This window comes from Vibrio inusitatus (genome assembly GCA_024346935.1).
Lineage (GTDB): Bacteria > Pseudomonadota > Gammaproteobacteria > Enterobacterales > Vibrionaceae > Vibrio > Vibrio inusitatus.
Map to the genome: position 1 here is coordinate 230686 of AP024879.1, position 57671 is coordinate 288356.

The 57671-nt window shown below is 41.6% G+C and carries 41 protein-coding genes (2 of these 41 only partly in view); 39 read left to right on the forward strand and 2 right to left on the reverse strand.

Translation table 11 applies throughout. From position 1 onward, the window contains the following. On the forward strand, positions 1 to 89 hold the final stretch of the coding sequence (locus tag OCU48_RS14260; protein ID WP_141345734.1) for a hypothetical protein. 709 nt of this gene lie to the left of the window's left edge; the window shows 89 of its 798 coding nt (coding positions 710–798); its start codon lies off the left edge, out of view; its stop codon occupies positions 87 to 89. Between the two features lie 293 nt (positions 90 to 382). Here OCU48_RS14260 and OCU48_RS14265 read toward each other — a convergent pair whose 3' ends face one another. Both OCU48_RS14265 and OCU48_RS14270 read right to left on the reverse strand, forming a co-directional pair. Then, positions 383 to 658 carry an I78 family peptidase inhibitor gene (locus OCU48_RS14265; protein WP_141345736.1) on the reverse strand — a complete coding sequence of 92 codons (276 nt, stop codon included), beginning with the start codon at positions 656 to 658 and terminating at the stop codon, positions 383 to 385. Positions 659 to 1167: 509 nt separating this feature from the next. Continuing rightward, positions 1168 to 1491, reverse strand: a complete 324-nt coding sequence (locus OCU48_RS14270) for a glycoside hydrolase family 32 protein (RefSeq protein WP_141345738.1) — start codon at positions 1489 to 1491, stop codon at positions 1168 to 1170. Between the two features lie 757 nt (positions 1492 to 2248). On the opposite strand from OCU48_RS14270, the gene OCU48_RS14275 reads away from it, so the two are divergent. The 38 genes from OCU48_RS14275 to OCU48_RS14460 form a co-directional block, all read left to right on the forward strand. Continuing rightward, the gene (locus OCU48_RS14275; RefSeq protein ID WP_141345740.1) at positions 2249 to 2545 is read left to right on the forward strand and encodes a hypothetical protein; all 297 of its coding nucleotides are present in this window, start codon (positions 2249 to 2251) and stop codon (positions 2543 to 2545) included. Continuing rightward, the gene (locus tag OCU48_RS14280; protein WP_141345742.1) at positions 2520 to 3458 is read left to right on the forward strand and encodes a site-specific integrase; all 939 of its coding nucleotides are present in this window, start codon (positions 2520 to 2522) and stop codon (positions 3456 to 3458) included. The genes OCU48_RS14275 and OCU48_RS14280 overlap by 26 nt, the downstream gene beginning before the upstream one ends. Before the next feature lie 191 nt (positions 3459 to 3649). Beyond that, positions 3650 to 3790 carry a hypothetical protein gene (locus OCU48_RS14285; protein WP_167496188.1) on the forward strand — a complete coding sequence of 47 codons (141 nt, stop codon included), beginning with the start codon at positions 3650 to 3652 and terminating at the stop codon, positions 3788 to 3790. A gap of 310 nt (positions 3791 to 4100) precedes the next feature. After that, positions 4101 to 4250: a ribbon-helix-helix protein, CopG family gene (locus tag OCU48_RS14290; protein ID WP_141345744.1), complete on the forward strand. Its 150-nt coding sequence runs from the start codon at positions 4101 to 4103 to the stop codon at positions 4248 to 4250. A 172-nt stretch (positions 4251 to 4422) separates the two neighbouring features. Continuing rightward, positions 4423 to 6315 carry a MotA/TolQ/ExbB proton channel family protein gene (locus OCU48_RS14295; RefSeq protein ID WP_141345746.1) on the forward strand — a complete coding sequence of 631 codons (1893 nt, stop codon included), beginning with the start codon at positions 4423 to 4425 and terminating at the stop codon, positions 6313 to 6315. Between the two features lie 2 nt (positions 6316 to 6317). Further along, a complete protein-coding gene (locus OCU48_RS14300) occupies positions 6318 to 7028 on the forward strand; it encodes an OmpA family protein (RefSeq protein ID WP_141345748.1) in 711 nt (236 codons plus the stop codon). Beyond that, complete coding sequence (locus tag OCU48_RS14305) at positions 7025 to 8110, forward strand: HNH endonuclease signature motif containing protein (RefSeq protein WP_141345750.1); 1086 nt, start codon at positions 7025 to 7027, stop codon at positions 8108 to 8110. Before OCU48_RS14300 ends, OCU48_RS14305 begins: the two co-directional genes overlap by 4 nt. A gap of 161 nt (positions 8111 to 8271) precedes the next feature. Next, on the forward strand, positions 8272 to 8619 hold the full coding sequence (locus OCU48_RS14310) for a hypothetical protein (protein ID WP_141345752.1): 348 nt from the start codon (positions 8272 to 8274) through the stop codon (positions 8617 to 8619). Between the two features lie 8 nt (positions 8620 to 8627). Next, on the forward strand, positions 8628 to 10844 hold the full coding sequence (locus OCU48_RS14315) for a chemotaxis protein (RefSeq protein ID WP_141345754.1): 2217 nt from the start codon (positions 8628 to 8630) through the stop codon (positions 10842 to 10844). Next, positions 10844 to 11500: an OmpA/MotB family protein gene (locus tag OCU48_RS14320; RefSeq protein WP_141345756.1), complete on the forward strand. Its 657-nt coding sequence runs from the start codon at positions 10844 to 10846 to the stop codon at positions 11498 to 11500. The genes OCU48_RS14315 and OCU48_RS14320 overlap by 1 nt, the downstream gene beginning before the upstream one ends. A 250-nt stretch (positions 11501 to 11750) precedes the next feature. Beyond that, positions 11751 to 13541: an SEL1-like repeat protein gene (locus OCU48_RS14325; protein WP_337983909.1), complete on the forward strand. Its 1791-nt coding sequence runs from the start codon at positions 11751 to 11753 to the stop codon at positions 13539 to 13541. Positions 13542 to 13550: 9 nt separating this feature from the next. Continuing rightward, positions 13551 to 13844 carry a hypothetical protein gene (locus OCU48_RS14330; protein WP_141345760.1) on the forward strand — a complete coding sequence of 98 codons (294 nt, stop codon included), beginning with the start codon at positions 13551 to 13553 and terminating at the stop codon, positions 13842 to 13844. Then, positions 13834 to 14358 carry a hypothetical protein gene (locus tag OCU48_RS14335; protein WP_141345762.1) on the forward strand — a complete coding sequence of 175 codons (525 nt, stop codon included), beginning with the start codon at positions 13834 to 13836 and terminating at the stop codon, positions 14356 to 14358. The genes OCU48_RS14330 and OCU48_RS14335 overlap by 11 nt, the downstream gene beginning before the upstream one ends. A 76-nt stretch (positions 14359 to 14434) precedes the next feature. Continuing rightward, positions 14435 to 14770, forward strand: coding sequence for a hypothetical protein (locus tag OCU48_RS14340; protein ID WP_141345763.1), 336 nt, complete (start codon positions 14435 to 14437; stop codon positions 14768 to 14770). Between the two features lie 430 nt (positions 14771 to 15200). Further along, positions 15201 to 15560, forward strand: a complete 360-nt coding sequence (locus OCU48_RS14345; RefSeq protein ID WP_141345765.1) for a hypothetical protein — start codon at positions 15201 to 15203, stop codon at positions 15558 to 15560. Continuing rightward, the gene (locus tag OCU48_RS14350; RefSeq protein WP_141345767.1) at positions 15551 to 18169 is read left to right on the forward strand and encodes a hypothetical protein; all 2619 of its coding nucleotides are present in this window, start codon (positions 15551 to 15553) and stop codon (positions 18167 to 18169) included. Before OCU48_RS14345 ends, OCU48_RS14350 begins: the two co-directional genes overlap by 10 nt. Beyond that, complete coding sequence (locus OCU48_RS14355; protein ID WP_141345769.1) at positions 18169 to 18807, forward strand: OmpA family protein; 639 nt, start codon at positions 18169 to 18171, stop codon at positions 18805 to 18807. Before OCU48_RS14350 ends, OCU48_RS14355 begins: the two co-directional genes overlap by 1 nt. A 1-nt stretch (position 18808) precedes the next feature. After that, the gene (locus tag OCU48_RS14360; RefSeq protein WP_141345770.1) at positions 18809 to 20230 is read left to right on the forward strand and encodes a hypothetical protein; all 1422 of its coding nucleotides are present in this window, start codon (positions 18809 to 18811) and stop codon (positions 20228 to 20230) included. After that, positions 20230 to 22122 carry a methyl-accepting chemotaxis protein gene (locus OCU48_RS14365; RefSeq protein WP_141345772.1) on the forward strand — a complete coding sequence of 631 codons (1893 nt, stop codon included), beginning with the start codon at positions 20230 to 20232 and terminating at the stop codon, positions 22120 to 22122. Before OCU48_RS14360 ends, OCU48_RS14365 begins: the two co-directional genes overlap by 1 nt. Positions 22123 to 22154: 32 nt before the next feature. After that, a complete protein-coding gene (locus OCU48_RS14370; RefSeq protein ID WP_141345774.1) occupies positions 22155 to 22895 on the forward strand; it encodes an OmpA/MotB family protein in 741 nt (246 codons plus the stop codon). After that, positions 22895 to 23860: a hypothetical protein gene (locus OCU48_RS14375; RefSeq protein WP_141345776.1), complete on the forward strand. Its 966-nt coding sequence runs from the start codon at positions 22895 to 22897 to the stop codon at positions 23858 to 23860. The genes OCU48_RS14370 and OCU48_RS14375 overlap by 1 nt, the downstream gene beginning before the upstream one ends. A gap of 1 nt (position 23861) precedes the next feature. Next, the gene (locus OCU48_RS14380) at positions 23862 to 24851 is read left to right on the forward strand and encodes an OmpA/MotB family protein (protein ID WP_244312308.1); all 990 of its coding nucleotides are present in this window, start codon (positions 23862 to 23864) and stop codon (positions 24849 to 24851) included. Positions 24852 to 25046: 195 nt separating this feature from the next. Beyond that, entirely contained in the window at positions 25047 to 25409 is a 363-nt protein-coding gene (locus OCU48_RS14385) for a hypothetical protein (protein WP_141345778.1), read from the forward strand. A gap of 3 nt (positions 25410 to 25412) precedes the next feature. Continuing rightward, a complete protein-coding gene (locus tag OCU48_RS14390) occupies positions 25413 to 25760 on the forward strand; it encodes a hypothetical protein (RefSeq protein WP_141345780.1) in 348 nt (115 codons plus the stop codon). Positions 25761 to 25824: 64 nt separating this feature from the next. Beyond that, positions 25825 to 26871: a hypothetical protein gene (locus tag OCU48_RS14395; protein ID WP_141345782.1), complete on the forward strand. Its 1047-nt coding sequence runs from the start codon at positions 25825 to 25827 to the stop codon at positions 26869 to 26871. A 149-nt stretch (positions 26872 to 27020) separates the two neighbouring features. Further along, positions 27021 to 30557 carry a type I restriction-modification system endonuclease gene (gene hsdR / locus OCU48_RS14400; RefSeq protein ID WP_141345784.1) on the forward strand — a complete coding sequence of 1179 codons (3537 nt, stop codon included), beginning with the start codon at positions 27021 to 27023 and terminating at the stop codon, positions 30555 to 30557. A gap of 88 nt (positions 30558 to 30645) precedes the next feature. Beyond that, positions 30646 to 32232 (forward strand): N-6 DNA methylase, encoded by a 1587-nt coding sequence (locus OCU48_RS14405; RefSeq protein WP_141345786.1) that lies wholly within the window; start codon positions 30646 to 30648, stop codon positions 32230 to 32232. After that, the gene (locus tag OCU48_RS14410; protein ID WP_141345787.1) at positions 32232 to 33545 is read left to right on the forward strand and encodes a restriction endonuclease subunit S; all 1314 of its coding nucleotides are present in this window, start codon (positions 32232 to 32234) and stop codon (positions 33543 to 33545) included. Before OCU48_RS14405 ends, OCU48_RS14410 begins: the two co-directional genes overlap by 1 nt. 53 nt (positions 33546 to 33598) lie before the next feature. Beyond that, on the forward strand, positions 33599 to 35575 hold the full coding sequence (locus OCU48_RS14415; protein WP_167496189.1) for an McrB family protein: 1977 nt from the start codon (positions 33599 to 33601) through the stop codon (positions 35573 to 35575). Between the two features lie 2 nt (positions 35576 to 35577). Further along, on the forward strand, positions 35578 to 36873 hold the full coding sequence (locus OCU48_RS14420; RefSeq protein ID WP_141345789.1) for an McrC family protein: 1296 nt from the start codon (positions 35578 to 35580) through the stop codon (positions 36871 to 36873). Positions 36874 to 37160: 287 nt separating this feature from the next. Continuing rightward, entirely contained in the window at positions 37161 to 40670 is a 3510-nt protein-coding gene (locus tag OCU48_RS14425) for an STY4851/ECs_5259 family protein (RefSeq protein WP_141345791.1), read from the forward strand. A 10-nt stretch (positions 40671 to 40680) separates the two neighbouring features. Next, the gene (locus tag OCU48_RS14430) at positions 40681 to 47115 is read left to right on the forward strand and encodes a DEAD/DEAH box helicase (protein ID WP_141345793.1); all 6435 of its coding nucleotides are present in this window, start codon (positions 40681 to 40683) and stop codon (positions 47113 to 47115) included. 203 nt (positions 47116 to 47318) lie between these two features. Then, positions 47319 to 50429, forward strand: a complete 3111-nt coding sequence (locus tag OCU48_RS14435; RefSeq protein WP_141345794.1) for a helicase-related protein — start codon at positions 47319 to 47321, stop codon at positions 50427 to 50429. Beyond that, positions 50426 to 52348: a DUF1998 domain-containing protein gene (gene drmB / locus OCU48_RS14440; protein ID WP_141345796.1), complete on the forward strand. Its 1923-nt coding sequence runs from the start codon at positions 50426 to 50428 to the stop codon at positions 52346 to 52348. The genes OCU48_RS14435 and drmB overlap by 4 nt, the downstream gene beginning before the upstream one ends. Beyond that, positions 52341 to 53522, forward strand: a complete 1182-nt coding sequence (locus tag OCU48_RS14445) for an AAA family ATPase (protein WP_167496190.1) — start codon at positions 52341 to 52343, stop codon at positions 53520 to 53522. The genes drmB and OCU48_RS14445 overlap by 8 nt, the downstream gene beginning before the upstream one ends. Beyond that, positions 53522 to 55045, forward strand: a complete 1524-nt coding sequence (locus OCU48_RS14450) for a hypothetical protein (protein ID WP_141345799.1) — start codon at positions 53522 to 53524, stop codon at positions 55043 to 55045. The genes OCU48_RS14445 and OCU48_RS14450 overlap by 1 nt, the downstream gene beginning before the upstream one ends. After that, positions 55042 to 56931: a nuclease-related domain-containing DEAD/DEAH box helicase gene (locus OCU48_RS14455; protein ID WP_141345801.1), complete on the forward strand. Its 1890-nt coding sequence runs from the start codon at positions 55042 to 55044 to the stop codon at positions 56929 to 56931. Before OCU48_RS14450 ends, OCU48_RS14455 begins: the two co-directional genes overlap by 4 nt. A gap of 88 nt (positions 56932 to 57019) precedes the next feature. Then, positions 57020 to 57671: the start of a UvrD-helicase domain-containing protein gene (locus OCU48_RS14460; protein WP_141345803.1), read on the forward strand. Its footprint extends 1496 nt past the window's final position; the window shows 652 of its 2148 coding nt (coding positions 1–652); it begins with the start codon at positions 57020 to 57022; the stop codon falls past the right edge of the window.

Below are 57671 nucleotides of genomic sequence, written 5' to 3' on the forward strand. Positions count from 1 at the left end.
CAGATGATGGGCCTCGAGGTAATGTAGCTAGACAGGATAGAGCCAAACAAGGGATGGAAGATATGAAATCTCAATTCTCCCCATATTAACAGTCTATATTTTGTGAGAGATATCGTTTGGTTATGCGACTTTCCTCATAGATATTTGTATAGTGGCCAATTAAGTTTGGCCACCTTTACTTATACTGAGTACAGAACTGCAATATGAGAAGTAGTTCGAAAAGTCTGAGTGTTCTTTGGTTCGTAACTCGGCTTTGTCCAACTCCGAGCTAGCTGATGTGACTAGCTCGGATCTGCCCCGTAATAAGCTAGAGCAAGATGAAACTTGATATCAATTGTCGCAATTTGACTTGCCTTACTATCTAGTGAAAATTTCCTCTATCCTAACCTTTCCAAATTTTGACGATTTTCCCTTCTGAGTCGACTTCAATGTTTACGCGATCGGGGTTGTGATCCATTGTAAGCATTGATCCGCTAGTGTAAGTGCGCAGTGGATGCCCCATCAATGAACCAATTTCCTGTTGCTCGATGTTATCGCTCATCTCTTGTTTGGCATTCATATCTTTGCCGTCCATGTTGTTGGTCGTAGACATTGACTCACAGGCAGTCAAAGTCAATAGCGCAGTTGCAGTGATCATTGCAAGATGCAGCGTTTTCATAGTGTCTCTCCTATTAATGGGAATACGTTTTTATGTTTACGATCTAGAGTTTGGGTTAAATATTGAAAAAATTCACGACTTTTACAAGGTTTTTTAACGCTAGAACAATACTCTAGCGAACGAATGAGACGCAACATTGCCAGTCACTCATCCAAGTAGGATAGTATTCCCACTTTGAGTTCACGAGTATGTTGTTGTAAGGAAGTTATGCGAGCTTTACGGAGATTAGACCGCTCTGATTCCTTGTTAACTGGCGTGTGTTTTCTCAACTTCCCCCTACATGTTTGAGTTCAAAGCCCGGATCGCGACTGCGCTGTTTTGTCGGGTACAGGCTAAAGTGGCCAATATTGGTTTGCCGTTCATCTTCAAACACATTGTTGTCCAATTATGTGTTTCATAGCTTCAGTGCTCACTGAAGCTAAATTTAAAGAGCCCTTCCAATCGTCATTGCATGCTCACGTATATGGACTATGAAGCACTCACTCAATAGTGTGAGTGCTTCATGTTCTTTATTTAGGCTGCTTGCGTGATTCCACTGCGTCTAACTTCCATAGCCCAAATACTCGATAGCTCATGTCTATATGAGAAATCTCTATAGCTATGACAACAAGTCTCCATTTTTCATTGAATCCATTGTTCTTTAGCCACAGAGCATTGTTGACTTCGTCTAACTTAATTAGAGGTTTATTCATGTCGTTGGCACAGTTTGTTAGCAAGGCACACAGGTTTTGTGGCTGCTTACCGTTAGGTGTTGATGCTGACAGTAGCATCACAGGATGCCCTTCAATCTGACTCAGGTCAGATAGGAGGATGAGAATGGTTGTTGTGTTCATAATGACTTCCTCTGTTCAAACTATTGAATGGGTTTCGCTGCAGCTGTACTTAACCTATCAAACCCTTTTCCCAGCGAAATAGCCTAAAAGGGACTTTCCTCTATTTTTTTTCGTTCGATATTTCCCTCGCTCAAACACTTAAATCTTGTTACCCCACAGCCATTAAATGCTTTCTCGAGTTAAACCACTTAAAAAACATCACTCCGTTTTGAATGCCGATTCTATGGCATATCACAAGCAACCTCGTTGAAGAACGGGCGGATTAAAAGAGGGAACTCCCTCATGCGCAGACATGCACTTAAGGTGACGACATCACTCAAAGACAGCCCTGACTCACGTCAGACTCGCTGTATCACTTTTTTGGAAATGTCTTCCAAAACTAACTGGGCCCTACAGGTAACCAGGGACTGTGTCATGAGCAGACAATCATGAACTTCAAAGCCCAGACTGACGTCAGGAACCCGCTTTGACCTGAACTCAACAGGCCACATGAGGTGTGTAATGAGCACGGAATCATCGCTTCTCGCTGTAGTGGAATACCTCGGCATAGGGGAAGCAGAACACCTGATAAGCAACAGAACAGAACTGTATAAATTGGCGTATTTGTCGCATACAAATGGAATAAACCACCTGAAGGTTAATTGTGCTTATCCAGCACGTTGGCGTTAACGCTACTTTCATGAGAAGTCGGAGAGTAGTGAGTCATCAATTGCACGTGTGGGTGTGAAGGCTTACAACGACAAAAGAGGTAGAAGTGATGGCGAAGAAATTAACGCTGGATGAGCTTTACAAAGTACGAAGACGAGGAAAATTAGAGTTTGGAGACGCGAAGGAAGAGCTTATCGAAGTACGTAAAGCCAAAACCATTCGTCATAAGACGTTAGTGCATATATCAAAACTGGACAAGTATGCGTTTCAGTTGAGGTCACTGATTAAAGTGGGCGCAAGCGTTACTGAACTTCATTTTTGGTTACAGGCGCAGGGTGTTGAATGTGCACGCTCTACCGTCTATCGATGGAGAAAGAAACATGAAAAAAAAGACGAAGAACAATAAGGGCTACCAAGCCAAAAAGAATCGCACGCCCGAGGAAAAACAAAAGCAGCAGGCCATCAATGTGGTCTATCAGCTGAAAAATCGCGGAGATGTAAAATCGGATGGGACCGCACGCAACTATACTGGAGCGCTTAAGTTGTTCGCCGAGTATGTCAATGAGAAGGGAGTGGCATTGAAACATGCCACTAAACAAGATGCCATCGAATACCTAACTGACCGCTCAGTGCTGGTGGGTAATAGCGCTTTGAATACGTTTCGCGAAGTGGCGAATAAGATGCTGGTGATGAGCAAAGCCATGCCTAAAGATGAAACGCTGCCCACAGACATCAAATCAGAAAAGATAGAGCTGCTTTCTTCACGAGCGTACTCACCAGAGCAAGTAGAGTTACTTCAGTCTCATCAGGGAGATAAGAACGCCTTGTCGACATCTCTAGCACTCAGTTGCGGACTGAGGGCACATGAACTGTATACCTTAAGACGGCGTGATGAGCTAGAGCCAGACGATAGACCCATATCTGCGGTTAAGTTTTCAGGTTTAGACCTTCAAAACAACCACAAGATGTATGTTGTGAAGGGTAAAGGTGGGTTAAAGCGGGAGGTGGCTATACCGAATGAGTTGGCGGCTTCACTAGAAGCAAGACGCCTTGATAAGCCTCGACGTTTGAAAGACCGTACGGTTGTGTACAAGTCTTATTATGATGTGGGCGGTGGTCAAAGTTGGAGCCAGTCGTTTTCACGCGCATCCAATGTAGGACTTGGCTGGAGTCATGGCGCGCACGGCTTACGTCATAGCTATGCTCAAAGACGTATGGAAGAACTGAAATGGCATCACGACTACAATGACGCACTAGAAGCGGTATCTCAAGAGTTGGGACACTTCAGACGGTCCATTACACTGGTGTATCTACGATAGACACAACGAAAATCGTCCTTAGATGATTTTCGTTTTTTTGCATTATGTTGTTGCGGGCTGTTTGTGCGCGATAGCGTGAGAGGGCCGGTGTGCTCTAGGCGCTCGCTGTGTCAGATACCCTGACACAGCGAGCGAAGCGAGAAAATTTTTGAGTCACATTTATGTGGCGAGAAGATTTTAAGGCAGCCCAAATGTCGGCAGTGACGGAATTTGGGTTAGACAAAACCGTCATTGCCGAAATATCTGAGTACTCAATATCTGGCTACCAGGAGAAAGGATTGATTTGTGCAAGGACCAGTACCTTCACCGCTTTGGGTCAGTTAGCTGTGTAGTGGCCAAATGTACTATGTCACAACCATTCGAACCAAAGAAAGTACCTAATAAAACTGGAACTTTCTTATATCACTATTCCTGTTTAATTAGGCTTCACTTGCTATCCTTAACGTGCTTCGCTCAAACTTAGTTTGTCATTACCTCTAGATTTAGCGTATTGAGTACGATATGATTGTCTTTGAAGAACCAAATTGTTATTACATGGCGTGAAAAGATAACAAATAAATAGGCTTATTACTTTACACTTCCTTATATAAAGAACTGCCAACAACTTACATACAGAGAGCACCACTTTGGTGATAAATAGTGATGAGTAAACCACGTATAACCATCAGGTTTGAAGAAAGCCTTTATAAAGAGATTCAGGATCTAGCACAAAGAGAAGATAGAAGTATCAATTGGATAGTGAATAAACTCTTGAGAGAAAGGATTCAAAGAAAAAAGTTGGAAAGCAATTGAAAATTATGAGCTTTTTGAAAAGAAAATCCATGATAATTTTTACCTTATTAGAGCGCTAGATACGCAAACGGTAAAAAGTGACTAAATACGAAAGAACTTGTTACGAAGTACTCTATATAGCAAACAGAGAGAGTACGACACTAGTACATAAAACATCGGGTAATAATTTTACATGTCTGAATCACTTGCTAATCTAATCAGTAGTTTTAGCGCTGCTACCATTTCTGATGTCTTCTTGACCATCATTACTTTAATCTTAGTTGTTGCGATATACTTTTCATCTAAAGACTTACATCGCCCCTTTATTAATTATGCCCCTAACCTTCTGACATCTTTAGGTATTCTTGGTACGTTTACAGGTATAGTCATAGGGTTGATGGAGTTCAATCCGCAAGACATAGACAATTCAATTTCATTATTATTGGCCGGTTTAAAGACTGCATTTCTTACCAGTCTTTATGGAATGCTAGCGTCTATCATACTAAAAGGCTGGCATGGATATGTTACTCGAGATGATGGAGAAGAATCTGGTGATGTGGGACCTGAATTGATCTATCAAGCAATCAAAGAGCAATCTGAATATTCTCAAAAACAATTTCTTGCGTCACGTGAGTTAGTCGAAGCAATTAAAGGCGACGAGGACTCCTCGTTGACTTCTCAGATCAAGAACTTACGTATCGATAGTAATGACGCTAATAATCGATTGTTGGAATCTTTTAAGCAGCAAAAAGAATTTGGTGAAGCATTTCAAAAACAGCTTTGGTTAGAACTACAACACTTTGGCGATCTTCTTTCTAAATCCGCAACTGAACAGGTAATTAACGCCCTAAAAGAAGTAATTGTAGACTTCAATAACAATTTGACAGAGCAGTTTGGAGAGAACTTTAAGCGTTTAGATGAGTCAGTTAAAAAACTGGTGGACTGGCAAGAAAACTACCGTATTCAACTGGAAGATATGGCAAACAAATATCAGCTTGGCGTAGATGCGATTAGCTCCACAGAGCAATCTGTTGCCCACATTAGCGAGAGAGCGGAATCTATTCCACAGACCATGGAAAAACTGCACTCTGTAATGGAACTCGGTCATGGTCAAGTTACTGAGTTAGAAGAGCGTTTAGAAGCATTTAAAGATTTAAGAGATAAAGCGGTTGAAGCAATGCCACAGATCCGTGAACAGATGGATACGACAATGTCTGTGATTGGAGATTCAGTGAAAGCGGCTTCTTCTCACTATGAAAATATGCTGTCTGAATCGCAGAAGATTATCGATAACTTCAGCACTACTGCAACAGAAAGTGTCGATACTATGCGAACAAATCTAGAGCAAGGAGCAGAGAAGGTATCAGAACAGCTTAATACTGGTGCGATTGAAATTGGAGGTCGTCTTGCTGAGGCATCAAACGATATTCAAGGAAATGTAACTACTGCATCTGGAGCATTACAAAGCGCGTCTGACTACTTAACGGATAATGCTGAAAAGATTAAGCAACAACTTGAAGACTCAACAGTCGAATTGAATGCTCAGCTACGAGTTCTAGTTGCAGACATTAAAGATGATGCGAAAGCAACTGGGCAAGTACTCAAAGACTCTAATCAAGAACTTATTAGCAGCACTCAAGCCGCTCAAACTGAAATGACAGATCAGATTCGAAGTCTTTCTGGTGAGATGAGAGAAGAAGCGAAACTTACTAGCCAAATTTTGAAGGATTCGAATCACGAGCTAATGACCAGTACCAAAGCTGTTCAAAATGAAATGAATTCAGCTGTAAGCAAACTTCAAGATCGTTTAGAGCTGACATTAGAAGAAATCTTTAAAGTCCAGGCAAATGCTATTCAACGTACATTTGACAGCTTGGAAAACCAAATCACAGATTCTGTTGGCAAAACGGGTAGCGCGGTAGAAAAACAAGTTGAAGTACTAGACCTTCAAATGCAACAAGAGATAAACAGAACCATGAATGAAATGGGTGAAGCTTTAGCTACCATTACTCAGCAGTTTACTCGAGACTATCGTGGTCTTGTTCGCGAAATGTCCAATGTGATGAATTCTAGCGTGGCTGTTTAATCATGGATAAGACATTTGGAAAAGCAAAAAGCACCGGTGATGGTGGCGAGCACTGGATGTCAGTATCTGACCTTATGGCCGGTTTGATGATGGTATTTCTTTTTATTTCAGTTGCTTTGATGCGTGATGCGGTAGTTGAGCGTGACAAAATTAAAGAAGTGGCGGAAACCTATCAAGAGACACAGCAAGCTATATACGAAGCTCTATATGCTGAGTTTAAGGAAGACCTTGATCGCTGGGGGGCTGAGCTTAATCGTGACGATCTTAGTCTCAACTTTACTTCTCCAGACGTGCTTTTCGCTCAAGGGAGTAGTCATCTGACACCGAAATTTAAGAGCATACTGGACAATTTCATTCCTCGATATTTAGAAGTTTTGGACAAGTACAAACCGAGTATTCAAGAGATAAGAATCGAGGGACACACCTCAAGCCGCTGGAATCATGATACAGGGGTAAATGAAGCCTATTTTAGGAATATGGCGTTATCCCAGTCTCGAACTCGGGCGGTATTGAACTATATGGTCGAATTGAACCCAGTAAGAGTTGAGCATGCGGGTTGGGTTAAGGCTAACGTTGCTGCAGTTGGTTACTCGTCTTCCAAGTTAGTTCTGCGAGATGATGGTACTGAAGATGAAAGACGTTCTCGTCGAGTTTCGTTTCGTGTAATAACTAACGCAGAAGAACAAATAATGAAGATTCTGGGGTCCAAATGAGACTAACACTAAACCTCAGCGCGCTTATGGCAAACATCAATAAAATGCAGCCAGAAAAAAAAGGCACTTTTAATCTAGAGTTTCAGGAAACTCACAAGGATAAAATTGACCTAGAGTTAGCTGAAGGCAAAGACGTTGAGCTTAAAGATGTAGAGTTAGAGTCTGGACTACTCAGCTACAAGGGGCGTCATGTAACCCTATATATAAAAGCAAACGGACCTAGTGCAAGATTCCACATCTCAGATTGTAAAACTTTGCAGGGAATGAGAGCTAGTGGTCGTTTTGAGCGCTATGTAGTGACGAACCAAACATCAGGTGAGTTTGTAGTTGATTCCGTTCGCGGAGAAACACAAGCAAAGCTCAAGGTTTGCCAAAACTGTTTAAGGAAGTTGAACTACAAGGGATGTAATAGTGGAAACTCGATATCGGAAATTGTTCAAAGATTTGATATGAAAGAGTTTTTTGCAACATATAGCTCTTTTTTTCCACACATGCCTTCACGTTTATCTGATAGCCCTCCAGATGGATATACAGACGATTGGTCGAGAGTTTCATCTCATTATCGAGTAGAGAGAAACTTTGGTTGTGAGCAATGTGGAGTTGATATGCGAACAAATAAATCTTTGTTGCATGTCCATCACATTAGTGGAGTTAAATCGAATAATCATCCTTCAAACCTTAAAGCAGTTTGCGCAGATTGCCATAGCAAAGAACCAATGCATGACCATATGGTATTGAGCCATCGCGAGAGACAAATAATAAATGACTTGAGGCGAAAACAAGACATTTTAACTGATCTTGGAAGGTGGCAAGAGCTATTTGATTATGCTGATCCAGGTGTTCATGGTGTGCTTCATGCGTGTAGAGAAGTACATCTCGTTTTACCAGAGGTTAACCATTTTGTTTTCGATAATTTTGATGACATCGTAGCGCGTTTAGAGCTTGCTTGGCCTAAACATAAATTTGGTATAGCAGTTTCTTCAAATGATATTTCCGATGCTGTTCAAACTGGCTGGAGAGTTATAGGGATTGATGAGTTTCTTACTGACTATAGAGCACTAGCACATAACCTAAGATACTAATCCGCATAGAAATATGCATGATTACTTTAAGGCTTGTATATCAAATAGTTTAGATACGTTGGCGTAAAATGATCAGTATCCCTCGCAGGTTAGGTGTATTATTTATCACCGTAATCTATAAGTCTTAAGGCGCTCAATATTGTTCGAATAGGGTATTAGATATGGAAGTGACATTAGAAAAAGTTCTAGAAAGAATAGTCACGATAAATCATGCGTGGAAACTGTCTAGAGAAGAATTTGGGCAAGATTTCGTCGCAACCAAATCATTAAGAGATACGAAATCTTCTCTGCAAGCAACGTTACTCAGAGAGTTTCCTGATGATGTGTATTTAAGGGTAGCTTCGGATAGCCAAGGTCACGATGAGATTATGTATAGCGTTCGGCTGAAGCGCGAGCAAGAGGTTAATGGACGAATAAAGAGGGATGCGGAGCATCTACCACAAAGAATTGCTCGAGAAATTTTCTCTGATGCTGAAATTGAATATTTTTTGAATTACGAAAGTAAATAGGTTAAGTAATGGCAGATATTATCACGTATGGAATGAGCTTATTGACGGTAGGTATTTTCATCTTTTTTAGCTACAGGGAATTTCGTTCAAATAAGTATTCAGGACTTCTTCTTAAGCGCATCACTGGTTTGAAGGAACAGTTTCCAAACAGTGTTGTTCGTACTGAAGAACTCTCTTCTGATGAAGTTGTGTGGGTATCAGAGCATCTTGTTTATACACCTAGAGGCACTGGCCTTCATATCGAAACCAAAGATGGTTTGTGGCTCTCTAAGTCACCAATCTCTAATCTATTGCCTATTCATGATTCGACTCGTTACAAACTAATTCCAGCATTGCTTACTAGTATAGGTATTACTGGTACTTTTCTAGGTATAACTATAGGTCTTAGTGACTTCGATATCTCAGGGGGTTCTACGGCTCTCATGGATTCAGCAGTAACGCTAATCATGGGTATGAGAACTGCCTTTATAACTTCTTTGTTTGGGTTGGGCTCATCAGCTGCATTCATGGCATTGATGAAATATTATTCTAGTCGTCTGTCCATGGAGCAGCATACTTTTATTGCTGATATTTCAACCCAGTATTACGAAGCTAGTCCAGTATATTATCTTCAAAAAATGTCACAAACAGATCCTAATAATATAGATCAGGGACAGCAGAGTTTCGCCGAGGCTATACAGGACATCGGTCAAACTATGTCTGAGGCATCGCGAGTGATGAGAGATATGGGCACTTCATTTGATGGAGATGCAATAGCTTCAAAGTTGTCGTCTTCAGTTTCTGATGTGATGGAGTCAAGCATGGCTCCTGCACTAGAAGCTATAAAAGAAGAACTGGGTAGCCTAAAAGATATTAAAGAGCAATCCCAAAAAGAACTGGTGGAGCTTTTAGTTTCGGAGATGAAAGTTAGTTTAATTGAGCCTGTGACTCAAGAGCTTAATAAGACTAGTGAGGCTCTTAACAAGAGCAATGAAGTTTCTACAGAGTTGAATTCGAACGTTGAGAGGGTAGTTACAACTACCTCAGAGACGGTCGAAACTATCAATGAATTTCAGCGAGAAACTATGAGTAAGCTTCAAGAGTTTGCAGAGTCACTAAAATCTATCTTAAGTAGTTTTAATGAAGAAACTCAAGGTGCTATGGGGCAAATAGCATCTGAGGTAAATGCAGTGCTTGATAAGGCTGTAAGTGGAATGGATCACCAAAGAGAAGCGTTTGATGAGAGCGCTAAAACTGCAGCTGGCTCGTTTGTAGGAATGAAAGATTCTTTGGAAGAAGCATTGAATCAACGCCAAACTGCAGAAAAAGAGTTGTTCAACGGAGTATCAACGCGTATCCAAGGACTACTTGATGAAATCTCTACATCTTTTGATGCGCAAAGTGATGTTATCTCAAAAACAGGTGAAACAGCAGCGCATTTGATTACTACGGCACAAGACGAGTTCTTACATTCGTCAAAACTACGCCGTGAAGAAGAAAATAAAATGTTTGAGGATATTGGCAGCCGTATTAGTAACCTGGTTACTGACTCGCAATCGATATTCGAACAGCAAGCTGCAAATATTGAGAGTGTTGGTCAAACAGCTAGCGCAGTTATGAACTCGGCTAAACAAGAACTAGAGCAAGGTCTTGGTGATATTGATAATAAGGTGAAATCAATGTCCGATACGGTTCAAAAAGAATTAGAATCCTTCCGAGTACAATATCAAGAAAACCTAACTGGTTATTTTGAACGACAAAACAATCTTCTAGAAGATAGTTTAGGAAAACAACGTGATGGTTTAAATGGGGTAGTAGAAAACTTTAGAAAGGTATTCGAAGAAGAATATCAAACGCGCCACAATTTGCTTCAGGAACTTACAGCACAGTATCAGAAACTAGAATCATCTGCTCAAGTTGTTGAGCGTGTTGCAAAAGCGATTGGCTTAAACGAAGCAGCTAAAATGGCTGAATTACAAGAAGCTGCAATGTCTATGGGTAAACAGATTGCTCTGTTGAAAAAAGAATATGTAACAGCTTCGGCTTCATTTAACGATGTTGCGCAGAATCTTCCAAAAGCTATGGATGAATACTTTACTCGTGCGAATCAAAGTTTTGAAACATTTTTCAATGACTTTGATGACTCTGCGAGCAAGATCCACAACAAACTTTCTCAAGCTGCTGGCTACCTGATCAACTCCCAAGTTCAACGTAGAGAATTTGAGTCAGATAAGGAAACTGCATAATGCGTCAGCTGAGAACGTCTCCTAAAACAGCGGATGCTGAAGAATCAGGCGTATGGCTCTCGGTCGGAGATCTAATGTCTGTTCTCCTTATGATATTTGCGTTGCTTTTAGTCAGTGCCTTGGTTCAACTATCTGAGTCAGAAGAGCAAGTCCAGAATACTAGAATTATGATCATTCAAGGCATAAATGAAGCTCTGAATACCGCGGGGATTGAAGTGGATGCAGATTCTCAGACAGGAGACATATCTATTACGGATTCAATTTTGTTTGATCGAAATGATGTTGAGCTGAAGACATCAGGGAAGGCATTTCTAAAGACGTTTATTCCAGTGTATTCGAAAGTGATTTTTCAGACAGAAGATACCGCGAATGAAGTAACTCGAGTAGTAATTGAAGGGCACTCGAGTTCCGAAGGTGCTTTTGAACGAAATATGGAACTTAGTGTTCTACGGGCTAATAGTGTTATCGCTTATATCAACACATTAGATTTCCCTAACAAGCATCGATTCTTCGAAAAAGTATTGATCTCGGGCCGTGGCCCTTTAGAAGCAAATCAAGACTATGCAGTGGCTGCAGATAGGAAAGTAAAGTTTAGGTTCCAATTCAAGGAACAAAGCTTCTTGGGTAACTTTAAGGGTATTCGTTCCAATGATTAACAGCAGTTTTTCCTTTGAAAGGCCTAAGTTGCCGACAGCGAATAACCTAGAAAAGTTATCATTTGATGAATTTTATGAACTAGGGTTCGACGACCTCGGTCTTCCTGATTTTCCACCAAAGTCATTGATGCAGATTGTCAGGCTAGTTGAGAATCGTCGTACAGATGAAGTGCATGTATTCGAGTGGCTAGATGCATTAGAGAATAGCGAGCAATGGAACGCACTAGATGAGCAAGAGGCTCAACAAGCATTGATAGCTGTTTGGACCGGTATCGGGACAAATCAGATTGTAAGTGACATAGCTTTATTCAAAGTCGGGTTGGCGTTAGATGGTCGACCGAGCTCAATTGTGCATGAAATTGTTGACTCAATGACAATTGCTAGAAGTGTACCAACACCTCACAAGCTCACTACGCTTCGGCTCGACTGGCTAATATCATTACAGAGCAAGGCTTATGCTGAACTTGCACAGCAAGCACTTGAAGATAATTCCAATATAGGGATGTATTTACAAAAGCTGCGCCTACCAAAAGCAAACAATTACACAGAGGAAGTTTATCTTGAGCTAACTAACTGTATTAATGCTCAAAATATAACAGATTTTGAGGATGGTTGGCTGTTTGACAACTTTCAAGCTATCAGTACAACTTTGACTAGGATAAAAGTTTGTCAAAGCATCATTTTGGAATTTGAAAATTACAAGTTTGGTGATTTGTGTAGTGAAATTGTAGAGAAACATTGTTTACCTACTCAGCCAAATAGTTATTGGGGTAGGCTAAGTCACCAAGCACGTGAAGTGTTGAAGAAGAAATATGATTTAACGAGCTACTATGATTTGCAAGCTATCTCTTCTGCCCTTTATTCACAAAGAGCGGCAGATGAGCTTGGGTTTACAGAAGACGAAGTCCGTCAAATAAGTAATCGGTCAAAGTTTTGGTCAAATTACAGTTCAAAATTTAACAGGGTAAGAGTTCTACTTCCTCAAGGTAGCCATGATTTCGTACACAAATATAATGGTGGTTTACCTGATTTCGTTGATGTTTTGGAGCGGTCATCAGAGAACATCGAGGTTTATATCTTTGAACTAGATAAATTGATGGTTGTAGAGTTATTGAGAGGAAATGTCGCGGAGACACGAATCTTTAAGCCAGATAGACGATTGTTTGAGAATGGCTCGTTGAGTATCGACACAATTAGATCTTTACCTCAGCTAGAAGTGCATGATCACTTGGAGTTATGGCAGTATTTTTGTGAAAGACTGTTACGAATTAATTATCAGATCCACCCTAATATTGGGACTACACGGTTTAAGGGATTAGGTCGTGAGATGGGTACTTACACCCAGGATGTTGGCTTACCGTTGCCTTCTTCAGAAATGATGTCTCAACGAAAGCTTTCTTTGGAAGCTTGGTTACAAAAGTTCTGGGAAGCAGAAATTGCAACTGGCAAATTTGGTAAGCACCAGGATTTAACATCAAAGGGAAGTGTTTACCTATCACAAGCAATGCTAGCAAAACATCTTGGTCAGGTAGACCAGTTTAGAACGTTAATTAGACAATCCGCAGAACAAGGAAACTCGGAAGCAATGTACCGGTTGGGGCAGAGCATGCTTAGAAATCATCGCAGTGACCGGGAAGCAAAGCAGGAGGCTGAATCTTGGATCGTAAAGGCTGCCGAAAATGGGCACAAAGAGGCAGAGAACTTTGCTTATAAGTTTAGGTTGAACGTGAAAAAAAATCCTGAACTACCTTCTGCTGATGAGGGGAACCACGTCGCAGTTGGCGTTAATAGCCTCTCGCAAAATTCACTGGATAAACTTAATAAGCGTGTGTCAATAGATAGTTCTAGAGTTAATTTTTTGACAGGAAGAGCTGAGAGTGGCTCGGCAGACGCTATGTATGAGTTGGGGCATTATTTATTGACTAATGTAGGCAATAGTTTGAGTAGCAGATTAGTGGCAGAGAAGTGGATCTCTAAAGCTGCTTCTTTGGGGCACCTCGATGCCGTAGTTTTGGCTAAAAAGTTTCGTATAAAGTTTTAAAGTAAAGATATGATTAAGAAACTCTCTTTGTTAGTTGTTTTCGGCGTATTTGCGCTGGTGGTTACCAATACAATACTTCCGACACCTTCATTTGAATTCATTGATGGTGAGGTTTCCCGTTATCAATTGATAAATGGTGAAGAAGTTGCTCGCCCATCAATATGGCATAGGAATGCAGTTCAAGTTGATGACTTTTTGAATAAATTAGGCATCAATTCTGGAGCTGGTCTGTTCCTTCTTTTAACTTTACTTGTAGTTGTCGTCTTAATCGTAACTTATTGGTCATTTAAGAATGTTAAGTAGCGCTTATTTATATCTGGCTGACTTTGGTATTCATGTAGCTAACTTTCTTGGATTAGGCTTTATAGAAACCGCTGGTTTAGTTTTCACAGGCATATTGCCAGTCTATCTTTTCATTGTACTAGGTATCGGTTGCTATCGAAGGTATGCAGCAGTTAACCGCGCAACATCAGATACTTTACAAACTTCAATGTTCAAATTGGTCAATAGCTTATTAGTTACTAATTTAGGAAGGCCGGTTGAAATAAGAAGTGGGAAATTTTACTGGGAGATTACATCAGGTTATGGCGTAATTTTATGTAAGAAGCATCAGGGCAAAGCTGAACTTTGGGTACCATACAGCGAAGACATAGTGCAAAGCCCTAACTTAATATTTGACGTTTATGAAAGAGAACAGATTAGGCCTGAATACACTTACTATTGTGCAGGGCTAGAAAAATTGCAAAAAGGTGTTCTGATAACCGTTAGTTCTGAAGCAGAGCTCAAATCGTTAGACAAATATCTATTTGATTACTAGTTTACAAGCTTATAAAACTCCATAATTTTTAGACCGATTTAGACTGATAGTTTGAATTGATATGAAGGAGTTTTCAATGAAAACTAGAACGATTGAACTTATCACTAGCAAGTTAGGCCCTCCCGAGGGAGAAACAAAAAAAGCGTTTGCTTGGAATATTACCTCTGGCTTTGGGGTTGTTGTGCAACAAGACCAGCCTCTACGTGATGAATATGCCATTGTATGGTTGCCTTTTAACAATGATTTAGAGGCACTACCTAGCATTGAAAAGTCGGTATATCCCCCTGAAAAAGGCAGGCATAGTAATACATATGCGTCTCCCGGCCTTACAAAAGGCGAGCCTGCTGTGCGTTTGAAAATACGCAGCCAATCGCAGCTGAACGAATTGACCCGTTACTTGTTCGAATTTTAATTTGTTTGATAAAGAACAATGTGGCTGATTCGGACAGTAAGTTTTGAACTGAAATGGCGCTAATAGATAAATAAAATTGATAGACACTGATGTAGAATCGGCAAAGGTTTTAGTTTCAAGGAAATTTTGAAGCTTGGTAAGCAGGTGATACTCGCCTCATTAATATCGAAAGCGACTGGCTAAAACTAACATCAGTTTGTAATTTTGGTTATTCCTATAGTTTTGGTGAATGTATATAAACTACGCATCTAGTAAAGGAATAGTATTAGAGACAGTATTTGTCGGTATTGTCTTTAAACTAGTACATCACTAATTATTTTGATGTATTTGTATTGAATCATATGCAGCTTGAGTTGTCTGTCTCATAGTGAATAGCTGTTGCAATGTATATGAAGCAACTAACTTATGTCTAAACCTGTAAGAGACATCGATGACTTTTGATGATTTTGTAAAGCGAATAACAGCTATAAATCGAGCTTGGAAGGTAGCTCGAGAAGACAGTGAACCTTACATCAATACTCATATAGCAAATGCTTTACAGCAGCAAAAGTCTGCGTGGCAAGTAGAGTTTTATCGAGCCTTTCCAGCGAGTGTTTGGTTTAAAGCAGACTTAGATAATTTTCCCACTGGCGATGTTTTTAGCGTTAGGTTTGGTGATCAAACAGTCAAATCGACGGACGGGGATTCGAAATGGAATGCCGAACATATTCCCAAGCATTTGCTGAGAACCCTATTAACAGAAACAGAATACCGAATAGCTACACAACCTAAAGTTGAATTATGTCATTGATAAATATTATATTTATAGCATCCACAGTGGTACTAGCCGTCACCTGCTTGTTCAAACTCAGAACCTCCCAAGCGAACCACTCAAAACTACTTGAGAAAACAGAAGAGTCATTTGAGGAACTAGTATCTAGTCGAGGTGTGCCGATCGCTCACCTAAGTGAAGAAGCTCAGCTACTGGCAAGCCAATCTTGTGCTACTCACACTAGTAAAAAAGGCAAGCTGATTTCATTTGAAGAATCTGCTGTTTTATTGCTGCGTTCTGTTGACTCCATAGTTAGCCCGTTCAATAGCGCGGCTTATAAGTCCGTTCCTGCAATACTTACAACAATCGGTATTCTGGGTACCTTTGTGGGTATTACTCTGGGACTTGGTTCGCTTGGAGGGATGAGTAATGACTCTTCCAAACTTGTTGAGCAAGCTATGGGTTTGATTGAGGGGTTAGGAACAGCTTTCTTAACCTCTATTGCTGGTATGGCTGCCAGTTTTCTATTTATGCTCTATCTGTCTTGGGCTATTGCAGCACAAGCTAAACGAAGAAACGCGCTTTTATTGAAAATACAACAGAGCTCTAAGTTAATCTCAGGCAATGACTTACTGCATCAATTGGTAGAGCATCAAAAAGAAAGTAAAAGTGATCTTCTTGATTTTTCGGAGCTTACCTCGGCTATTCAGCAGTTAGTCGCAAAACCATCTGCAATGTCAGCAACAGAATACCAAGATATTTCATCACGTAATTCGCAGGCTGTGGAAGCTAGCCTCGATAAGCTTAAATCAGCTCTCTCGCTCGAGCTAAAGTCTCTGCAGCAAGACGAGCAACTGCTGGCAAATACTATTAGCCAGAATATTTCGGAATCTCTTAAAACAGAGCTTACAGCTCCTATTTCGCAAGAGCTGTCAAAAATAACGGCTAAAGTTGGTGCAATCGATACGCTAGTAGACAAGACAGTTACTCACGATCAGCTTGAGGAAAGTCTTTCTCGCTCCGTGACTGCTCCAACTACTCAGAAACTCGACGAGATTGTTACGGAAAATCGTCAGATTAACGAGGCCATGTTCTCTCTTTCAAATGTTCTAGAAAGTTTGTCTAAATCTCAGGCGTCACCTCTTACAGAAGAGCAGTTGGTTAGCGCGCTGAATAGAGAGTTGGAACAACCGATCGGTATGCGACTTGACCAAAGCATTCAGGCTTCAGGTGAGCTTAATATAAACGTTACTGAACTAGTTGAAACCACCTCTAAACTTGTAAGCTCTTCTCTGACTCAAGCGCAATTGAGCAAGGCTCTTCAAGATGAAGTTCAGAGCCCACTAAGCACTCGCTTAGACCAAAGCATTCAGGCTTCAGGTGAGCTTAATATAAACGTTGCTGAACTGGTTGAAACCACTTCTAAACTTGCAAGCTCTTCTCTGACTCAAGAGCAATTGAGCAAGGCTCTTCAAGATGAAGTACAGAATCCAATAAGCACTCTCCTAGACCAAAGCAATGTAACAGCAGCTGAAATAAAACTTGGAATTGAAGAGCTATCTCGTTCTCGCATGGAGGAGTTTGAACACCTAGTTGAGAAGATGGGTGAAGAGGTTGTTGAGCCTGTAACTTCCGAGTTGAGTGAAACCAATAAAGTAGTGTCTCGCTTTGCAGATGTGACTGATGATCTAACTAAACAAGTTGAAGTATCAAACGCTGAAATGACCAAGGCTACGGCCGAGCTAGTCAAATTCCAGACCGATACTTTAGGAAAGCTAGATAGCTTCGCAGGGTCACTTGACCGTTCACTGAACGAGTTCGCAGAGAATAGCACTAAAGCATTGTCTGAAATCTCTGAGGAGGTTACAGGTATCGTTAAGCTTGGTAATGAGTCTATCGAAAAGCAGACGGTGGCTTTCTCGACCATCATTGCAGATTCGAAGGAAATGTTTAATGAACAGGCTACTACGCTTCGTTCTGTCGGAGACGAATCTGCGAAGTTGATGAGTACTGCACGCCAAGAGCTTGAAACTGGTCTGGGTGATATTGACAGCAAAGTTTCTCGAATGTCGAGCACGGTTCAAACAGAACTCGAAAGCTTTAGAGATGCCTATCAAGCTAGCCTGACCCATTACTTCACCGAGCAAAATCGCTTGCTAGATGAATCTTTGAATGAGCAGAAGAGTGGTTTGAATGATGTTGTAGATAACTTTAGAGGCGTGTTTGAAGAAGAGTACACCAAACGTAAGGAGCTTCTTGAAGACCTAGACAAACAGTTTATTCAACTGGCTGAAGCTGCTGAACGAGTTCAGTCTATGGCAAAAGCGATGGGACTTGAGAAAGCGAGTTGGGCTAGTGAGATTCAGCTTGTTCAGCAGTCGATTGGACGCCAGGTTGCGGACCTTGGCAAAGCATTTGCAGAGTCTTCAACTCAGTTTGCCGCTGTGGCCTCGCAGATGCGCCCAGAAATGGATGATTACTTCAAACGTGCGAACAAGTCAGTAGAAGAGTACTTCACTGTATTTGACGCAACTTCATCTCGAATCTACGGTCGACTGGATCGAGCGGTAGATCTCATGAGCACAGTTATTGAAGAAGCACAGCACGAAAAAGCGGCACTGACTGATAAGAAAGGGCAGGTTGCTTAATGGAAAATCTTACTGATTATTCAGAAGAGCAAATCGACGAAACTGGAACCTGGTTATCAATCAGTGATTTGATGGCTGGTTTGTTGATGGTATTTGCATTGCTACTGATAGCAACACTAGCCCAGCTTTATAAATATCAAGAGCAATCAGAGAGCAATCGAGTTGTCATTATCGAGGAAATCCAAAAAGGTTTGGAGAAAGCGGGTATCGAGTCTGAGGTCGACCTAGAGACAGGCTCTCTTGCTTTAACTGAAGGGCTAAATTTTTCGAGCAATAGTTCAACGTTGGATTCATCTGCGCGCGAGTTCCTAAACAAATTGATCCCAATTTACAGCCAAGCGATTTTCTTGAATGATGAAACCTCTGAGGAGGTATTGCACCTGGTGATTGAAGGGCATGCTGCTCAGGGCGAAGGCCGAGGTCGAGCGATGTCTTTGAGTCTAAATCGCGCTGAAGCTGTGACCTCTCATATTGAGCAGATGATATTTGCCTACAAAGGACGTTTCCTTGAGAAAATTTTGCCAGCAGCCAGAGGCAACCTAGACGCAGATTCAAGTTTACCTGTCGCTCAGAATAGAAAGGTGGTTTTTCGCTTTGAGTTCAAGAGTCATGATTTAACCGAGCTGGTAGGTAATTAGAATGAATCGAAATCCTTGGTTTTTGGAGCCGGCATTGCCGTCAACACCAAAGGTTAACTCTCTTACTCCACCTCTTGGTGGAGAAAGCCATCAGCTTCAGAGTGCGTCCAACTCTTTTACACAAAAGAAGCTCATACAGCTGATTGCAAAACTTGAACGGTTCGAACCTTTATCCTCTCTAGAGTGGCTGATCATATTGCGCTCTGAAGAGGAATATCAGGGACTTGAAACGTCGGAAAAAGAGCGAGCAATAAAAGCGGTTTGGACAGCTATCGAAAGCGATGAAGTGAGATTTTCTGAACTGGTGAAGAAACTGGTTTCAGGGATTGCACGCAATTATATTGCTGTAGCGAGCTGGTTGCTCGATAGCTTTCCTCGTGTTTTACCTAAGTCTTTTTCAAGGCTTGCTAAACAGCAGATTGAAATAGCGCGATATTTGGTTTCGGAACAGTACCTGCTTTGTGCGAGAGCGACCATGAGTAATGGAAAGAGCTTAGATCTGTTTTTCAAAGGCTTAGGACTCGAACATAAAGGCTCTCATATAGTCACCATAGCTCTGCAAGCAGAAGATGCAATCCCGTTGAACCCTTCCGAAGCCCAGCTGACTTGGTGGAGAAGTTGCCAGGACTTTATTTCTGAGGACAACACTATTGAGCAGCTTGAGCGTCTGCTAGATAAAGTTAGAACTATCAGCAGTGATTCAGCTTTTGGAAAATGGATAAAGCATCGCTGCTTACCTGATTCCAAAACCACAATTTGGTATCGACTCTCAAAAGCATCGCAGTTGAAGCTAAAGAGCTTTTTCAATGTCACTGAATATAAGTCGGTTTCAAAGATATTTGAGTTACTTATTGAGACCAGTGACGATAGCTCCCTTAACGAGCGGCAGGTAAAAAACCTCAGAAGCCGCATTATGTTTTGGGCTAATTACAGCGATGCATTTAAACGAGTTCGTTTCTTTCTTACCGATCGCTCATCTTCAATATTGAGAGACAAAGTGAACCTTGATGAGCTTCGTGTTCAGACCATGAACTCGTCGCCACTCAATAACCAGAGCGAGATCTGTGTATTTGATGTGGGCAATTACTTTTTAGTTGAGCGCTTTATCGGGCCCCATTTTGACCTCGGCATATTCGAACGAACCGATGAGCTCGAACAAGCGCTATTTGAGAGCGAATATGTGGATGCGGAGACCATCAGCCGATTAGAGCCTGATTGGGTTCACGACCATCTCAGTTACTACCAAAATCGGATAGCAAGATTTTTGAACGGGAAGGGAATAAAACCAGGAAAGAGAGCGCCAGCTCATTGGTTGAAGCCTTTAGCCCCAGAGCAACAAAGAAAAGTCGATGACGATAGAGACAAGCGTTATCGAAACATTTTAGACAAAGCAACTTACTTTAAAACAGGAAGAAGATTCTAATGAGTAGCATCTTTCAAGACCCTTTGACGATTATCTTTAGTGCACTAATCATCATAGGTGCTTTAATTACAGCATTTAAACTTCATGGTGCTACCGGCAAGCTGATTAAACAACTTAATCAGGTAAACAGTGAACTTGGCAAGCTAAAGCATCAGGTTGATTACGATGACGATGGTAATGAAGTAGAGCAGGATTGGACATCTAATTCAGCATCTATCGCATATCAAAACTACGACAAGATGCATTCGCTGATTCAAAAAGTAAAGTATCTAGCGCCGTCATGGGGAGCCTATCGTAGAAGTATGCAGCTTCCGGATACTCACTACACCCGTAAACAGGGTCAAGCGCCAGCATTGAGAAATACTTTACAGGTTAACTCCGTGTTCAATATGGAAACGGTTGTCGAGCCACATGTGAATGTTCGTCAATACACCGCTATCCCGAACATGCTGACGGGCGCGGGTTTATTGTTTACTTTTGTTGGTTTGATGATAGGTATTGGTGAAGCTTCAGTAGGCCTAAGCTCATCAGATATTGAATCGGCTAAAGCTTCGTTAAATCCGCTTCTATCTGGTGCTAGCATTGCATTTACTACCTCTGTCGTGGGTATTATCTGTTCTATGATTTTCTCTTGGTATGAGAAATCGCGCTTCCATAAATTAGAAGTCACAGTGAAAGACTTTAGTGATTATTTGGCTTCACATATTGAGATGATTGACTCCGATAAATTGGCTGCGATGCAACTTGAAGCGACTGAAGCTCAGACAAAAGCACTCGCTGATTTCCAAGTAGACCAACAACGAATTACCGATGACACCATTCGCCGTGTATCTCGTGAATTCCGAGAGTCCTTATTAGAGTCTGCTGGCACAGAGATCAAACAGATGGGTGTTGTCCTTCAGGAGATGAATACTGGGTTGCTTTCTAATATAGATCGTTTCTCAGAAGCGCAAGATAAGACGTTGGAGACTACTTCGAAATTGACTTCTAATCTAGAGTCCTCAGTTCAAAGCTTGACCCAACAGTTAGCGACTTCAGTGGATGAGATGTCATCTCGTGAAAAAGAGGTGATTACCCACGTAGAAAGCGTGGTTTCCGCTATGACAGACACAGTTCAAGCTAAAGTTGTTGAGGTTTCTGAGAACTACACAACTACGATGCGCCAAACGTCAGCTGAGTTTGCGAATATTCCGCAACAGTTGGCTCAGCTAACGTCTGATCACATGAGTAGTTCATTGCAGCAATATCAAACTCTGACCAGTGAAATGTTGCCACAGATGTTACAGCAGGTAGCAGAGAGTCTAGGTGAGCAAGTTTCTAATCTAGCTCAGCAGATGCGCACTGCAGAGTCTGCTGTAGCAGATTCGATAGCTCAACTTCCTAATGTGGTTGATAGCTTCAAGAAGATGAATACTGAACTCGTTGGCAATGTTCAAGTGGTTAATCAGCTGAACTCAAGCTCAATGAATTGTTTAGAGGGTTTCAATCAAGTAATCACGAATTTAGATTCCGCATCTCATCAGTTTGTGGAGGCTAACCAACAGACAAGTAGCACGCTTCAACAGTTCCAACACTTGATTGAACAAGTTCAAGTTAGCGCCGTTGAATCTGGTGAGTCAAATAAAGCTATTTCAAAGGCAACGGAACAGTTGAATTCACTTGTTGCTTCACAGGCTGGTTTTGCTGCTCAGTTTGAAGTGTCACTGAACCAGTCTTTTGAGGTGCTCAACCAAGGCTTAGAACAATATGTTACCCACGCAAATAACCAGTTACTGAACATGGACAGTCAGTCTGCAGATGTTGCCAATAACCTAATGGAAGCCGCGAATGAGATTGGTGCATTAGTTAACGATCTTTCGAGTACCGAGTATAAGAAGGCAGCTCAAGCGTGAGAATAAAAAGGCATAGTGAGGATTCAAGTTACATGATGTCTGTTTCAGATATCATGTCCGGTTTGATGTTTATCTTCATTATTACCCTTGCGATTTTCGTGATTGACTTCTTGATTGCGTCGAGAGAGCACGAAGAGAAAATGCAAGAGTTAACTCAGATCCTGAGTAAATTTGAAGAGAATAATCGCATGCGTGGTGCCATGCTGACCGATATCCAAGATGCTCTAGCTAAACGTAGCATCGAGGTGGATATTGATGTGGAGCATGGTGTACTTCGTCTAAATGAGAATGCGATCCGATTTACAACCGGGTCCGCAGACCTGCGTGGAGAGCAGCTAGACCGCTTGGAGGTTGTGGCAGAAGTGCTAGCAGAGATTCTGCCTTGTTATGGTAGTAACCAACCTGATAATGGAAAGTGTCTAGCTGATACTCAGGGAAAGATTGACTCGGTCTTTATTGAAGGGCATACGGATAATGTTCCTATTGGGGGGCGACTTGCTAAAAAGTATAAGGATAATTGGGAGCTATCAGCGGATAGAGCCATGTTTACTTATCGTGAAGTCACCAATCGTCAGCCCTTGCTGGCTTCAATGTTAAACACTAGTACTCTGCCCGTAATCAGTGTGAGTGGTTATGGTGAAGGCAGGCCTGTTCCGGGACACGCGCATCCTTACCCTAAAAACGATCCCATAAACCGACGCATTGATTTCAGGTTTATTATGACGCCACCAACTGTAACTGAGGCTCAGAGTGCAATGGAGGGGAACCTCTGATGAATAAGTTCAGAACTGCTTCTTCATTGGCGAATACCGCGAAATTACTTAGTACGGAGTTGACTAACAACACTTGGACACCAACAGACGAAGAGTTGAGGCTTGGTTATAAGCACACAGAGAGGCTAGTTTCTCTAAAGAAGCTCAATACCGAAAACGTTTCGCTCTATGGACAAAGAGTAATGGCTCACTTGTGCGTACTAAATAGAAATAAGCGAGTTCGTATGGGTAATGTGCTCGAAATCGAAGGTTTTTGGCCTCAGGCAAAATCCATGTTTGCATCGCGCTCCGATGTCATAAGTTGTGATGTTCTTTTGTCGAATATTGGTAATGTTGTTGATTCCAAGTTGACTTCGGGATTATCAGATCTGACATCTGACATATTTGAGCTTTCTTCAAATATTGATACGGAATCCTACAGAGCTAGACATTTTGTCTCAAATCATAAAAGTAGTTTGGAGATAGGCGTAGGAGATTTTGTAGGCTCACTTTTATCACAGCGCAAGGAGTGGCTTAACAAAAGGTTTGAGTTATTTTGTGGACTAGAACCGGCTTTTTCTGATGTACCTAGTCTTTCTTGGATGAACCAATTTTTTCGTGTTTACTTAGAACAGGGACTTGCTACGAATATCGAAATATATTGCTCGCCTAATACTCACGCTAAGTTTTGTAGACAACTACCTGATAGCAATGTTCTAACAGATATTCCCGATGGTGATATTTATCTGTTGCTGCAATTAGGTGATGCTGTCGTTGCTTATTCAACGCAAGCTGATGAATGTTTTATCGCTGAGCTAGGCACAAAAGTGGCCACCTTTAATGAAGTTGTTTCTCAGTTGCCAGGACTTAAGTACAACCTCGGTATTCACTTGAGCAAAACCGGTCTATGGCAGTATCGAGCTTCATACATGCTAAAGAATGCGACAAAATTTGCACCTAAACGTGCTGACTACATGGTGAAGTAACGTGGCAAGTAAAAAATACTCGGATGATGGAAGCTATATTCTTTCTGTCTCAGACATCATGTCAGGTTTGATTTTTGTATTCATTATATTGCTCGCTGTTTTCATGATTTCTTTGATGTCAGCAAACGAAGACAGCTTGCGTAAAGAGAATGAATATCAAGCTCGAATAGCTCACCTTAAAAAGCAAGAATCCTCTCTTCGTAAAAAAGAAGAGGAAGCCCGTAAAAAAGAAGGAGAAGCGAATAAACTTAGAGCAACTTTAGAAAGAAAAAACTTAGAGTTAACTCGTCAGGAAAAGCAGTCTAGAGAGTTTCAACAATTGCTAGAAGAACAGAACTCCAAGTTAGTTTCAGAGCGCAACATTGCCCGAGGATATCTTACCGATATTGTCGAAAATTCGCGTGCTCGAATTGAGCTTCTTCAAAACATAGAAGATTCATTGCAGAAGCGGGGGTTGAAGGTCGATATGGATATGGAGCATGGCGTAATGCGATTAGGTGAGGACGCAATTCTATTCCCTACGGGGAGAGCTGAGTTAGATGATGAGTATATCCAAAAGCTTAAAACAGTATCCAATGTATTGGCGTTGATATTACCTTGCTATGCAGCTGTGCAGCCCGATGACCTTCAATGTCTTCCAGAAACTAAAGGAAAGTTGAATTCAGTGTTCATCGAAGGGCACACTGACAATGTCCCTATTCGTGGGGCTTTGTTAAATCAATTTGGTGATAACCGTGATTTATCTACCGCCAGAGCAAACTATACCTTTAATAAACTGGTTAATGGTACTTCTCTTCTTAAAGGGATGCAGAATGAACAAATGCAGCCAGTGTTTAGTGTTAGTGGGTATGGTGATGATAGACCAGTCGCAGGCCATGAGCATATTCAACCAACGAACGATCCTAAAAATAGGCGTATAGACTTCAGGTTTATTATGTCTCCGCCATCTACAACGGATGTTCAGAAAGCGCTTGATGGCAATCTTGGCTAGCCACGTGGCGTGTATTAAAGGCAGTGCTTGGTTTTGAGCATGGCTTTTCTCAATTAAATTGGCGTGAAGTGATCAGCATTTCCTCAAGCTCTCAGATAGTATTCGATTAGACATAGATGCGTTCATAAGCTTACAAACCTCGCTTAGGAATCATCTCATCTAGAATCGCACCATCTTTGAAGTAGAGGAGCTCGAATGCTTACACCGATTATTGAAGTCTGTGACGATATGCAGAACATTCACTCACCGTTTACGGGACGTATGATCTACGGTCAGAACCTTGATGACGATAAGGTTTATGAGGAAATGACTGAACTGCAGAGCGACCCATCGAAAGACCCGTCGATTCTTTTTATTTACGACGCTGAGAATTTTGAATATTCGTATCTGTCCCAAATATTGCTTGATAGTATCGATTTTGATCCAGAAGAGGTTGAAGTGAATGGTGAGCAACTGCTTGGCATTTTGGGAAGAAGTGACCTAATTGCGTTTCGACAATACGGAAATTTCCTATTAGGAGATTGTTGGACTGTATTTTGCCCGGTGATAAGTGAGTGAAAAATGGCTATTCCAGTAATAAAAATTAAAGATGATCGAGAAGAACTCTTCTCTCCATATTCAGGCCTAGTTCTATACGGCGAAGAGTCAGACAAAATGATCGACCTGTTTGATAAAGCGGAAGCGGGTGACAGTGAAATTGAAGAAGATCCTACAATTCTGTTCTGCTATGTATCTGATGTCTGCATGTATTCATACATCCATCCGAAGCTACGTGAACTTTTCGACTTTGAGAATGATGACGTCGACCCAGCGGAGCTGTGTAGCAAACTTAATATAGATTCTAGTTTGGCATTTCAACATGATGCAGGCTGGTCTGGCGAAACCTGGTGGGGTTTCGGGAAAATCTAACCATTCGAGTAATGTAGATGGGCTGGGGGAGACCCTAGCCTTTTATTTGTGAGTTAATCATTTAATGAAAAGAAATATATCAACTCAACTGAAGCAAGACTTTGGTGAGTTTCCTCCGCAAGGTTTAACGGCTGACAGTTTCACTGATTTTGAGTTTTATATCAAAGATAGTCTTTTTAAAAAGCTCAAGTCTTTGCCTAGGGACTTTAAGAAGATCTATATGGAAGTTCTAGAATCTGTGCGTCATGACGAGTCATTAAAGAACTCTATGAAAGAGGCAAAAGCACAAATAGTTCAAGCAAAAGCTGGATTGAATTCTGTTCGTAATAAAAATGGGGTTCTAGCATACTACTCGATGTGTTTCTTTGTAATTTCCTTGCTACCATTTATGGTTTTGTACACAGTAGTTTGTTCACCCCAAAGGGTTTATAGAATTATTTCGAATATAGTGAGAAGCACAAAAAATATCTGCGTAAATGCCTATGGAAAAAGTTTTGCTGAAAAGAATGTTCTAGGTCATGTCAGTAGATTTGCTGAAGATACAGTTAACGTTCATGTGTTTAAGAAAGTGCAAAAAGAGAGAACTATCTCTCATGAAGCTCTGCACTTGGTGCAATATCGGCATATTCGAGAAAGTGAAGATGATCTATTTAGAACACCAATTTTATGTGAGGTGTTTCCATATATTAAAGACGAGTTTTCAGAGTACCAAACTTATATATTAAATAGATTTGAGCTGGAGGTAGTATTGCATGAGGTTATCCGCGTTCATTATGAGACTTACCGATCTCTACCTAAAACACTAGAAGATTTTAAAGAAGTCCTAGGGCAAGCACTAAATGATAGCTTGTCTGACCAAAATGATCGATTAGCGGATAGGTTAGTTACACTATCTTCTCTTTGCATACAAAACTATGAAAATACTCCTGATATTGAACAAGAGAGTAATACGGAGTTTACAAGACAAGCACGACGAATCGTACTCGAATGGCTCGCCCCCTGCTATGCAAACCTCTTGCAATACTATGGCGATGAAAATGCATCATTAGCTTTCAAATCTCAAATTATGGGACCAAACCTATATAATCGCATTTATCGTTGTCCGCATTAAGTGAGGACTATCAACTTATTGATAAGTTGAAGATTATTTATTTAAGCTATTGTTATAATTGACCTTAGATTCAAAAATATAGAACGCTTCCTTCGTCTTATTGTATTCAAACATGTGAGGGCGTTATTGCAGGTTTTATGGAGAGCTTGATGTCGAAATCCAATTTTGAGTTTTTAAAGGGTGTGAATGATTTTCTGTTCGCCATTGCGCGTGCCGCAGAGAAAAACTATCCAGATGACCCAAATACGACACTGGTAAAATTGCGCCAATTTGGTGAAGCAACCGCAAAGCATTTAGCAAAACTGCTTGATATTGAGACTCCAGATAATCAACATGATCTCTTGAGAGAGTTAGGTAAAATCCCATTTGTTGATGATGGTATCCTGAATGTATTTCATAAACTCCGTAAAATTGGCAACCAAGCCGTTCATGAGTATCACGATGATTTGCAAGATGCTGAAATGTGCTTACGTCTCGCATTTCGCCTTGCGGTTTGGTACTACCGATTAGTCACTAAAAACTTCGACTTTCCAGCACCTGAATTTATTCTTCCTAACTCCGAAAATGAAGCGCAATTCGAAGAGGAGCTTCTCAGCCTCAAGCAAGAATTAGCATTAGCTCGCCAAAGTGAAACACAGACTAAATCGGAAGTAGAAGCTCAGCAAGCCAAGCTAACCGCATTAAACGGGTATATTTCAGTACTGGAAAGTAAGCAAGAAGAAACCCAAGAGCAGTCTCAAGCTCGAATTAGCGCATTGGAGTCAAAACTCCAAGAGCAGGAAATCGAGCTTTCAAAGAAGACAGAAATCGAGCGTAAAGCATACAAACAACAGATCACAAAAGAAGCGTCTTCGCGTGCTCTGAATCTAAGCGAAAGCGAGACTCGCTACCTTATCGATAATCAGCTTCGTAAGGCGGGTTGGGATGCGGACACCAAGAATCTTAATTTTGCCAACGGCACTCGACCTCAAGTAGGCCGAAACATGGCTATTGCTGAGTGGCCGACTGGTAAAGATGAAACCGGCCATACAGGCTTTGCAGACTATGTATTGTTCGTTGGTTTAAAGCCCATAGCGGTTGTTGAGGCAAAAAAGACCAACAAAGATGTGTCAGCGAAGCTTAATGAAGCTTACCGCTACAGTAAGTATTTTGACTTTAACTTCTTAACTGATGAGTTAAGGCAAGTTGCTCGTAACGATGAAGAACAAGAGCAAGTTGAAGAAGCGTTAGGCAAATACCTTCCATCCTGGTCAGACTCTACTGATACGCAATCTTTTAAAATTCCATTCTGTTTTTCTGCCAATGGTCGTAGCTATAAGGCCGCTATAAAAACCAAAAGTGGTATTTGGTATCGCGATGTTCGTCATCCAACCAATATGCCAAAGGCTTTGCCAGAATGGCACAAGCCAGAAGAATTGGTCGCTAAACTAGAGAGTGATGATCAACTCAATAATAACTGGTTTACGCGCAATCAAGATATGAGCGATCTTGGCCTACGTTACTATCAAGAAGAAGCGGTGCAAGCAACCGAGAAAGCGATAGTCAACGGTCAGCAGGACATCTTGTTAGCCATGGCGACAGGGACTGGTAAAACACGTACTGCCATTGCCTTAATGTATCGCCTTATTCAGTCTCAACGCTTTAAACGCGTTTTATTCTTGGTCGATCGTACCTCCCTTGGTAAGCAGGCACTTGATTCATTTGAAGACACCAATATCAAAGGCGATACCTTTAACTCCATCTTCAATGTGAAAGGGTTAACCGATCGCTTCCCTGAAGACAGCACCAAGATCCACGTTGCCACCGTTCAGTCCTTGGTTAAGCGCACGTTGCAAAGTGATGAAGTCATGCCTGTAGGGCGCTACGACTGCATTATTGTTGATGAAGCCCATCGTGGTTACATTCTTGATAAAGAGCAAACCGAAGGGGAAGAGAAGTTCAGAAACGAACAAGATTTTATCTCTTCGTATCGCCGTATCATCGATCACTTCGATGCAGTGAAAATCGCATTAACTGCGACACCTGCGCTGCACACCATCGATATCTTTGGCGGTGAGCAGAAGAAACCTGTTTATCGCTATAGCTACCGCAAAGCGGTTATCGATGGTTACTTAACCGATCAAGAACCGCCAATTCGCATCATCACGAAGCTTAGTGAACAAGGCGTGTATTTATCTGGCGGTACAGACGTGCAGCGTTTATCCAATCAGGGTGAGCTGATCAACGATACCTTAGAGGATGAGCAAGGCTTTGAGGTCGCGGATTTTAACCGTGCCCTCATTGCATCAAACTTCAATAAAGTGGTGTGTGAGGAACTCGTCAATCACATCGATCCTACTAGCCCACAAAAGACTTTAGTATTCTGTGTTAACAATACTCATGCCGACTCGGTAGTTGAGGAGTTGCGCACAGCGTTCAAAGCCAAATACCCACAGCTTGAGCATGATGCCATCATTAAAATCACCGGTGACTCAGACAAAGACTCAACCAAAGTCCAGTCGATGATCACACGTTTTAACAAAGAGCGTTTACCCAACATCGTGGTCACAGTAGACCTACTGACTACCGGTATCGATATACCGAGTATCTGTAACTTAGTGTTCATGCGTAAAGTGCGTAGTCGTATCTTGTATGAGCAAATGAAGGGTCGAGCAACTCGTCTGTGTCCGGCAGTCGGTAAAACCTCATTCAAAATCTTCGATGCTGTTGATCTGTATTCCACCCTGCAAAGTGTCGATACCATGCGCCCAGTAGTGGTTCGCCCAAAGGTAGAACTGCAAACCTTGGTTAACGAAATTACCGACTCTGAAACCTACAAAGCGATTGAGGCTGATGGCCGCAGCTTTGCAGAGCACAGCCACGAGCAATTGGTTGCCAAGCTACAACGTATCTCCAGCCATGCCGAGTTTAATCGTCTTAAATCACGAGAGATAGACAGCCAAATCAAACGCTTTGATGAATTATGCCAAGATTCAGCAGGCTGTAACTTTGCCGACCTTGCAAAAACGCTTAAGCAAAAAGGCCCTAAATGGTCAGCAGAGGTGTTTAATAAGGTCACGAACATGGTGGGCCGTCTAGAACAGCTAAAGCAAGAGATCAATGACTTGCGCGATATGCCAATCTTTACCGATGTGGACGATTCGTTGCTACGTGTAGAAACCATCTACGGAGAGCATGAAACCGCACAAGATTTCTTAGAAGCCTTTGATGCGCTGGTGGACAAATCCTCTAACCAACAAGAAGCATTAGATGTGATCATCAACCGCCCAAGAGACTTAACTCGTAAAAGCTTGTTAGAGCTTCAAGAGTGGTTTGATGCGCAAAACTTCAATGAACCAACCCTCAAGAAAGCGTGGAAAGAAACTAAAAACCAAGATGTAGCAGCACGCTTGATTGGTCATATTCGCCGAGCCGCAATTGGTGATGCACTGTTGCCATTTGAACAACGCGTAAACCTAGCGTTAGGCAAAATCAAAGCACAAAAAGAGTGGAGTGACGAGCAACTAAACTGGCTCGACCGCCTAGCGTCATCCATTAAAGACAAAGTGGTACTCGATGATGACACCTTTAAAACAGGCAACTACAAGCGTAAAGGTGGCAAACGTAAGCTTATGAACGTCTTCAATGACGAATTAGACAGCATACTCACTCAATTTAAAGAATATATGTGGGATGAGCCTGCATAGATTTATACAATCTGGCATTAATATCTTTTTGTTGCTTATTATTCCAAGTCAGGAGTGAGCAGCAAACACCTAAAACAAGAGAGAAAGCATGAACAATAATGATCTAGTCGCCAAACTGTGGAAACTGTGTGACAACCTGCGTGACGGTGGGGTGTCTTACCAAAACTATGTGAACGAGCTGGCGTCGTTGCTGTTTCTAAAAATGTGTGAAGAAACAGGCCAAGAGGATGACTTGCTACCAATAGGCTATCGCTGGGCTGATTTAAAAGCCAAGCTAGGTCAAGAACAGCACCAGTTCTATCGTAATATGCTGGTTCAGCTTGGCGCTGACGACCATGCCATAGTTCGTGCAATTTTCCAAAACGTAAATACCACCATTACTCAACCAGCGCAGCTGACTGAATTGGTGGATAATATGGACAAACTAGAGTGGTTTGACGGCGATAGTGGTAAGAGCCGCGACGACTTTGGTGATATGTACGAAGGTCTACTACAAAAAAACGCCAATGAAACCAAATCAGGCGCTGGCCAGTACTTTACGCCACGTTCACTCATCAGCACTATCATCAAAGTGATGCAACCTCAGCCGCGTGAAGTAATTCAAGATCCAGCGGCAGGTACCGCAGGTTTCTTGATTGAGGCGGATAAGTACATTAAATCTCAAACCAACGATTTAGATGCTCTAGACGATAATGATCAAGAGTTTCAAATGACCAAAGCGTTCGTGGGCTTGGAGCTAGTACCAGAAACACGTCGCCTCGCATTGATGAACTGTCTACTGCACGATATTGAGGGTGATGCAAAAGAGGGCGCAATACGCCTTGGCAACACATTGGGCAGTGCAGGAGAGAGCCTTCCACAAGCGAATGTGATTTTGACTAACCCTCCATTTGGTAGCGCAGCAAGCACCAATATTACTCGTACCTTTGTTCACCCAACGGGCAACAAACAGCTCTGTTTTATGCAGCATATCTACGATGCATTAGAGCCAGGTGGCCGTGCCGCTGTGGTGATCCCAGATAACGTGTTATTTGAAGGCGGCAAGGGTACCGATATTCGCCGTGACTTGATGGACAAGTGTAATCTGCACACCATTTTGCGCTTGCCTACAGGTATCTTCTACGCCGCAGGGGTAAAGACTAACGTACTTTTCTTCCAAAAAGGTACGCCAGAGAACAAAAACCAAGATAAAGGCTGTACCAAGGAGACATGGGTATTCGATATGCGTACCAACATGAACACCTTTGGTAAGCGTCGTCCGCTAACAGCGAAGCACTTTGAAGCGTTTATCAATGTATATGGTGCAGATAAAAACGGTTTATCAGCTCGTGAAGAGGGTGTGTACGAGACGCTTGGCAACATCTTTGCCGAGGGTGAGGATTCTGTAGAGAACGTTATTGAAAATGCACGCTTTCGTAAATTTAGTCGTGATTACATTCGTGACCACAAAGGTGACAGCCTAGATATCTCTTGGCTAAAAGATCTTGAAGCCATTAGTGCTGAAAACCTACCAGAGCCAGAAGTATTAGCGGGTGAGGCAATGGCAGAGCTGACTGAGGCGATGTCTGAAATTTATCAACTGATGCAAGCTCTGGGTGCTAATGATGAGGCGGAAGGGCAAAAGCAGTTGCTCGAAGAATCATTTGGCTTGGCAGAAAAGCCGGAGGCAGTGTAATGAGTGAGTTACCGAAGGGGTGGGGTATAGTTTCAATTTTTGAATTATGTACACCGAAGCAATGGAAAACTATTCCTACAAAGAGTTTACTTGATGAAGGGTATGTTGTTTACGGTGCAAATGGTGTCATTGGTAAATACAATGAGTTTACGCACGAACACCCTACACTCATGATTACTTGTCGTGGAGCAACATGCGGAAACATTCATCTATCACAACCATTTAGTTATATTAATGGTAATGCAATGGCTCTAGATAATTTGAGTCCATTCGTAAAAGTGATGTATTTGAAATACTATTTGTTAGGCTTTAATTTTGAATCAATTATTTCAGGTTCGGCGCAACCTCAAATTACCCAAAAAGGAATGCAGGGTTTAACGGTTTCACTACCCTCACTAGCCGAACAAAAACGCATCGTTGAAAAACTCGACGAGGTATTGGCACAGGTCGACACCATCAAAGCCCGCCTAGATGGCATCCCAAATTTGCTAAAACGCTTCCGCCAATCGGTACTCGCTTCTGCAGTGTCGGGTAAGTTGACGGAAGAGTGGTGTTCAACCAATCGTTCTTTTGAGTGGCAAGACCTAACTATTGGAGATATCTCGACTGTTGCGACCGGAAAAACTCCAAAGCGTACGAATAGTGAGTATTGGAATTCAGAAGATGTTCCCTGGTTAACCAGTAGTGCGACTGGGAACTTATACTGCTTCGAGGCTGAACAATTTGTCTCACATTTTGGTGCTGAGGACTGCAAGTTAAAACGTTTTCCCGTAGGTACATTGTTATTAGCTATGTATGGAGAGGGTAAAACTCGTGGTCAGGTAACAGAGCTAATGTTTGAGGCTACATGTAATCAAGCTTGCGCTGCTATTGTTGTTGATGAAGATAAAGCTCATAAAAGCTACGTGAAGTTGAGGTTGTTAGAAAACTATGAAGAAACAAGAAAAGCAGCGGCTGGTGGAAACCAACCTAACTTAAATCTAAACAAAGTTCGTAAAATTGGTATTAAGCTACCTACTATGGAAGAACAAAAAGAAATCGTTCGCCTAGTTGACCAATATTTCGCTTTCGCTGACACCGTAGAAGCGCAAGTGAAAAAAGCGCAGACGAAGGTAGATAACCTAACCCAAAGCATCTTGGTCAAAGCCTTCCGTGGTGAGTTGGTGGAGCAAGACCCAAACGATGATCCCGCCGACAAACTGCTAGAGCGCATTGCTGAGGCTCGTAAGGAAGCAGAAGTCTTGGCGAAAGCCGTCAAGAAAGCTGAGTCTGCCAGAAAGCGCGCTGTGAAAAAGACCGCAGAAAACCCTTAATCGATAATTACTAAGCACGCTTAACTGGCGTGCTTTTTTTGTGGGAATGAACGATGGCAAACCAATATTTTACTCAGCATCAAGTTGACTTGCTTGAAAAGTGGGCTGGACAAAAAAGTGTTAAGAATAATCCAGAGCAGGATGCGGATTACGATGAATTGAAACGTGCCTACAATATTGTTGGTGAATGGGCGGAAGAGGTTAAAACGCAACTTTTTCCTGATGGGTATGTAAAAATTCGTCGTAGTCCAGTAAACCAGGGTGGTAACTTCTTTTCTTACTTATGGGCTAAGATATACCCGACGAAAGATGCGCCAACTTCCCTAGCTTATACAGTGCATCTCTCAACGGATGACTTTGGAGTAAAAATAGATTCGATCAATTCGCCACATTTAGAGTCTCCGATGACAAGCCTTCGCGGTGATTACGATAACTCGCCAATCTTTAAAGGCTTATCATTGCCAGATGGAATCTCGCTGACCTTTGATGAATTAGTTGCATGGAGCGTGAACGCAATCAGGAACTTTACTTTGTCCTACGATGATGTTGCCAGCAAGCTGAATTTAATTACTGGTGATGCTGAAATTAGAGACCCTAAAGTCAAAGATTATGCAATTAAAGGCACTTCTTTGAATCAAATCCTCTATGGTCCACCCGGCACAGGAAAAACATACCATACCATTCAAGTTTCCGTAGAAGCGGCAGAACCAACATTTGTCTGGGAAACACGAGCTGAACTGAAAGCTAAATACGTTGAGCTTGTTGAATCTAAACGAATTCAATTCGTCACCTTCCATCAAAGCTATGGATACGAAGAGTTTGTGGAGGGGCTATCAGCAAAAGTGACAGCGAACGAGCAGATAAACTACGTGGTTAAAGATGGCATCTTCAAATCAATCTCCCGTTCTGCCAAAGAGAACTTAGAAGATAGTCAGAAAGATCAGCACAAGCTGGACCAAGAGCAGAAATTTGAGTTAGCGCTGGATGAGTTTAAACAGGCGATAATGGAAACCGAAACAGAGGGTTTCCCTTTAACCGATGCCTGCTCTATAACCTCTATCGAAGATAGCGGATTTAGGTATGGAGGTAGCTGGGGCTCTTCTCCAATTATGAAGTTCGAGGATTTGAAAACTCTCTATCTTGATGGTGTAACGACTCGCCAAGAAATCAAAAAGAACCCATCAGTTTCGGGCCTAGCCAAACAACATGCGAGCTACTTTATAAGAGCGCTAAAACAGATTCAAAAACGCACGCCAACCGTCTTGTCTGCTACTGCACAGCGGCATAAACAAAATTATGTATTGGTAATTGATGAAATCAATAGAGGCAATATTTCCAAAATCTTTGGTGAACTGATTACCTTGATTGAGCCTTCAAAGCGCTCGGGCGCAGAAGAAGCATTGGAGGTGGTACTGCCTCAGTCGGGTGCTAGATTGGCTGTCCCCGACAACCTATATATCATCGGCACCATGAACACAGCTGACCGTTCCCTCGCCATGATGGATACTGCTCTTCGTCGTCGTTTTGATTTCAAAGAGATGATGCCTGACTCTAGCTTATTAGCAGGTAGCGTGATTGACGGGATTGATCTTCAAAAGTTGCTCGATACCTTAAACCAACGCATTGAAATCCTGTATGACCGAGAGCATACATTGGGTCATGCCTTCTTTATGGGCGTTCAAAAATTTGATGATCTACTTTCCGTCTTTCAAAACAAGATTATCCCGTTGTTGGAAGAATATTTTTTCGAGGACTGGGAAAAGATCCGCTTGGTGTTGGCTGACAACCAAAAAGAAGAAACCTTGCAGTTTGTGACTAGGAAAGAACAATCAAGCGATGAACTAACCAAACTGTTTGGACGCAATCATCAGCTCGATGGTTATGGTGAAGCAGTCATTAAATATACCTTAGCCGAAGAATCAGCTCTGGTTTGGAAAGATCCCAATGCCTATAAAGGTATTTACCAGAGCTTGTCCTCAAAGGCTGATACTAATGAACAAGCCTATGAAAATACTGAGGATGTTTCATAGGCATGCATATCACTGTATTTGAGTATGGCTATATAACTCTTGCCAAAGAGGCTGAATCCTTGGGTGCTTCACGAATCACTTCTCGGGCTTTTAATTACTTGAAAGAGGTGAGTTTGAGTGCGGAAGAGAGTGATTTGTGTAAGTGCCTTAGTTTAACCAAGCGTAACGGTGTGGAGCTTATTCAGGTCAAAAACTATGTGGGGGTTCTATTTACCCCCACTGGTGAGCATATTGAGGTATTGCCGAAAGTCGGGCGTAAGGCTAAGAGTGAAGACAGCGCAATTGAACACTCTCGCCAGATGCTTCTTATGATGCTCGCACATCTGGGCTCTTTCAGGTACATCAGTGCCAATCAGGCGAGTGTCGCCAACAAGAAAATGCCTTTACTAGAGGTGTTTATTTATCAGTTTTTGCAATCGGTGAATAAACTGATAAAGCGCGGTCTTAAAAGTGACTATGTCACACAACAAGACAACCTCAATTTTCAGAAAGGGAAACTGCTAGTTGGCCACCAGCTCAAGCACAATCTAGTCAATAGACATAAATTCTATGTTCAATATGACGAGTACTTAGTAAATCGACCAGCGAATAGACTCATCGCAACCGCTCTGCAAAAAGTGGCGCAATATACTCGAATTTCTTCCAATCAAAAGCTACTGCGAGAGCTTCAGTTTGCCTTTATTGATGTGCCTTCCTCAAAGTCCGTAGCGCAAGATATTAATGCCGTAAGATTGGACCGAGGTATGAGTGATTATCACGCGCCACTTGATTGGGCAAAACTTATTTTGGCAGGTTTTTCCCCTTTGAGTATGAAAGGTGAATCCAACGCGCTTTCTTTGCTGTTTCCCATGGAGGCAGTGTTTGAAAGTTATGTTGCTTCTATCCTCCGCAAACAGCTCGATGGCAAAGCGGAACTTTTAACACAAGCTAGGTCAAAGTATCTGGTGACTCACAATGAGCAAAACAAATTTCAGCTTAAGCCTGATCTTCTAATTAAAAAAACCAATAAGCCTTTTATCGTCCTTGACACAAAATGGAAGCTCATAGATGTCACCAAGCACAACTACGGCATCTCGCAATCCGACATGTATCAGATGTTCGCCTACGGGCACAAGTATCTTGGTGGAGAGGGTGAGCTTTATTTAATCTATCCAAGTCATGAGGATTTCAGAGAGCCGATAGAGCACAGTTTGGATTTTGCTAGTGGGTTAAAGCTATGGGTTGTTCCGTTTGTTATCTCATTGACGGATGAGTCTAGGGTGAAATGGCCAAAGACAGCTGAGATTAGAAGCTTATAAAACTCAATAACATATTTGAGTATGTGATAGTTCCCACGAATGCGATGCTTCAGCACCAATCTAAATACGATGAATGGCGTAATGTGATAAGTGTGGTGAACCGCCGTGTGATACTTTGTATTTAAAGAATTCAGATCAAAGTTTTAGGTCGAGGTTCTGTGAGCGATTAGCTTAAGTATTGACAATTTATGGGTATCAGACACCGTAAGTGGGTGGTTGTTATCATGTGCTTTTATTATCAGTACATAATAGCCAACAAAACAATTAACTAGCATTAAGTGATTTATATGATTTTAGATGGTGTTCAAAGTCCTGTGGTAACGATGCAACAATGGTTCAATGAGTTTGAGTCTAAAAGACCGAAACCTAAAAAAGGGATGCCATTATGGGCACTGAAGGTGACGGACGAAGAACTTCAACAAATGAACAAGTTGCTGAAAGCGCTTTTCAGAGCTAAAGAGCCGTCTATTATATTTAATCAACACTCTTGCTCGGGTTATGGAAAAAAATTCGATCAAATCTTCACGCTGTATTTGGCTACATGGATCCAAAGAAATTTTACGGGTGGGAAGGAGCGCTGGCCAGTTGTACTGAGAAGTATCGACATATCACATAGCAATCGACTTAACACTTATATCTATGATTCTGTCAGAGCCGGTCTAAAGTACTGGGGTCTCGATCTTTACTCAACCTCTTCTGCAAATCAATATTTTGCGACTTTGTATTGTCAAGGTGGATTCCCTAGATCAGGTCTTGTTGGCTTGAGCAGTGGGCCGGTACCAGAGTACTTGGATAAGGTGATTTCTCAATACGCTCTATTTCATCACACTTCTGAAATTAGCGATATTTCTCATCAGCAGTTGCAATTGTTGCCTGAAACGCTAAAGCAACCTCCATTTGCCAAGCTTGCGACAGTTCTAATTACTAAGTTGATGGAGTATCGAGACACCTACCATCTGCACGGCGAGTCTGACCCTGTTATAGCTCTAGATGTGCGCTATCCACAGTGGAGAGATGAACTACCATTTCTACTTTGTGATGAAGAAGCCCATGAATTAATCGGGCGATTAGTTCGCAGGACTTCAGCAATCATTCGTCGTGAGCAAAACCCGGTCAGGATAAAACGTTACTTAAGAGAAGATATGGGACATTGGGACTTAGTGGCTGAAACCTATGTTAACCATACAATTCACCCACAAGATTTATCTCGTGTACTCTCTTTGGAAAGCTTGCCTAAGTTCTTTGATCTGTACACACATACAAATACAGGTGAGCGAGTCAGAACTGCGTCTTTCAACCTCAAGGGGTATGCCAATAAAAGATGGCAGGTTATAACCAAGTTCGCTCATTTTTATAACGCTGATGCTGCGAGTAACATTGGTTACGAGCTTTGGAGCGATGGACATAAGTTCAATAGTGACACCTATTATCGAGGTGAAGAGCTTAATAAAGCCCTACCTTGGATTTTTTCTGCTGAAGGCGAGAAGTCTCAGTATCTTGGTCAAGGTAATGTTCAAGTAAAACAATCAGCGGCATTAATTGTTCACTCTGGCACAGTAGAAGCCGCAAACTCTAGATCTAAGGTAGAGAAAGCAGGAACCATTGCGAGTTTAGGTCGAGATGTTTACCGCGTTGTTGGTAAAGCGAAAGTTGAATTAGATTATGGGTTCATTGAGGTAACTACAGGTGCCGAGGAAGCTCAAGATGTCACATGTTGGCTTGAAGGCCAGCGTAATCACGAGGCAATATCACATCAGCACGTATTTGAGGGGAAACCTACTGGAATGATGAGGTTTGGTGTGAACAAATCTCAACCTATTCCTAGTGAAGAATTGTTCTGGAAGAGTGTTGATTCTGATTCGCTTGTACCGCTAAATTCTGAAGCCTTTTCTTATGGCTTGGGTTCAATTGTTTGGTTCAATGCTGGACAAGTGATGTGGCAAATGAAGTGTGCGATTTTGCCAGCGTCGTCTGACTTCAATGTGATTAATTATGGAAGGGGCGAGATTGAACTAAAAGCTGTTGGCTTCAATAATACCGACCTTGGCTTCGTAGAAAATGAAAAGAACTGGTTAAGAGATGTAGACGTTATCGAGGATATGTTCTTTGCTGAAGTTCAGATTCCAGCTAGCATGCCTGATACTTTTCACCCAGTTTTAGGCTGGAACAATTCTCCTATAAATACCTTAACGTTTGAATTTGACTCGCTGCAATCGGGTGTATGTCTGCTAGGCAGCAATGGCAATACACTAAATGCTCGGGGCAATAATATCACCTTGGACGATCTCTATGCGAGCAGTCTCAAAGTAAAGCTTAATCAAGAAGCCAGTTCAATCAGCGTGTCTGCTGCACTCATGCAGCATAAAAGAATTAAAGCGAGTGTTACGGATGTAATTCAAATCCCAGAGTCAAAAACTACGATAGGGAGCGGTGAACTGGCGCGTATGGCTCAAGCTCTATTTACTCAATCTGACGATACTCGTGATCGTGTTTCGTTTAAGTTTTACTCGGGAAGAGAGCTTTTGGAGTCGCGTGTTCCTCCGATTGTACAGTTCAAATATCCGGTAGCGTCATTGAAAGAAAATCATGCGATGCTCCGTATCTATGGTGCTCATAACCACAGTAATCCAGATTCGATAGAGCTTTACACTGCTCCAATATGGGACCTATCTCGAGAACACACACCATTACTTAAATCTGAGGGAGACAGAGGCGAGTTGTTTTTCGAGTTACCAGAAATCAATGAGCCTGGTCCATGGTTTGTGTACTCTAAAAATGAACGCAAAATTCAGCCGAGAGCTGTGATGGTGCCTCAACAAGAATCAGAAGAAACAAGTTACGATTACACTCGTTTACAGTTGTCTATTAAAGATCTGTCTTTTGATCCTGAGACCAGAAGCTTTGATTATTTAGAGATGGATGCCTCATTGAGAGAGTTGATTCTTGATCTCCAGCATAGAGATTGGCAGACCGTGCAGTCGTTTGTGGAGCAGCTTGCTGTTGCCAATCCCACAACCTTCCACATATTTAAGCGTCTTTCTGCAAACCCAGATGTGTTTGCTGCACTGTTGCTGAAACAGGAGAGCCTAGAGGAGTTTGAATCGGTTTGGTCGATATCACTTGATATGCCATTTGAGTGGTTGAACGTATCTCTGAGACAGTGGATCGAAGCCATCTCGTTAACAACCAAGAGCACTATGGATTCATTGATGATGATGAAAGCTCAATTGCCGGCGGCTCAGTTTGAACAGATTCAAAATACAATGTTGAAGAGTCGATTACAAAATCTGTCTGACAAGGGGGAGTATTATGCTGCTATTGTGGAAGCATCGCTCTTCATTCTATATGGCATCACGCCAAGCTGGTTAGACATGCCAATTTATTCTTCAGAACAGGAGCCATCGCATATTGCTGATTTCCACAAGCAGAAATCTGAATACTATTGCCGTCAAGAAGGCAGACTCCTGACTCAAATTCAAAATAAGCATAATGATATTCGCTTAAAAGAGATTCTAGATTCTAGATTGTCAAGAGATCTTCTAGGTGCTGAACTTAAAGGTTTTACTCAGCATTACTCTGTGGATAAGTCGAAAGCAATGCGCTTGGCTATACCTTTGGAGTTGCCAGTTAAGGTAGCACTTAATAATGCTGGCGTGTATCCAGCAGCAGATATCGATGAAGAAGAGTCGAAACTGATTAACTTTGCTCTGAATCGTCTGTCTCAGTTTGACCGAGTATGGATGCAAGAATCGATGGCAATCGCAATAAAGTCTGCTGTTAAGTCACGCGCGCAATAGGTTGAAAATAATGTCTACAAAAGCAATTAATTTTAAGTCTCTATATAAAGATCTTTCGTCAGTTACTTCTCAGGCAGTGATTAACCGGCTTCAGCTGAAATCAGCCCCTTTGAGAAGGTTTTTGCAAAGTGAGTTCCAAGTTCAGTACGGCAAAGGGAATGACTTCTTTGCGCAACCAGTTTTTGAAGCAACTTTTGGTTGGACGTCGGAAAGTCGTGACAATGATCTGCAAGGCTTGGCGAACCAAGGCAAGTTAGATCAAGCTTTTGTTGGTAACTTGTCGCAACCTCCGATGCCTTTTCCTGACTCTATAGAGGAAAAAGAAGAGTATCGCTCAAAAGGTGTTGTCGAACAGCGTTGGGCTGAGGATATACAAGAAGATTACACTTGGCCGCTGGATAGACCGCCGTATAAACATCAGTTAGAAGCTTGGGATTATTTATCTTCAGATGAAGTTAAATCAGTGGTGGTAACTTCTGGTACAGGTTCTGGTAAAACAGAGTGTTTCCTCATTCCATTGTTGAATGACTTAGCGAAGCAGTCTAAGCAGAGCGCCGATGCGCTTGAAGGAACGCAGGCTATCTTCCTGTACCCGCTCAATGCTTTGATCAACTCACAGAAAGAGCGTTTGAGCGCGTGGACTCGTGGATTTGAAGGCAAAGTTAGGTTTGCTCTTTATAATGGTGAAACACCTACTCAAGCTCCATCTAAAAACCTTTCTAACGCTAGCTTTAGCCGAAGCAGCGCTCCTGAACAGGTTACAAGCAGGAGAGATATTTGGTCTTCTCCACCACCGATCCTGGTTACGAATGCCACCATGTTAGAGTACATGCTGATTCGTCAACAAGACGAAGATATCCTGGCTAAGTCTCAAGGGAAACTCAAGTGGATAGTTTTGGATGAAGCTCATACCTACGTTGGCTCGCAAGCCGCTGAAATTTCATTGCTATTGCGTAGGGTTATGCATGCCTATGGTGTAGAGCCTCAAGATGTGCGCTTTGTGGCAACTTCAGCAACTATTGGTGATAAGAACAAGCAAGAAGAAACAAACAGAGATCTTCAGAGATTTTTGTCTAAGGTTGCGGGTGTTTTACCTGAGCAGGTTGCAGTGGTCAATGGTCATCGCTCAATCCCAGAAATTGATTCTACAGGCCGCGAGTCATCATTTAGTATCGATAATGCAAAGGGCATGAGTTCTGGTGAGCTTTTCGATTACATGAGTGGTTTTCCAATGCTTCGTGAAATGCGAGAGCTTCTGACAAGAGAGCCACACACACTTGAAGAAATAGCTCGTATCCTCGAACCAAGCAAGTCAGAAAGCATTTCTCAATCAGAGTTGGTAAAAGCGCTCGAAATTATTGATTTGGCAGTTACTGCTTATCCTAATGGTGATCATAGCCAACAGGCGTTTTTGCCTGTTCGTGCCCATATTTTCCACCGTTCACAAAGAGGCTTGTGGGCTTGTTCGGATTCAAACTGTTGCAACACTGTTAATACCGATCTCCAAGATGGGTGGAAGTTCGGCATGGTTTATACAAATGAGCGAACTCACTGTGAAGGTGAGTGTGGCGCGCCAGTTTTCGAGCTTACTCACTGCAAAGACTGCGGGACACCAAGTCTTGCCGCTGCTAAGACAACGGCACAGGGTGGCATTAAGTTACTTGAGCCAAGAGAAACAGATTTGCTAGACGATTATGTTGATGAGATAGATGAATATGATCAGGCATCGGATGAAAAAATTGACACCGAATTCGAAGCAAATGTTCAGATATTTTCTAGAGAAGATGCCCTAGGGAATGCGCATGATCAACTGGGTTGTACCCACGTTAGTATTGATCCGAAAACCAATCGCATTTCAGAAGCGTTTGAGGCAGGGCAACTTGATATCTTCTATAACCAAAATGACCGTGATGATGGACTCCGCTGCGCCCATTGTCATGGGGTTGAGAATGTTCCGAATACACAATTCAAACGAGCTCTGTTAGGTTCTCCGTTCTTGATGGGGTCGCTCGTACCGGCTATGTTGCGACACATTCCAGGAGACAATAGCGATGACCTCAAAGGTAAGCGATTAATTACCTTTACCGATAGTCGTCAGGGCACAGCCCGTTTCTCCGCAAAAATGCAGTTGGATTCTGAGCGTAACTGGACGAGAAGCCAAGTTTATAAAGCTGCGGTTCTTGAGACCGGCGAACTGGATTTGCCAGAAGAGCTAAAGAAAATAAAAGACTCTATTGAAGTTATGAGGGAAAACAAATTCTCTGAGGATATGATCGCCCCTCTCGAAAAGAACTACCTCGAACAGTTAAAAAAAATACCTTCAAAGAAAGTAAACTGGTCTGAGCTAAAAGAGCACCTCAGCACAGAGGATGAGATACAGCTACTCTCTGGTGCAGAACTAGACCTGTTGGAGGGGAAGGCTCTTGAGAAATATGATGAGCGTATTCCTGGAGAGTATCGCTTACGATCCGAGTTGTTGAGTGATGCAGGTAATCTGGCTGATCTTTTCTTAAAGCGAGAGTTTTCTAGGCGTGGTAAGAATGCCAACAACCTTGAATCTATGGGCTTGATTAGCCTTCACTATCCAGCAATCGCCAAACTAACAGAAGAAGATATAAGCTCATCAGAGTGGAGAAGTTTAGGCTTTAATCTCGAAGATCTTAAACACTACTTGAAGATCTGTATGGATTTCTACATCCGTGAAAATACGCTTGTCGATATTGATAGAAGTGTCATCAATTGGATGGGGGCAAAACTTAATCCTAGGTTATTGAAAGAGTCGAGTTACGAATATAAGGATGACTTTGAGAAAAAAGCACTTTTCAGATTCCCAGTAGTCAACAATGGTCTTCAGCATCGTTTAGTTCGCTTACTTGAGCTGGGCTCAGGTAGAGTAGCCAAGGATGAGAGAGAACTTTTTAACTCAGTGTTATCTTTTATCTGGGGCTTGCTGACGAAACGTACTCAATTACTAACTCTCTCTGAGCGACAAGAAATGAGCACTGGTAATGAGTTGTCAGGCTACAACCTAAAATTTGACGAGAAAATTGAGTTTGCACCTATTGGAAAAGCTTGGTTATGCCCAGTCACTAATCGTTGGTTAGATACGACTTTTAGAGGCTTGTCTCCTTATACTACGGGTTCATCAACATTGGATGATGTTCGATGTGATGAGCCTTTCGAAATAAGTCAGCCAGAGACTGAAATAATCGATAGTTCTCCATCTGATATCAGAAACTGGTTGGCTGACGAAGACGTTTTGAACACTCATCGTGATCATGGACGTTGGTCTGATATCAATGACAGAGTAATTGCCGGTGTACCCTTAGTTCGTGCTGCTGAACATTCTGCCCAACAAAGCTCTGATAAACTCAAGCGCCTCGAAAAAGCGTTCAAGAAAGACTATTTAAACGTTCTTAGTTGCTCTACCACGATGGAGATGGGTGTAGATATTGGCTCCCTTAGTATGGTGGCAATGAACAATGTTCCACCGAGTACGTCGAACTATCTTCAGCGTGCTGGTCGAGCAGGTCGACGTAGAGAGTCAACGGCACTTGCGTTAACGTTCTGTAAAGCAACACCTCACGGAGAGCGTGTGTTTAGCGAGCCTAAATGGCCATTCGCAACACCTATCAGAGTGCCAAAGGTTTCGCTAGACAGTGGAACCATTGTGCAGCGCCATATCAATGCGTTCTTGTTAGCGAGCTTTTTGAAGATCGAGAAAAGTCGCTCAAACAATCTTTTGAAGATGCAAGTCGGCGCATTCTTCTTGGGTGATAGTGGTCTCAATCCATTTAATGCCTTCAGAAATTGGTTAGCTGGTCCTGCGCGTAATGATGAAAGTGTACTTGCAGGTATACATAGCCTTAAGTTTGATTCCGTATTTGTTGGTCACCTCAACAGTATCCTTATGGAGAACGCATTAAATGCAATCGAATCTTCACACGCTAAGTGGATGCGCAGGTACGAGTCTCTCAATACACAAATTGAAGCGACAAGTGACAGTAATTCTCCTGCGTCTAAAAAACTAGCAAGACAATTGAAACGCTTGGAGCGAGATTATTTATTGGCTGAGTTAGCTAATACTGGTTATTTGCCGGGCTATGGTTTTCCTACTGGCGTGGTTCAGTTAATTACTGACAACCGCAGTGAAAATAATTCAAGAGATGATGGTAAATCTCAACATCGAACTTCGTACCCTAGTCGAGGCCTGGAAGTAGCGCTTAGAGAATACGCGCCAGGATCAGAAATCGTTCGTGACGGGGCTGTTTATCAGTCGCAAGGTCTTCAACTCAATTGGAAGATGCCGTTTTCTGGGAATGATATTAAACAAGAACAGCTTATTGAGTATCAATGGGAGTGTGAGCACTGCGGGAACATAGGCTTTGAGTCTGTGAGTTCTGAACGTGCAAACATTCGTTGTACTGATTGTGATAGTGACAGATTAACCTGGAGTGAGTTTATTGTTCCATCGGGCTTCGTTGTTGATTTTAACAAGCCACTCCACAACAACTATGTGTCGCCAAACTATTCAGGATACAGAGAACCTAAAATTGCTTTGAACAACGCACAGTGGCAGCCTCTCTCTAACTCTGGAGTTGGACGTTACCGCGTGTCTGAATACGGCTCTATTTTTTATTACAACGATGGAGAAGGTGGTGGATACGCGTTGTGTTGGTGTTGCGGTAGAGCAGAGCCTTTGAGTGTAGAAAAGACACCTATGGGCCACGTTAGACTATTCAAAGAACCTAATATATTAAAGACGCATAAACGACTTCAGGGTTTTAAGGTTAAGGGCGAGGTGATGTGCGATGGTGTTAGAGAAGGTTGGGGAGTTAAAACCAGTGAGATAAGCAAATCTGAAAAAGAAATCTCTATGCCTTTCATCATGGGTTATCCGCAAAGCACAGCTATGTTTGAGCTGCAGTTAAAGAACCCTACCTCGGGTAACTGGATATCTGATGAGACCTTGCTTTATACGCTTGGTGTGGCACTTCGACAAATGTACTCAGATGAGAAAGGTATTACTACTCAAGAACTTGGCGTAGCAACTAAACACAAAAGAACTGAGTCGTTTGAAGAAGTGGTGAGTTTATATATCTTTGACTCTGCGACTCAAGGCGCTGGCTTCTCTAGTTCTATGCCTGAGGTACTGTCACGTCTTCTAGATGGGCTTATGGATTACTTAAGGCAGTGCCCGAATGGTTGCGAAACAGCATGTCATGCTTGTTTGTTAGACTATGATACTCAGCACAATGTAAAAGTACTCAACCGTAATTATCTAATTAAACAGCTGGAAGAAAATAAGATACTTGAAGGTCTAGCTTTAGCTACAGATAGACGTTTCTTTGGAGGTTCTTCAGTTGTTGAACTCAGCAGTGCTTCTCAGGTTCTGTCCAGACTTGGGCATTCTTGCAATCGGGTAAGTGTCTTTTTGAGTTCGCCAGAGTGGCATTTTGGTGAGTGGAGCATCCGAGAAAAAATGACAACACTTGCTGCTAAGGGTATCCCGTGTACGGTTTATCTGTCTAAAGAGTTAGCTGAATCTATCGACTCTGATTTGGCGTGGGAAATAGCTCGAACTATGCCTATTGGCTCTGTCGACTTCCAACAATTAACGGAGCCTGTGGATTTAACTCTGGGCGCATTCCCTGTAATGGCATTGAAAGTTGGTTCTAAGGAGCACTGGTATGCGACAGATCAGTCAAGTCAACTAGGAGCAAATGAGTATTGGGGGAGCGGTGAAGAGAAATGTCTGGTAACAGCTACGAAAGATCTTGTGCTCAATTCAACTAAATTTAACCTAGAAGCACTAGCGCAGTCCTCAACACTGAGTGAAAGCTCTTATATTTTAAGTGATGTGTCGTCATTAAGAGGCAATATCAACTCTTTCGGAGAGAGTTTCGTTGAGCTTTTGGCTAGCAATATTCAATCTTTAGATGAGACATTAAACAGCAATATTAGCTCTATTCATTACAGTGACCAATATGTTGTAAGCCCAATCAGCGTAGTATTGATTAACCAAATACTTACTGCATTTGGTAAGCGGTACGGGCAATTCTCATCAGAAATAAATACGGTTGCTCCGCGAAGATATGCAACGGGACAAAGAGTATCGACGTCAATAGGAGATAACTTCTTAGAGGCTAACGATGTTTTGGATTTTATTTATGATTCATCTCAGACTCTAGGTATCGAAGTCTATGGGGATATCGTTGATAAGTCAGAACTATCACATAGCCGAATTATGCGCATCGAACTAAAAGACGGTTGCGAAGTCAAACTATTGTTTGATCACGGTATGGGCTATTGGAGCCGAAGTAGAGACTACCCACAGAAGTTTGATTTTAAAGATGTTACTGATGAGGCATCTACTATTTTTGAATGGGATTTTACTTTGAGAGATTCAGGTAAAGAGACATTCATAGCGGTTAAGTTGAATTAGTTTTCACGGCTGTTTTTTTGATATTGCTCAGTATTAGATATCAAGAGTCATCATATATTAACTATGACTCTTGTTTCTATAAAGTGTGCATTTACAGTAAATGATAACTTGAATACTGGAGTACCATTTTTAGTAGCTCTTAGAGTTTGAATATGCAGTTCGGGGCTTTTTACGTTGAAGTTATTTTTTATTGAGAGGATTTTGTGACTTTCGCAAAAGAGAGACGTGGCTTTGTCAATTTTATAGAAGACAATTTAATTCGAACCAGAGACAAGGGTGTAAAGCAAAACCCTCTTGAGCTGTTTCACATTGGACTGCTTAGGCCGCTTCCTAAAGATAAATGTCTAACATCGAGCAAAGCAAGAAACAGTGTTGGTAGTATCACCGCTCCCTCGTCAGCGGGTTTTTCATTCTATGTTACTGGAGAGTCTATTCAGCTTTCGCTCGAATATGGCGTTACTTGTTTTATAGAGTCTGATGAAGACCCTAAATACAAATGGCAAAAAGTGCTAGAGCAGGGCAACTGTGATGCCTATAAAGCAGATGGCGATGGGTTCTCCCAAAAGGTAGTTGAAATCTTACCTATAGACTCCCCTCAAAAATATCGTGGAAAGCTATATATTACCTGGCGTGCATACAAAGATGGTTACATAGTTACTGTTACATTGGCTAACCAACAGTCGGTTACAGATACCAATAAGGCCGATAAGCGAATGGCCGAAGGCACACTTTTTGACGCGAGTATTAGTTGCTCAGTTCTAGAAGGTGAGGTTCAAAGCTATCCTCAAAAAGACTTTTCTTTATTAAACGAGGAAGAAAAAGAGCTTGAGCTTAGATATAAGAATGTAAAGACCTATGCTATTGGACACGCTGTAGGGGTCGATTGGAGTATTAAAGGTGGATATCGCGTTATTGAGTCCAACTTTATGCCTAAAGTTGAAGTGCCTAGCGTCACTGCTAATACAGCTGGTTCACAGACCAAGCATCTAAATTTCAAGTACCTATCATGTTGTCATAATAACCCTGATGTATTAGACGACCTTTCTAGCTTCGCAGACTCTTACCGCACTTGGATTGAAGGCCAAACTTTATTGATGAATTCAATGGAGTCACATGAGAGAGGGGTCGCTAAAAACATTGTAAGTAGAGCCGAAAATGCACACTTTCGTATTATCGAGGGAATTGAGTTCCTAAGGGAAAATAAACAAGCTCAACGTGCTTTTTCGTACATGAATGAGGCAATGCTGAAACAAATGACCGCCACCGAGGAGTCACCAGACTTAAGCCGGTTTAATTGGAGGCCGTTTCAGTTAGCGTTTGTGTTAATGGCGATGAAATCATCTATTGATGAGGGCGACATTAATAGAGATTTGGTTGACTTGATATGGTTTCCCACTGGTGGTGGTAAAACAGAAGCCTATTTGGGCATCATGGCAATGGTATTCGTTTATCGCCGATTGGTTTATTCTCAAAGTCAAGATAGTACAGTGGCAATTATGCGCTATACATTGACTCTTCTAACTGGACAGCAGTTTACGCGAGCAGCAAAAGTTGTCTGTGCTCTCGAGTTGCTTAGAAGAAAGTCAGAAAAGCATCTGGGCGATACACCTTTTACATTGGGATTGTGGGTCGGAAGTAAGAGCACGCCCAATACATTTCATCAGGCTCAGCAGGAAGTGACTAACCACAATTTTGAAAAACTAGGAATGACAAGTTGTCCCTGGTGCAAGTCGAAATTTACCGTGCAAAACTATGTTATTCAGGAACGACGCTTTGATTTCAAGTGTACTAATGATGCTTGTGAGTTTGGTTCTAGTTCTAACCCTTTACTTCCTTGTAAGACTATCGATGAATCCTTGTATGATAGCCCCCCAACTTTGTTATTGGCGACTGTTGATAAGTTCGCAATGTTGGCTTGGGATGAAAGAGCCGATGTTTTCTTTGGTGGTAATGGTAAACGCCCCCCAGAGCTAATAATACAGGATGAACTCCATCTTATTTCTGGAGCTCTGGGGTCAATGGTGGGGCTTTATGAGGTGGGTATTGAAGCGGCTTTGATAAAAAGAGGTATTTATCCAAAATACATTGCGTCAACAGCAACAATTAGAAATGCTGACGAACAAGTAAAGAGCCTATACGGAAAATCTTCTGCTGTTTTTCCACCGGCAGGTTTAGAGCATGATGATTCATACTTTGCGAAGACAGTGCCAATATCAGAGAAACCAGGCCGTTTGTATGTTGGCTATTTGGCATTCAGTAAATCAAAACGGGAATCTCTTGAGCCCTTATCAAGTCACATAGCGGTTGCGCCAGAAATACATTTTTCAGGCAAGCCGGAGTACAAAGATGCATGGTGGACTCAGTTGGTTTATCACGGCAGCTTAAAAGGTGTCTCAGCAAGCGACGCATCATACAAAGGGCCAATTGCTCGTTCTATACAGCAAAAACTATTTAACTATTCTCAAGAACTAGGAGAAGAGGAGCATAAGCCTCGAAATAAAGAGCTGAGCCGTCTGCTTAATGTTAAGTCACTTACCTCTCTCCAAGGTGCAGAGAAAAACAACCAAACATTCACTGACCTAGAAGCGTCTAATGATAGCCAAAGTGTCATAGATGTTGCTTTAGCTACCAATATGATCTCAGTGGGTCTAGATGTGGAGCGATTGGCTGTGATGATAATTAACGGTCAGCCACTTACCACATCAGAGTACATTCAAGCTAGTAGTCGTGTTGGGCGTGGCGATATCCCCGGCGTTGTATTTGTAAACTATTACAAATCGCAAACGAGCAGTTTATCTCACTATGAGAACTTTCGCTCCTACCACGAATCTTTCTATCGTTATGTTGAACCAACAAGTCTGACACCTTTTACCTATCAGGCATTAAAAAAAGCTTTGCATGCTTCTCTGATAATTGCTTTTCGAATGTCTGGTATTGGTTTGGTTACTAACGGTAGCGCAGATTTGTTTGACTCTTCAAAGCAAGATGTGTCGCAAATGGTTCAAATATTTAAAGACCGTATACGAAATGCGATCGAAGGGCCTTTTGACTCAGAACTTCAAAAACAGGATCAATCTCATAAACTCAATGCAACGCTAGATATGCTCGACGAACTTATTGATGAGTGGTCGAATTACGCTCAAGAGAGTAGGTCCAAAAGACGCCAGCTTCATTTCAATAGTAAAGATCGAGCAGCAGATTCATTGATCAAGACTCATGATGCGAATAAACAAGCCCTTTGGGATACCCAGACTTCAATGCGAAATGTAGAAGACAGCGCCCTTATCAATACAATTAGAGGGCTTAAAAAATGAATAGAAAATTAACTAGTGTAAGGCTATCTCATATTGCCTCTCAACAAAGTATTGGCAGTATTGCTTATTTGGAAAATGATTATACTGGAGTCATTGTTGATACTCGTTATTGGTTTGAAAATGGTGTACCAGATCCAAAGAATGAATTAAAGAATATCAGTCGTATACAGCGTTGCCTTGAAATACCACAGCGTTTGTATTTGCCGCCTACGGGGAATGAGAATAATGAAGGAGATATCGGTAAAGCGATTCCTGCAGTTCTATTTCCAAGTTATTTACAATGCAAAGGGTGTGGCCGATTAGACCTTAATCCTTGGGAAAATAATCCACATAAGTCTCCACAAAAGCCACGTTGCGTTAAATGTAATGGAGTTTTGGCTCAAGGCACATATTGTGTTGTAGATAATTTTGGGAATCTTGATGATGTTGATTGGAATTATCTTTGTCACCATCCTTTTGAGCCCGAGCTAATGAGGCGGGTTAGGCCACAAGGTAAGGCTGCTGAGTGTTTTAAGTCACGCCACAAAGATAAGTTGCAGATTGAGTTTGTACAAGGATATCAAAAAATATCTTGTTCCTATTGTGACAGCTCAGTTCAATTTAATCCAGAAAGAGGTGGTTTGAAACCCATGAAACCCCAGCCTTGGATCTTTGAAAAAATAGCACAAGAACCAGATGGGTTATCGCGTAAAGGGGAAGTTGTTGAAATAAACCATCCAAGCGTTTACTCACCGGTTAATTGTGATGGGCTTGTTATTCCTCCTGAATCTAATAATGACGAGACTAATACTAGTGCAAGCGATGTGTTGAAGTATTCCGACGACTTGGATGATATTTTAAATGCGCCAAGTGACTTTTTACGAAAGCGCAGAACCAGTCAGCTAGCAAGGAAACTAACAATAACATTGGAAGACGTTCAAAAGGCATTGAGTATTTATGAGCTCGGGGCAAACGAGCATGAGGTAGAAGAGCTTATTGGTACGCCAGGGCAAATGAAAGAGGAGGAGTATGATGCCTTGATAACAGAGCAGTCCTTTTCTCCATCGGCTGATTTTAAGACACGTCACCTTACTTCTTTTTATGAAGACATGCGATCCGGTTTGTCTGGTGAATTGCTCCCGGTAAGCCATATCATCTCGAACTTAGTTAAAGTTGAGCGCCTCAGAAAGGTACAGGTATTTAGTGGCTTTCTGCGGTCTCAAAGAGATCTGGATCCTGAAATTGGTCCTTCTAGAAAGTCGCAAACGCAAGAAGACAAAGAGAAATTTGAACCTCAGCTGGTGCAACCGAATATCGTTGGGGATGCGGATTGGCTACCTGCAATCAATCTGTATGGAGAGGGTATCTTTGTTACATTGAACCCCACTTGGTTAAAAAAATGGGTTTACCACGAGAAGATATCAAGCAGGATCAATGAACTTACCAATCATTACGAGCAGTCAGAAAGCCAGATTTTGATTGATGAACTGACTCCAGAATTCGTGCTTCTACACACTCTATCACACCTTGTTATAAGAGAATTGGAAGACAAATGTGGTTACCCCGCATCGTCATTATCGGAACGAATATACTCTTCTCGCGAAGCAGGTGCGAATGGCTTTTTGATCTACACAGCTGTAGCAGATAAAAGTGGTTCGCTGGGAGGATTAATGGAGTTGGCGGAACCAAAGTTATTTTTAAATATCTTAGATAGTGCAATTAAGAGAGCGCACTGGTGCACCCTAGATCCAGTGTGTTCAGATCATGGCGGTCAAGGAAGAGACGGCCTCAATAGAGCAGCTTGTCATGGCTGTACTCTTGTACCGGATACCAGTTGTGATTATGGCAACGTTTTCTTAGATCGATTATTGATAAAAGGAGACAAAGAACAAGGTATTCCATGTTTAGTCGATTTTATTAGAGAGAATATCAGTGAGTAAGAGAATTAACGAGTTACCTCAGCTACACAACCTTACTAAGCAACAACAGAGAGTTTTGAGGCTTCCGCTAGAAGGTCAACATTTGGTAGTTGGAGCTCCGGGCACTGGAAAGTCAATAGTAGCATTACATCGAATGAAAAAATATGAGGGAAAAGGGCGCACTCCTAAGGTACTGACATTCAATCGTGTATTAGCTTCACATACTTCTCAACTATCTGATTGTGACTTAACAACTGCGATGAGCTGGCTGTACAAAACGCAGTATGATCTTACAGAAGAATATATGCCTCAAAGGCCACCATCGCCTTCAGAAAAAAAGAAACGAGAAGTTAACCCGGACTACGATCAGCTCAAGAATATTTTTAAAGCGTACTATGGCAAAGTACCGATTCAGGATTTGATAATAGACGAAGGGCAGGATTTACCGCGAGGGTATTATGAATCTTTAATGGAGCTTGGTTTCGAAAATTTCTTTATTGTAGGCGATCAAAATCAGCAAATAACTGAAGATAACTCGAGTCGAAAAGAGCTGGAATGTATTTTGGGACTATCTGAAATGCGGGAACCAGTTTCTGATAAAGTAATTGAGTTGGAAGATAACTTCAGAAACACAGAACCAATTGCTAGGTTATGTCAGCATTTTCACACTGACAGAGCCAGTCCATTGCCGAAATTACCCGAGCGCCCCTCCATGTTTAAACCGACCCTTTTAAACTATTCGACCGTTAATGCTTGTGCAGAAACTATCTTAAGAGCCGCTGACCGAGATAGTGGTAAACTAATAGGCTTAATTGTCCCTAGCGAGGTCAAAAGAGAGGATTATGTCAAAAAACTCTCTGAAATTGATATCCCTAGAGATAACGATAAACCGTTAGTTTCAACATATTCGAGTAATCAGAAGCAGGATAATGTAAATATCGACTTTTCATCTGGAGGGATTGTTGTCTTATGCGATAAATCTGTTAAAGGCATTGAATTTGATGCGGTTTATGTCATTTTAGATGGGCTCAATATTTACAATGGGGATGAAGATGCAATGCGAAAACGCTTGTACGTCATGACATCTAGAGCCAAGGATGAGCTGTTTTTGATGCAAAGTGCTTTGTATCCCAACAAACCTGTTGAAGCATTGCTTCCTTCTGATTTGAATATTTTAGAAAGAGACACAATTTAATGGCTAAGAAACAATTTTATCTACCGATTTGTATAGACAATCTTGCTCAATTTTTTGCTTTTGGTTTTATTACACCAGCAAGTGTGTTTCCTTTTGGTAATTACATAACAGATGAGTTGTCGCTACACTCCAATGTGATACCTCTGCACAAGAAACCCACTGCGAAGACTAAAATACCTCGTAATGGCATTCAAGCTTCTAAACAAGAAGACGAGTTTGTAAAAAGCGCTATAGTTGTTGTGTCTTTGGATGATTCAAACTTGGAGCAATCAGATTCATCTACTTGGCAGTATTTAGAACAAATACTACCAATCTACCTAATTAAAGAAATTATTTTTGAAGATGAAGCTGCCCTAGAAGATTTTGAGTATTTAACAAAAACTACAGGTAGAGTATCCCTTGAATTACTTAACAATATCGACTTGAAAAAAGGTGGATTTGATAAATTACTTCAACCGATGGCTTCAAATGAACTAGCTGGTGTTGAAGTTGCAATAGATGATCTTCCCAGTAAATTAGGGTTTGACAGAAGCTTACTCCATAAAATGAGTGGATATGGCGCAGCCTTAGCACTTACATATGTAATGGCGAAAAACGATGCTGTATCTAATGATGAATTCAAGAAGTTAGCATATTTAGAACTAGAAAAAGATTATTCTAATGACAAGCCAGCGGTTAGGTTTATAGCATCATATCTATTTTCTGATATTAAAAAGGATACTTCGAAGCATCTATTACAAGATGTTTTTTTTGATAGATTGCTTAGCTGTGGCAGCAACGAAAAAGTGTTAGATAAGTTGCTTCCTTTTTTCGATATGGATATAGAAGACAAAAATGTCTCAAATTTTTTACAAAAACGAAAAGCTCTTTTAATTGATATAGTGAAAGGGAAGGTGGAAAGTACAAATTCGAAGCAAATGAGTGCTTTCGGAAAAGTGGAGCATTTAAGTCAATTCATCGAACAGGTTGTTACAATGTTCGCATTGCTGAATGATACAGAAAAACTTTTTAACCAACCCATATGCTCCATCAGCGGAGAGGGCTATGTAAATATCGCTATAGCTTATGGTATGCGTGATAAATTTTACGAAATCCCAAAGAATGTGAGACAAATAAGAGGCTTGGAGTGTTTTGTTATTGAATGTATGTACAAGTACTATTTGACTATAACGCAGCAACCGTGTGACAAAGTTAAGCGACAATTCCCTCTAACTCCAACCATATTAGATGTATTAGAGGATTCAGAAGCACCTCTTTTAAAGAGTATATTATCTAATAAATTCGATTTGGTATCTAAAAATTTGCAGCAATTTGTTTCTGTTGGTGAACACAGTTATATTCCTGAGTATCCGGAAAAATTGATAGAAGTGTTGTCGTCAAGCACCACTGAATTTGCAGATAAGATGATTAATCAAAAAGCATTTGAAGATATTGATTTTAATATCATACTGTCCCTTTACGAAGAAGAAAAGTCCCTAGTTAAGCAACGCAAGAAATTTGCTAGTCAGCTGAAAAAATTATGAGATTAAGCCCACCTCAACCATATAATAATGACAGCTATGCAGAGCTACAGATATTTGATGCGTTTCGCAGTGTTGAAATGTCAGATGCTATTTGCTTTAACTCTCTTCATTTGGTTTCACATCGTGAAAAGAAAATGAGCGAAATTGATTTTGTATTGGTGTGCAGCAAAGGTATCTTTGTTTTTGAGGTTAAAGGTGGGCGAGTTTTTCAAAAAAACGGAAAGTGGTACTCAAGATCAAACCAAAAGAGTCATTCAATTGAAAACCCATTCAACCAAGCTAGAAGTGCCTTGTTTTCATTAGTTGATTCATTGAAATTGGAAAAAATTCTCTCACCGCATGTTCCCATAGGGTACGGGGTTCTCTTACCCAATACTGTATCATCGGGTACTTCAGTGGAGTATGACGCTTCGATGTTGGGTAGCAAGACTGCGCTAAAAGGATTTAGTTCTTGGTTAGAAAACTTTATTCAATTCTGGGTTAACAAAGTAAAGGCACCAACGACATTAAGCTCTGAAGAAATTACAAAGATTGCAAACTACTTGAGACCAAATTCTTTAGTAAGTGACAAGCTTCTTTCAAGTTTTGAGCACCTCAATGCCTTGCAACAGCAAGTAATAACTGCTTTTGAATATGGTAAGCGAGTTATTTGTGATGGCGCAGCTGGCACTGGCAAGACCCTGTTAGTTGAAGTGATTGCGAAGGAATGTGTAAGCGTCGATAAGAAACTGCTGGTGTTGTGTGAATCCAAGTGGTTAAAGGGTCGCCTAAAAACAAGACTAAATCGCACTAATGTCGTTGTGGCTACTATTGATAGCCTACAAGTTGACTCTCGCAGAGCATTCATATCACAGTACGATGTAGTGATAGTAGACGAAGCTCAAGATTTATATCGGCTAGATAAGATTAACCTGTTGGAACAATACATCAATGGCGGTCTAGAAAAAGGTAAGTGGATTTTTTTTCAAGATTTAGCCAATCAAAGTGGTTTCTTTTTATCCCCAGAAACGGAAGCAATTGAAAAAATAAAAAAATCAAGCGACGTAAGCTTATCACTTGATACGGCATACAGATACTCGAGAACAACGTTAAATTTTATATCTGGCTTGTTAGGAAAAGACAAATTACCGACGAAGAAAGTTAATGGGCCTGAAGTAGAATTATTTTCTGCTGACGACGGAGATGCAGAAAGGAAAAATATAGAGACGATTATCTACAAAGTCCTTAGCTTGGGATATAAACACTCTGATATAACTTTATTGTCTATTAACCCGTTTATTGAGAGTGTCGTTTCGCAGCTTCCCAAAAGTATACGAACAAGTGTTATCCAAGTGGATGACTTTAATGTTCGGACATTTCCTTTAGGTGGAATTAGTTTTTCTCAACTTGAACACTTTAAGGGGTTGGAGAATAAGGTAGTCATTCTCATAGATTTCAGTAAAAAGTGCTTGGACAATACTCCAAAGGCTTACGTGGCTATGACAAGAGCATCAGAGCGTCTGATTATCGCATGGACTTCAGATGAGCAACCCACTGATATTAATGTAAGTCAAACCACCGAAGACAGCGTACTTGATGAAACTTTCGAAACATCGCTAGTACCTGAATGGAAAGAAGTACTAGAAACTACGTTTTTGGAAGAGGAATGTGAGACCTTTATTGCGCAAAATCTGTCACCACCAATCTGTGGTTATGAACTCATAGTAGATGAGATGGTTGTATCTGATGCTGAACTCGCATGGCCGAAAGCTAATCTTTGTATATTTATTGATGATACAGAGCGCAAAGATATCGAAAAGTTTAAATCAGAGGGGTGGCGTTGTTACCAGACCCCTCTTACTGATGATGAATTGGATGAGATTTCAAAGATTACATCTACCCTTTGAGTGTGAAAAATGTGGCGACTACACTTCAATATAACGTGACGTATATGGCCAAAAGTGCTCCTAATGATTTGAAATAAGGATTTGCTCAATGGAACGAGCCCAGATAGCTATTTCTGAAACATTTTTTACTTCCTTCGCTAAGTTACCAAAGCAGCAGCAGAAGAAAGTTATGGAGTTTGTAACCAAATTCAAACTCAACCCCTTCTCCCCTGGTATTAATCTAGAAAAAATCCAAGATAGTCGTAGTGAAGGAATTAGGTCTGCTCGCATAGACCAAACTTATCGAGGAATACTTTTCAAGCCTCAGTCTGGCAATATGTTTATGCTACTTTGGGTAGATCATCATGATGATGCGTATGACTGGGCGAAGCGACATAACTGTGAGATACATCCATCAACAGGTGCAATTCAAATTATAGATACTCAGTACATTGAGCAATCTAGTGAGCTAACACCTGTCACCACTTCATTTGATAAGGCTGAATCAAGCAACGATAAACACGTATCACTTTTTTCAGACTATTCAACAAAACAGATTCTTGATTTGGGTGTTCCTAGTTCTTTTCTTGACCGAGTACTTTGCTTAACTAACGTTGAAGAACTTGAGCAACTTGAACATGTGCTACCAGCGGATGCTTGGGAGCCTCTCTATTTGTTGGCCGCTGGTTCAGAATATGACGAGTTGTTGTCTGAATTTCAAGGCGAGAAAGCCCAAGAAGACGAAGTTGATACCAGTGACT

Excerpts from the sequence above, each read along its gene's own strand:
- OCU48_RS14370 (WP_141345774.1), top strand. The coding sequence starts at position 22,155 with ATGATGTCTGTTTCAGATATCATGTCCGGTTTGATGTTTATCTTCATT.
- OCU48_RS14270 (WP_141345738.1), bottom strand. The coding sequence starts at position 1,491 with ATGAACACAACAACCATTCTCATCCTCCTATCTGACCTGAGTCAGATT.
- OCU48_RS14430 (WP_141345793.1), top strand. The coding sequence starts at position 40,681 with ATGTCTACAAAAGCAATTAATTTTAAGTCTCTATATAAAGATCTTTCG.
- OCU48_RS14415 (WP_167496189.1), top strand. The coding sequence starts at position 33,599 with ATGGCAAACCAATATTTTACTCAGCATCAAGTTGACTTGCTTGAAAAG.
- OCU48_RS14340 (WP_141345763.1), top strand. The coding sequence starts at position 14,435 with ATGAAAACTAGAACGATTGAACTTATCACTAGCAAGTTAGGCCCTCCC.
- OCU48_RS14295 (WP_141345746.1), top strand. The coding sequence starts at position 4,423 with ATGTCTGAATCACTTGCTAATCTAATCAGTAGTTTTAGCGCTGCTACC.
- OCU48_RS14355 (WP_141345769.1), top strand. The coding sequence starts at position 18,169 with ATGGAAAATCTTACTGATTATTCAGAAGAGCAAATCGACGAAACTGGA.
- OCU48_RS14390 (WP_141345780.1), top strand. The coding sequence starts at position 25,413 with ATGGCTATTCCAGTAATAAAAATTAAAGATGATCGAGAAGAACTCTTC.
- OCU48_RS14375 (WP_141345776.1), top strand. The coding sequence starts at position 22,895 with ATGAATAAGTTCAGAACTGCTTCTTCATTGGCGAATACCGCGAAATTA.
- OCU48_RS14305 (WP_141345750.1), top strand. The coding sequence starts at position 7,025 with ATGAGACTAACACTAAACCTCAGCGCGCTTATGGCAAACATCAATAAA.
- OCU48_RS14410 (WP_141345787.1), top strand. The coding sequence starts at position 32,232 with ATGAGTGAGTTACCGAAGGGGTGGGGTATAGTTTCAATTTTTGAATTA.
- OCU48_RS14345 (WP_141345765.1), top strand. The coding sequence starts at position 15,201 with ATGACTTTTGATGATTTTGTAAAGCGAATAACAGCTATAAATCGAGCT.
- OCU48_RS14320 (WP_141345756.1), top strand. The coding sequence starts at position 10,844 with ATGCGTCAGCTGAGAACGTCTCCTAAAACAGCGGATGCTGAAGAATCA.
- drmB (WP_141345796.1), top strand. The coding sequence starts at position 50,426 with ATGAATAGAAAATTAACTAGTGTAAGGCTATCTCATATTGCCTCTCAA.
- OCU48_RS14395 (WP_141345782.1), top strand. The coding sequence starts at position 25,825 with ATGAAAAGAAATATATCAACTCAACTGAAGCAAGACTTTGGTGAGTTT.
- OCU48_RS14385 (WP_141345778.1), top strand. The coding sequence starts at position 25,047 with ATGCTTACACCGATTATTGAAGTCTGTGACGATATGCAGAACATTCAC.
- OCU48_RS14360 (WP_141345770.1), top strand. The coding sequence starts at position 18,809 with ATGAATCGAAATCCTTGGTTTTTGGAGCCGGCATTGCCGTCAACACCA.
- OCU48_RS14300 (WP_141345748.1), top strand. The coding sequence starts at position 6,318 with ATGGATAAGACATTTGGAAAAGCAAAAAGCACCGGTGATGGTGGCGAG.
- OCU48_RS14275 (WP_141345740.1), top strand. The coding sequence starts at position 2,249 with ATGGCGAAGAAATTAACGCTGGATGAGCTTTACAAAGTACGAAGACGA.
- OCU48_RS14335 (WP_141345762.1), top strand. The coding sequence starts at position 13,834 with ATGTTAAGTAGCGCTTATTTATATCTGGCTGACTTTGGTATTCATGTA.
- OCU48_RS14330 (WP_141345760.1), top strand. The coding sequence starts at position 13,551 with ATGATTAAGAAACTCTCTTTGTTAGTTGTTTTCGGCGTATTTGCGCTG.
- OCU48_RS14420 (WP_141345789.1), top strand. The coding sequence starts at position 35,578 with ATGCATATCACTGTATTTGAGTATGGCTATATAACTCTTGCCAAAGAG.
- OCU48_RS14265 (WP_141345736.1), bottom strand. The coding sequence starts at position 658 with ATGAAAACGCTGCATCTTGCAATGATCACTGCAACTGCGCTATTGACT.
- OCU48_RS14450 (WP_141345799.1), top strand. The coding sequence starts at position 53,522 with ATGGCTAAGAAACAATTTTATCTACCGATTTGTATAGACAATCTTGCT.
- OCU48_RS14285 (WP_167496188.1), top strand. The coding sequence starts at position 3,650 with ATGTCGGCAGTGACGGAATTTGGGTTAGACAAAACCGTCATTGCCGAA.
- OCU48_RS14280 (WP_141345742.1), top strand. The coding sequence starts at position 2,520 with ATGAAAAAAAAGACGAAGAACAATAAGGGCTACCAAGCCAAAAAGAAT.
- OCU48_RS14425 (WP_141345791.1), top strand. The coding sequence starts at position 37,161 with ATGATTTTAGATGGTGTTCAAAGTCCTGTGGTAACGATGCAACAATGG.
- OCU48_RS14310 (WP_141345752.1), top strand. The coding sequence starts at position 8,272 with ATGGAAGTGACATTAGAAAAAGTTCTAGAAAGAATAGTCACGATAAAT.
- hsdR (WP_141345784.1), top strand. The coding sequence starts at position 27,021 with ATGTCGAAATCCAATTTTGAGTTTTTAAAGGGTGTGAATGATTTTCTG.
- OCU48_RS14290 (WP_141345744.1), top strand. The coding sequence starts at position 4,101 with ATGAGTAAACCACGTATAACCATCAGGTTTGAAGAAAGCCTTTATAAA.
- OCU48_RS14455 (WP_141345801.1), top strand. The coding sequence starts at position 55,042 with ATGAGATTAAGCCCACCTCAACCATATAATAATGACAGCTATGCAGAG.
- OCU48_RS14365 (WP_141345772.1), top strand. The coding sequence starts at position 20,230 with ATGAGTAGCATCTTTCAAGACCCTTTGACGATTATCTTTAGTGCACTA.
- OCU48_RS14315 (WP_141345754.1), top strand. The coding sequence starts at position 8,628 with ATGGCAGATATTATCACGTATGGAATGAGCTTATTGACGGTAGGTATT.
- OCU48_RS14350 (WP_141345767.1), top strand. The coding sequence starts at position 15,551 with ATGTCATTGATAAATATTATATTTATAGCATCCACAGTGGTACTAGCC.
- OCU48_RS14405 (WP_141345786.1), top strand. The coding sequence starts at position 30,646 with ATGAACAATAATGATCTAGTCGCCAAACTGTGGAAACTGTGTGACAAC.